Origin of the sequence: Mycoplasma paraquilae (assembly GCF_048284415.1) — a bacterium.
Lineage (GTDB): Bacteria > Bacillota_I > Bacilli_A > Mycoplasmatales > Metamycoplasmataceae > Mycoplasmopsis.
Genome location: NZ_JBLVZU010000004.1, coordinates 1 through 57,671, shown reverse-complemented (window position 1 = coordinate 57,671; position 57,671 = coordinate 1). Strand labels below are relative to the sequence as shown.

Below are 57,671 nucleotides of genomic sequence, written 5' to 3'. Positions count from 1 at the left end.
TTTCAGTATTTCGTGCCTTTGCTTTTTTGCTTATTCAACAGTTTCTTATGAAAAAACACTGGCACCATCGGGTATCATTACATCAAATTTTATTTTGAATATCATTTATATACTTATTATATTCGCCTAAAAATGTCTTAAACTTAGGCTACTGATTATCGTTTATTTTAACTTTTTCCTTAATCCTTTACAGTCAAGGCCAAGCTAAAATAGAAGAAGAAAAACATAAAAACATAACATATCTAAAAGCTTTATATTTATTAAAAATTTACTTTTTTTCGTGATTTCTATCTATTACCATAATCACAGTACAACAGCATGCCTTTAGTATTCTGAGTTTTCTTTACATTCTTCTGTTAACTCCTGTGTTTCAGCTTGCAATCATCTTTTTTGCTATATTTTTTCCATTAACTTTTATATGTAGTCCAATTTCTTATTTATTAAGTAAATTAATTATTTTGCTTCATAGTTTTAATTTACGAGTTGAAATCCCGAATAGTAACTATCTTCAAGCGTTATACATATTAGATTACTTTATTTTATTGAAACAATCATTAATTTACAAAAAAAGTGAAACAAGAAAGTATAATTAAGGTATGACTATTATCACTGGAACAAATCAATATTTTATTAATCAAAAAATCAAAGAAATTAAACAGCAATATAGAACTGACTGTATATTCGAAATAAAAGAAGACTTATCTGACTTAGACATTCTCACTAGCTTATTACTATCAAATTCTTTATTTTCTGGAGATAAACTTTTAATTTTATATAACCCTAAATTTTATAAAGATAAAAGCTTTCTTAAAAATAGCAAAATTACTCTTGAACAGCTAGCTGAATTGTTTAATCAGTCATCGGTAAAGTGTTTAATTTATTTGCAGGAAATTAAGCAATTAGATAATAAATTTCTTTCTCTTTTACGCATAGAAAATAAATTTGAATTTCATGCATATAATGAAAGCGAATTTATTCAATGAGTTAATAAGCGTTTTACTGAATGTGGGTTAAAAATTAACTATAGCGACTTATTATATTTTTTGACAAAAATACCAAATGATATCGCTATTGCTCAAAATGAAATTGATAAGCTTGCACTTTTAAATGAGCCAATAAATAAGGCCTTAATTGATAATTTTATTGCACAATATCCTATAGATGACCCTTTCTTTTTTTCGAATGCTTTAGGTACAAATAATTTGCAAGAAATATATACTAAGTACATATTATTAAGCACACAAGGTGAGGATATTAATAAACTAATATACACAATCAGCAATACAATGTGCTTATTAAATAGATATTTTACTTATTCACGAGCCATCTTACACCGTGATACATTAGCTAATAAACTAAACATTTCAATAAAAAGATTATTTGTCATTGAAAAAATTGCAAATAATTACAAGGCAAATGATGTAAGAAGAATCCTTACTGAATTAGGTCACCTTGATTATAAAATTAAAACTACGGGGGTAGACTCAAATGATTTATTCCAATCTTTCTTGACAAAAAACTTCGGAAAATAAAATACATTCTTTTATTTTCTTAGATGAGGAAATTCTTAAAAATAATGAATTAATTGTTTCAGTAAAGTATTTTGAAAATATATTAAAAAAATTAGGCGAATTAAGCGCTTTTAACTATGAAGTAGGAATAGTAATTCCAGATTTATATAGTTTTTATAATTATCATCTTATGTTATTGGATGATGAAAATGAAAATTTAGCTAAAAAAAGAATTAAGAATTTACATTTATTTTTGTCTAAAGCATCAAAATTAAATACTAAATTTTATTTTACTTTAGACTTTCATAGCATTGCTTCATTTTCCGATGTTATTAACAGGGTGGATCTTAATAACTTTGAAGTTAAAGAAAACATTGATAACCATTCATCTTTAAAATACAATGACTTGCTTTATACACAAGTTATAAAGTTGAAAAAAGATAATGTTGAAAATGAGTTATATGACCACATACATAAAATTTATACTGCATTGTCAAAATATGTAGAAATTAAAGGCTTTTTTATCAGTAACTTATTTGAATTTTGCCAAAACAAGCAAAACCAGGTGGGCACTGATGATTATAAATTTATTGTAAAAACATTTCAAAAAGTTATTAGTTCAATGCATATTGATATAAATATTTATGAATCAATGAATAAAGCAGCATTATATTTGCACAAAAAACTACAACCATTAGAAATTTATACTGACATTGTTTTATCTTCACAGTTCAATGAAATAGTAAAAAATATTGAAACATTATACAAAAAAGATTTAAATGTAATATTTAATTCAAATAAGTTTTTATCAACTCGCACTGGCTCATTTTCTTATAAAGACACTCAGGTACGAATTATTCTTGAAAACCTTTCAGTTTCATCAAGAAATTATTGCTATTACTTTGCATTCGAAAACAAGGAAGATCAGTGAAAAGTAGACTTATTTGATTATCTCTTATTGCAAGATAACATAAATGGATATTTCATTTCTACTCTTTATAAGCGTCATGATATACTACATTATAACAATCCCGGAAATTCGGTCAAAATAGTATCATACTGTTTTAGATCAAATACATATAAACATATTTTTACAGGGGATTCTGAATTTAAATTCAGTTTTAGATACCAAAACATTAGGCAACACATTAAAATTATGTGAAAGAAAATCCATAAGGAAGTTCATTCTTATGGATATAAATGAAATCGAATTAAGTAATGGAAAGCGAGAACATTATGTTCTCGTTATTTTTTTACCTTAAGTAATATATTGATATAAGTTCTTTGTATTCTGCTGCGAGTGTATCTCTTTGAAACACAAGCATCAATAAAATTGTGATAATTGTCATTTAATAACACTTGTTTTTTAAATAAGTTTTCAATCCCCTCATCAACAAGTTTGTATTTTGCTAATTTACTAGGCTCTTGCTTTAATATAATTTTCTTAAATTTTGAATAAGTTACTGAGATATCTCTTTTCAGATCATAAGATAAATGCATTGGAGTAAAAGATGAAATATCTTCATGTGCTTTTAACATTTCCCTTATTTTTGATGCACTTGCAAAAGAGGATTTAATCTCTTTTGCATGAAATTCGATAGTTCTTTGCATGCTAATGGGTTGAATTTGCAAGTCATTATTCACAATTGTTTTAACATATTCAAGGCCTAAAATATCATTTGGCATTTGTATGTTTTGCCCCATAAGTTCTTGAATTGCTAAATTATTGGCTTTAGGATAACTGTTTCCACCAGACTTTAAATATTTTCTTACTAAAGCATTATATTCATTTGGATTAGCCTTAATTGCTTTAGCAATATTAATAAAAGACTCAATATCATTGGTTTCTGAGCCAAAAACTAAATAATTAATATTGTGCTTAGCTAATAGTTTAACTCCTGCTTGAGCAAAAACATGTGCAGCTTGTATAACATCAGTATCTTGCATCTTAACCACTTTATTTACACCAAAAGCTTTTGCAATATTCTTACGTGAATGGAAGCTTGCGCAAGTAATCTCACCTCTTTGAGTAAATTTATTTGACATTGCAACTATTATATAAGCATTAGGAATGTTTTTTCTTATTCAGTTAATTTGATAAATATGTCCATTATGAAATGGGTTATACTCAGCAATTATTCCTACGCGATTTTTCTTATTTTTTTTCACAAATAAATTATAATTATATTGCTTAAAATAAGTATGATATTTTTGCAAAATTAATAACTATTTTTTACTAATTAAATATTTTTAAATTTTAATTTTTATAATATAATAAATTAGCTTATTAATTAATACATACTTCAAAGGGGGTAAAATGGCTATTGTTCCAAAACGTAAAACGTCTAAACAACGTAAACACAAAAGAAACACTCACTCAGCTTTAGATACACCTAACCTTGTATCTTGCAAAAACTGCAGTCAAAAAATTGAACAACATGTTGTATGTCAATTTTGTGGATTTTACAAAGGTAAAAAAGTTGAAGGCTATGTTGCATTAAACGACAGAAATAAATAATAACTTTTTATTAATTAATCATTCTTATAAATAATTAAAGCACTGGAAATAGTGCTTTTTTGTTTTCTTTTAGTTCATTTTGCCTAATAAATAATTTAAATAATGAGAGATTAAGAAAGGTAAATAAAATGAAATTATATATTATTGGAGAAATTGTTTATAAGAACAAGAATAACATCATATTAGAATCACGATCAGAAGGCTATTTAATGACTGTTTCAGACGAATCTAGATATGAAGTTGGACAAAAAGCTAAGATCTATTTATATGAACATAGAACTGAGTACAATGAATGCACTTATGCCTTTAGAGATTTTAAAGAACGTTTATTATTTTTAGACTTAGTATCTGTTGAAAAAATAGGACCTAAAATTGCAATGATTTTACTTGATAAAGGATGAGAATATATAGCTCGTCTAATTGCACACAATAATTATCAAGAATTAGCTTCTATTCAATTTATTAATGAGAAGCTAGCTAATATTATTTGTGTGCAATTATCAGAAAAATGATCAAAAATTATTTCTAATGCAGATAATAAGAAAGCTGAAAAATCACAACTCCGCGAAGAACTAAATAAAACATTACAACAATTGGGCTTTCAAAAAAGTCAAATAGATTCCGTGATGAAAAAAATCAAATTTACTGACAACATAGATAGTATGATTGAAGAAAGCATTAAACTCATAGCTAACGAAAACAATGACATATCTAGACTTGAGGCCTAATAAATTTAGTGAATTTATTGGCCAACATAAATTAGTCAAAACACTTCAAGCTATGATGCGAAGTGCGAAAATTCAAAACAAAATTCTAGATCATATTTTATTATATGGCTCACCTGGAATGGGAAAAACTACATTAGCCACTTTAATTGCAAAAGAAAATCAATCAAGAATTCATTATATTCAAGGGGCTAACATAGAAAAAAAGGCTGATTTAATTAGTGTTCTTTCAGTCATAAATGAAGGCGATATTGTTTTTATCGATGAAATTCATAGTATTAATAAAAATGTTATAGAGTTTTTATATGGAGCAATGGAAGACTTTGTTTTTGACCTTATTGTTGGTGCTGATGGTAATTCTAGAGCAATAAGAATGAAAATCAAACCTTTTACATTGATTGGCGCTACAACTAAATTAAACGAAATCTCTCAACCACTTAAAGATCGTTTTGGATTTATTGGAAGAATTGTCAACTATACATCTGATGACATCTTTAAAATTTTAAGTATATCCAAAACCAAATTAGCCATTGATGTATCTGATGATATTTTAAAAATTGTTGCAAGTTATTCACGTAGTACACCTCGCTTAGCAAATCACTTACTTGAAAGAATAAATGATTTTGCACTAGCCCATAACAAAGGAGTTGTTAATAAAAGAATAGTTAAAAAGACTTTTAAATATCTTGACCTTTATGAATTTGGGTTAACTAAAGATCATATTGAATATTTAGAAGTTTTGAAAGAAGGTTTTGAAGAAAAATATGTTGCCTTAGATACTATAACTGGGCTACTTCTTCATACTAAAGAAAGTATAGTGAATGAAATTGAGCCACCTTTATTATTGCTTAAATTAGTTGAAAAAAGTTCTAAAGGAAGGCGAATAACTTCTGAAGGAATTGACTACTTGATTAGGCAAAACTTATATTAAAAATTTATAAAAAAGTCAAATATTGCTGTATTTATTAGCTAATATTTGACTTTTTATAATTTTGAGAATTATTATAAAAGAATATAATATAAAGAATTATGGGAATATTTAAATTACATGCAAATTATCAACCTACCGGTGATCAACCTAAAGCTATTCAGCAACTAGTAGATGGTATTAAAAATAATGATCGAGAGCAAGTGCTACAAGGTGTTACTGGTTCAGGGAAAACATTTACGATTGCAAATGTCATCAAGGAGTTTGATCGTCCTGTCATAGTTTTATCACATACCAAAACTTTAGCTTCACAACTATATAGTGAACTAAAAAGTTTCTTTCCTGAGAATGCAGTAGAATACTTTATTTCTTATTTTGATTATTATAGACCTGAAGCTTATATTCCTGCAACTGATGTTTATATCGACAAAGACTCCAAAACTAATGAACAGATAGAAATTTTACGTTTAAGTGCTATTAATTCATTGCTTACAAGAAAAGATGTGATCATTGTAGCTAGTGTCAGTGCTATTTATGGAGCACTTAATCCAGAAGTTTATAAGGATTCATTTTTTAGGTTTTATTTACACCAGCCTATTACGATTAAAGAATTTATAAATAAGTTAATTCAAATTAAATATAATCGCAATGATACCGTTCAAGAAGCTGGTGACTTCACCGTTAAAGGTGATGTTATTTTTGTGCATCCTGCTGATAATGAAGAAGCAGCTGTTAGAATCACATTTTTTGGCGACGAAATTGAAGAAATTGCAATTGTTGATCCACTAACAAAGGAAGTGCAACAAAAACCTAAAATTTACGTTTTATCACCTGGTAATGCATATGCGACAGAAAATTCTATTTATGATGTAATTATTCCCAAAATCAAAGAAGAATTAGATAAAAGCATTGCCAAATTTCAAAAAGAAGGAAAAATACTTGAAGCTTCTCGCCTTTCTCAAAGAATTCAAAACGACATAGATGATATGAAAGAATTTGGTATTTGCAAAGGTATCGAAAACTATTCAATGTATTTGGATGGAAGAGATTTTGGGCAAAGACCATATACAATATTGGACTACTTCCCAAAAGATTCCTTAATGTTTATTGACGAATCTCACAAATTAGTTCCACAAGTTGGTGGGATGTATGCAGGAGATAGAAGTAGAAAAGAAAATCTTGTTAATTATGGTTTTAGATTACCTTCAGCATTAGAAAATAGGCCTTTGAATTTTGAAGAATGAGAAAACAACTTTAATTTTTATAAAGTTTATATTTCTGCAACTCCGCGTGATTATGAATTAAATAAATCGGAAGGAAGAGTTGCAAAATTATTTGTACGCCCAACGGGTCTTGTTGACCCTGAAATAATAATAAAACCTACACATAATCAAATAGAAGATATCTATGATACTCTTATTAAGCAAAGGGAAACTAATTCACGTACTTTAATTTTAACATGGTCTAAAAAACAAGCTGAAACCTTATCTGCCTACTTGCTTGAAAAAGGAATTAAGTCTGCTTATTTACATTCGGACTTTAACACTTTTGTTAGAAATGAGATTTTAAGAAAATTGCGTAAAGGAACTTATGAGGTTGTGGTTGCAATCAACCTATTGCGTGAAGGAATGGATATACCGGAGGTTTCTAAAGTATTGGTACTTGATGCGGATAAAGAAGGATTTATGCGTAATGCAGAAAGTTTGATTCAAATCACAGGTCGTGCAGCTAGAAACGTTAATGGTCAGGCTATTTTCTATGCAGATAAAATAACACCAAGTATGCAAAAATGTATTGAAGATAATTTAGAAAAGCGTACAATGCAACTTGAGTATAATAAGGTGCATAATATTACTCCAAAAACTATAATCAAGCCCATACCTGAGCCTATTCAAGGTCATGATATTAATAATGCTATAGAAGCTATAATTAGTAAAACTCAAGCTAAGGGAAGAATAAATAAAAAAGAAAAGCAACAAGCTATTGATGAAATTCGTAAGCAAATGGAGCAAGCTGCCAAAGAATTAGATTATGAACGCGCTATTGAGTTACGTGATATTTTATTAGAATTGCAAACTGATGAAAAACACAAAATTATAGAGGAGGATTTAAATGAATAAAGAAGATAAATTAGTTATCAAAGGTGCTAGAGAAAATAATCTTAAGAATGTAAATTTAACTATTCCCAAAAATCAGCTAATAGTTTTTACGGGATTGAGTGGTAGTGGAAAAAGTTCACTAGCATTTAACACAATTTATGAAGAAGGACGCCGTAGATATGTAGATTCACTTTCTTCTTATGCTCGAATGTTTTTAGGTGGAACAAAAAAACCTGATGTGGATAAAATTGAAGGACTTTCTCCCTCTATATCTATTGAGCAAAAAACAGTTCATAATAATCCTAGATCAACAGTTGGTACAGTTACTGAAATTTATGATTATTTTAGACTGCTTTTTGCTCGCATTGGTAAACCTTATTGTCCTAATCACAATATTGAAATCAGTTCACAAACAACAAAAGATATATTAAATTCAATTTATAAATTACCAGAAAATTCAAAATTAATTATTTATGCTCCATTAGTAGAGGGTGAAAAAGGAACTCATGCTAATTTATTAGAAAAACTTCGTAAAGATGGTTTTATTAGGGTTAAAATCGATGGCCAATTTTACTTATTGGATGATCAAATTGAATTGGCTAAAAATAATAAACATGATATTGACTTAGTTATAACACGAGTTGTACTTAATGAAGAAAATTACGTCAGAATTGCTGAAGCAATTGATATTGCTTCTGAACATTCTAATGGATTGATTAAAATTGAAGATGTTGAGGCTAAAAAAATTTACTCATTTTCAAAAACGCATTCATGTATCTATAAAGATTTTAATATGCCTAAAATTGAAACTAGACTTTTCTCTTTCAATGCTCCATATGGTATGTGTGAAAATTGCAAAGGACTGGGGGTTGAATTTAAAGCTGATTTTGATGCAATTGTTCCAGAGCCTTGAAGAACAATTAATGAAGGAGCTATCAAATATTTTGAAAATACTATTAACACTTCTAACCTTGAATGGCAAGAATTTGATCAACTTTTATTGCACTATCACATAGATAAAAACACTCCTATTGATGGATTAACACAAGAGGAACGTAATATCATTATGTATGGTTCAATTGAGCCAATTGCTTATGCACTTAAATCTTCATCAAATAATATTATTCGACGCGATCGTATCATAGAAGGCATAGTAACTAAAATTGAAAAATTGTATTACGAAACATCCTCAGATCGTAGACGTGATTACTTAAATAAATACATGGGTTCATTTACATGTTCCGTCTGTTCTGGCTCACGTTTAAATCAAGCAGCAAGGGCTGTTCGTATTGATAACAAAAATATTTATGAATATACATTAATGTCAGTTGAACAATGTTTAGAGAGTGTCCAAGGACTAATAAATAAACTAACTGATCAAGAAAATCAAATTTCAAACCTTATTACTAAAGAATTAATTGATCGTCTTTCGTTCTTAAAAAATGTTGGACTAAATTATTTAACACTTAACCGTAGTGCTGAAACTCTTAGTGGTGGAGAAGCACAAAGAATAAGACTAGCTACACAAATAGGTTCAAATCTAACAGGAGTGCTATATGTATTAGATGAACCATCAATTGGCCTTCACCAAAAAGACAATTTAAAACTTATTAGTACACTGAGAAAAATGGTTGATATAGGTAATACCTTAATTGTTGTTGAACACGATGAGGATACTATGTATTCAGCTGATTATATAGTTGATATTGGTCCAGAAGCAGGAATTCATGGCGGACAAGTTGTTGCCCAAGGGCATTTGGAAGATATTATTTCAAATCCAAATTCAATTACTGGTAAGTACCTATCTCGTGAATGAAATATACCAGTACCACTATCAAGACGAAAAGGTAATAAAACCGAAATTACCATTAAAGGTGCTAGAGAAAACAATTTAAAAAACATAGATGTTACTATTCCACTCGGCATGCTAGTTGGAATTACAGGTGTTTCAGGTTCGGGAAAAAGTACCTTAATAAATGAAATTTTTGTACGTGGTATTCAATATTCACTTGGGTTGCTTGATGGAATTAGTCATAAAAAAGCAAAATTTAGCTCTATTCAAGGATTAAATAACATTGATAAGGTGATTGCAGTAAATCAATCACCAATCGGTAGAACGCCAAGATCAAACCCAGCCACTTATACTGGTGTGTTTGATGACATTCGTGATATATTTGGAAATATTGCGGAATCAAGGGCACGTGGCTATACTAAGTCTCGTTTTAGTTTTAATGTCCCTGGAGGAAGATGTGAAAAATGTAGTGGTGATGGATTTATTAAAATTGAAATGCACTTCTTGCCTGATGTTTTCGTGCCTTGTGACCAATGTGATGGTAAAAGATACAATAGAGAAACACTTGAGATTAGATATCATAACAAAAACATTTCACAAATTTTAGATATGTCCGTTGAGGAAGCATTAGAATTCTTTAAACATAAAGCTAAAATAGTGGATAAATTGCAAATTTTAATGGATGTAGGGCTTGGATATATTCAGCTAGGGCAAATGTCAACCACATTAAGTGGTGGTGAAGCTCAAAGAGTTAAACTAGCAACATATTTACAAAAGAAGCCTACAGGTAAGACTGTTTACGTTCTTGATGAGCCGACAACTGGGCTGCATACTCATGATGTCAAAAAATTAATTTCAATTTTGAACCGCATTGTGGATAATGGTGACACAGTTGTTGTGATTGAACATAATCTTGATGTTATTAAGTCATGTGATCACATAATTGACATGGGGCCTGATGGCGGAATACATGGTGGTCAAGTTGTTGCGCAAGGAACACCTGAGCAGGTTGCTCAAAGTCCAAATAGTTATACTGGTGAATTCTTAGCTAAAATTTTAAAAAATTAATTATCTTATTAAAAATAAGATAATAACTATTATAATTTAATAGATTTTATTTAAGGAATTTTATGAGTAAAGATAAAAAGAAAATGAATGTCAAAAAAATTATTGAATTTTTTGATTTAAATATTATTAATGGAAAAGATGTCGAACTCGAATATAATGATATTTATTTACCGGCAATTAAGCGTGTTGGTTTGGAATTAGCAGAACATTTCGAAAATGATCGTATCTCAAAAAACGTTATTGCTTGAGGAACAGCAGAATCAACTTGATTTAGTTTAATTGGGAAAGCTAAGTCATATGAATCATTAGAATGAGTATTTTCACGTAAGCCACCTATCGTTATTCTCTCAAAAGGTTTTAATAAACCTGCAATTAATTGAGTTATAGATGTTGCAAATAAATATAAAATACCAGTGGCATTGGTACGTATGTCCACATCATATATTTCAACAAATATTGGTTCTTATCTAAATAATTATTTTGGTGAAGTTACACAAGTGCATGGTACTTTAGTACTAATTGGTGGGACAGGAGTACTTATTACAGGTGAATCAGGAATTGGAAAGTCAGAAGCTGCTCTTCAATTAGTGCAACAAGGAAGTGTTTTAATCTCTGATGACGCTGTCTTAATTAAAGATAATGGTAACATTTTTATCGGTTCATCGCCAGAAATGACACGAAACTTTTTAGAAATTAGAGGAATTGGTTTAGTAGATATAACACAATTATATGGTGTTTCTTGCGTTGCTAAATCATCAATTATTGACTTAGTTATTGAATTAGTACGCCAGGAAGGTAAAAATGACTTTGATCGATTAGGGACTGATTATTTAGAATACCCTGTTTTTGGTAGATCTATTAAGAAAATGCAAATTCCAATTAAAGAAGGGGGATCAGCTGCTTCCCTAATTAAAGCTGCTGTCAATACTTATTTGGCTAGAAATGCCGGTATGAATGTGGTTGATATGTTATATGAAAGAGCAGAAAAGGAGACTAATGAATAATAATTTACCTTCATTTTTACCAACAACAGATGCAATAAGAGAAGGTACACCTACAATCTTATTTAGTATCGGTTCTTATCAGATGCACCTGTACTCATTAATGATAATGTTTGGGTTCTTGTTTGCTATTCTTACAGTTTTATTCTATTGATATAAAGAAAAATGAGACTTGAATATTTTGTTTGTGGTAATCATTATCACAGTTCCTGCAGGGATTTTTGGTGGACGTCTTGGGTTCATTATTGAGCGTTTGATTTATAATCCAAGCAATCCTTTTCCGAACTCGCATTGATATGCAATTTGGGAAGGTGGTCTAAGTATTCAAGGAGGGGTTATTTTAGCTGCTCTTCTTGACATTGCTTATTTATATACTAAACGTCAATATGTCGATTTAAGAAAAGCATTTAGTTACATTTTACCTGCTGTTTTAGTTGGGCAATTTGTTGGGCGTTTTGGTAACTATGCAAACCACGAAGTTTATGGAAGAATTGACTGAAGTGGTTATAGTGTAACTTCTTTAGGTTCTACCTTTGCATCAAATATGTATATTTCAGATGCTACAACCGATGCATTAGGGCTTGAAGGAGCTTACAGATATCCGCTCTTTTTATACGAAGGAATAGCTAACTTGGTTGGTTATATTCTTCTTTGCTGAGTATTCAACTATTTTGGTGTCTTTAAACCGGGAGCAACTGGTGCACTATACTTATTATGATATGGTGTGACTCGTGCTGCCATGGAACCTTTAAGAGAAGAATCATATAATCTTTACTCATATGTAGCATTAGTATTTATTATTTTAGGGGTACTACTATTTATTTACTTCCAATTTTTTGGACTAGTAAAATACAGCAAAACTTTAGGCAAATATAGATGAACATATGAAATCAAAAATAAAGAAGAATACAATAATTATGTATATAGAACAAGCTTTAAATACTTAGTATGTAAAGCAAAAACAAAATTATTACATAAATAAAACGCATTTATTTAAATGCTTTTTTTATAAGAAAACAAAGGAGTATATATGAATGAATCATATGATTTAGTAATTATTGGAGGCGGGCCTGCTGGTTTAAATGCAGCACTATATGCCTCTAGAGCAAACCTTTCTGTTGCTTTTGTTGAAAAAAGCACTCCAGGTGGAAAACTTTCTGCTACAAGCAAAGTTGAAAATTGAATAGGAACGGAAATGATTGAGGGGTGACAACTTGCACAAGAATTTTTTGATCACTCCCAAAAATATGGAGCCAAATACATCTATGGAGATGTTGTAGAAGTTAAAAACATAGATACAACTCACAAAGAAATTTATCTAGCTAGTGGACAAATGATTCAAGCCAAAACAATATTAGTTGCTACGGGTATGAAAAATAAAGTGCCAACTTTTATTAAAAACATAGATAAATTTATGAATAGAGGTGTTAGCTTTTGTGCAATCTGTGATGGTCCATTATTTGGGAAGAACCCAACTATGGTACTAGGGGCTGGTAACTCAGCTGTTGAAGAATCAGCTTATCTTTCAAGTATTGCTTCAGAAGTACACTTAGTAATAAAGGGTGGTGACTTTACAGCTGAAAGACGCCTTGTACAAGATTTATATAAACTACCTAATGTTAAAATTCATCGATTCTCACAAGTACTCGAGCTTAAAGGTGATGACTCATTAAAAAGTGCAATTATAAAAGATGAAAACGGAAATGAACAAGAAATCACAATTTCTTCTTTCTTCCCTTATATAGGAATGGAATCAACGGCTTGATTCTTACAAGATTTGGACATTCTTGATTCTAAGGGATTCATTATAACTGATGAAAATATGCAAACTAAAGTTCCTGGTATTTTTGCTGCTGGGGATATTAGAGTAAAAGAGATTCGCCAAATTATTACTGCAGCAAGCGATGGTGCAATTGCTGCTAAGAAAATTGTTGATCTTGTAAACACTGAAAAATAAGGGGAACTTTTTAATAATTAAATGTGGGTATTTCCACATTTTTGTTATTTTTTAAATGAATTAAAGTATAGTGCTAAAGGAATAATATGATTTTTAGAATATTCAGTATTTAAACAATGTTAATGTTATATGTGCAATTATATTTATTTTAATTTAAAAAAATATATTAAACTTATGAAGTTGTATTTCATATAAAAACAAATACACAATAAATAAACAACAATAAAAATAAATTCCAATCCTTTCTAAAAAACTTCTTTTTGTATAATTTAATTAAAGGATAAAGATGAATAAAAAGGATTTAATAGTCAGATTATTAGAAATGATGGGAAAAGTACTTTCTGACAAAATTGAAAGCGAAAAAGCTCAGCTTCGTAATGAAATAAGCCAAAAGTATTTAAACGACTTAGAACAAGATATAAATGACTTAAATAAGCAATATTCCGCAAATATTATCAAACCTGATAAGCCGATATTTTATGTCGCACTAGGGGATTCGATTTCTGCTGGTTTTGATGGCTTTATTGATAAGGATTATCCAGGACAATTTATTAATGGTAAAGTCGTAAATGGGTGCTCTCTTCCCTCTTATTTTGCTGAGATCTTAGAAAAAACTAATAAATTAGTTCATTTTTCTAATTATGCAGTTTCAGGAACTAGTATTACAGATTGAATTAATTTTTTAGAAAAAGATGAAAGCAGGATTGAGCAAAATAATATAGTCCAAAGTGTTTTATCCAAAGAAGGATATACCCACAGTGAAGTTATTTCAGATATTAAGCAAGCGAATTTAATCACCATTACAATTGGTGCTATGGATTTTTTTTATTTAGTTTTTTGATATATTTTCAACAATAAAACTCAAGAACTTTTAGACAGTATCGAAACTCAAGATGGATATCAAATCTTTAGCAATTACTTAAAAGAAGGTTACGATAGCATCATGGATATAGCAACAAATTCGCTCAAAGAGTTTGTAAATAGCATTAAAAAATTTGCAGCTCCTGATGCAAATATTAATCTCATTGCATATCCTGTTCCATTTTTAATGCTACAAAATGCATTACAAGAACACATATTTAAACTAGATAATATTTCTTCATCAGAAACTAATGTTCTAGAAAGCCTTATTGGACTTCTTAATAATAACTTAAAGACAATTAGCTATCAGTCAGGATGAAATTATGTGTCACTTTATAATAATGACTATTGGCACAAACATGCCAACGAAATGAGCGCTATATATTATGATATTCATCCTAGCTATATAGCATATAAAAAGATGGCTATGGACTTATATATTAAATTATCTACCAAGCAGGTAAATATTCATAATTTGAATGAATACGACTTTAATAAAATTTATTGATTGTCTGATTATCGTTTTTATCAATACCAAATAGAGCAATACCCAAACTTGGTAGAAATATTTGGACCAAATACTCAGGATTATTTAAATAATTTAAATGAATTCGATAGAAACATGATTCCACGCAGAAACTATAAAAATTATCCGTTACGTTTATCACAATTCACAGGATGGATTCTGGCAAGCTCAACTAAAATTTCTCGCAACATATTTAATACTGACTTATATGCAAAATTGGATCCAGACAGATTGCTGATTAAATATATTGAACAACATACTAATATTGATACATTAATTAATCAGATTATGCAATCAGGAATTAAATCTGACCTACTTTCAGATGTACTAAATAATTTGCAAGAAGAACTGTACAATTTAGTTCATGTGCAAGAAATAACTAGCGATGATATTTTTAAAGTTATTTTTAGTATTTTTAGAGATAAAAATTTAATTCTAAAATCAATTTATGCACTATTAAATTCCAGTCTAATCCAATATGATAAAGAACAATTTATCAAGATAATGAAGGTAATTATTTATAACCTTTCTGTTTACATTTCTCCTAAAGCCATTAACCTAATTTCAAATTTAGCTATATCAACCTCAAAAGAATTTAATTGAAATTATGAAGTTGAAATATCACAATTGAAAAAGGAACTAAAAGAAGAGCCACAAATTAATGTATTTACTAATGATATTCCAACATTAATTTTAATTGCGCTTGAACAACTAATCAGACATAGTGATCAATTGACATCATATGATGAATTATTAAATGTTTTAACTAATAGCCCCAACAATAAGCATTATACGCGTTTATATACAGACTTATCATGATATATTTTAAAATGAGTTAGATTATGATTTGCACAAAAACCTTTAAAAGAAATTACTTTTACTCTTGCATATAAATGAGTAATTAATGAAACAGTAAGCAAGGTTGCAAGCAAGGAATTGAATCAACTATTTGAAAATATTTTACACCTTATGCTCGCTGATGAAAACTTGTTAAAAGCTTTAATGTTTATTAATTCAGCAATTAAAGTAATGAGTAAGGAATTATTAAAAACTAAAGACTATAAGCAATTTACTATTAATTTAAAACATAAACTTTTATCTAATTATAAGGTATTAAAATACTTAATTTTTATCTTTGCTAAACTCAATTGAAAAGATAAAAAAGCTTTACTAAAAATTTTATGATTTATTAGGTAATCTCATCCAAGCATTTCGCTTGGATTTTTAATTTATTTAAAAAATAGGTTGAAAAAAACTGTAAAATTCAAATGAATTAAATTAAAGAGGTTTTAAATGAATAAAAAAGAAACTGTTATTTTTGGAATGAAAAATGCCCAAAAATTAGCACAAACAATTTCAGACCTAATTGGAATTCCACTATCTGAAATTAACCGTACAGTTTATGCTGATGGGGAAGTTATGATTGGAGCTGCAGACACTGTTAGAGATAAAGATGTTTTTATTATTGCCAGCACATCACGACCTGTAAATGATAATATTATGGAACTGTTGCTATTTATTGACTCATTGAAACGTGCTAGCGCCAGAAGCATTAATGTTTGTCTGAGCTATTATGGTTATGCGCGTCAAGATAGAAAAGTGAGTGGGAGACAACCTATTGGAGCTAAACTCGTTGCTAATTTATTGCAAACTGCCGGAGTGACAAAATTAACTTGTGTTGATTTGCATAATCCTTCTATCCAAGGATTTTTCGATATTCCGGTTGATGATTTAAGAGGACAATATCCTCTAGCAATGGCTCTTAAAAAATTAAACACATCATTTACAGTTGTTTCTCCTGATCATGGAGGAACAGTTAGAGCAAGAAAACTTGCTGAATTAATTGCTAACACTGTTAAAATTTGTATTATTGACAAAAGACGTACAGGTGTCAATCAAACTGAAGTTATGGGAATTATAGGAAATATTGAAGGTCAAAATGCTGTAATCGTTGATGATATTATTGACACGGGTGGAACCATAATTAAAGCAGCTGATACTTTAAAAGAGCATGGAGCAAAGCGTATTATTGTCATGGCTACACATGGTATTTTTACTAAAGGATTTGAAGTATTTGAAAATAACCCCAACATAGAAAAAGTTATAGTTACTGATAGTATAGATAATGCTGAATTTCTTGAAAAATATACTAAATTAGAAATTGTTTCTCTTGGTGATTTTTTAGGGAGAGTAATAAATGCTACATTAGAAGGAAGCTCAATTACTAGCGTGTACCAACAAATGAAAGAGGAAATAAACAAATATGGACAAAATAACTAAAAAAGAAAAAGTCCAACAATTATGTAATAAAAATGGTTGAGAATTTGCATTATTTGTAAAATATGTAGATTTAATCGAAGAAAAAAATAAAGTTATGAACCTCACTGGCTTTACCGGTGATCGTCTGTGAGAAGAAGGTATTTTAGAATCGCTTTATTTCATGGAAGAAATTACTAAAGGATTACATAAAGGAGAAATTTTAGATATAGGAGCAGGGGCAGGGTTTCCATCTATACCATATGTTTTAACAAAACCTGATAATCATGTTACTATCTATGAACCAATTGGAAAAAGGGTTAATTTCTTAAACGAAGTAATTGATAGTTTAAAATTGCAAGACTATGTTACTGTTTACAAAATGCGTTCAGAAGAACAAAAAGAAAAGAATTTATTTGGCATAGTTACAGCCCGCGCTGTAGCTGATGTTCGAGCTCTACTGATGTCTTCATTTCATTTAGTTAAAGTTAATGGTAATATGGCACTTTTAAAGGGAATAAAAGTTCATGATGAATTAAAGGAAGCTGGTGAAATATTAAGCAAACTAGACTGTACAATAGATTTAAAAGAATTTATTAATTCAGATGTTAAGCGTGATAATTTTATCCTTACATTTACTAAAAAACGTTCAACGCCAAAAGAATTTCCTTACTTATGGAAAGACATAAAGAAAAAATAGAGATTACTCTCTATTTTTTTATGCTGTTTTAGGCCATATTTACTTTGTTTACAAATTTTTCATTTGAATTATCATTTACAGTTCCAATAGTTTCAATAATAGCTTTTCGATCTTTTCGATCAAGGTCAGGAATTATAACTCTTAAATTAAGTCTTAAATCACCTTGTGAACCTTTGTATCTAACCCCTTTTTGTGGAATTTTAATAGTTTTTTCATCGGTATAGCTCTTTTTTAATTTAATTGAAACATCTCCTCACGGAGTTGGAACTTTGGCGCTATTTTCTAACATTATATCAATGAATGATACCGGAAAGTCTAGTTCAAGATCTAACCCTTCTCTGCGGTAATATGGATGGTTTTGAACTTGAACATGAATTAGCATATCACCTGGCTCACCACCATTGTTTCCTGGTGCTCCATAACCAGCAAGCTTAAGTGTTAACCCTGTATTTGCCCCTTCTGGAACCTTGATTGTAACAGTTTTTTGCACTTTTAAATATTTTTCACCACGGCAATGTACACATTTATTCTTAACTATTTTTCCGGTACCTGAACATAAACGACATGGTTCTTGAACCATTTGTTGTCCGAAAAATCCATTAACAACTTTTGTTGTAAAACCTTGTCCTTTACAATCACTACATGTTGAAATATCACTTGAGCTTTCTGCTCCAGTTCCACCACAATGTAAGCATAATTCTCATTTGTCAAGTTTTTGCTTTATTGTTGTTCCATGAATAGCATCCATGAACGAAACATTTAATACTGAATTATAATCATCTCCATTTTGCTTCATTGAGCGGGAAGTTCTTCTTCTTCCTCCTCCGAATCCACCAAAAATGTTTTCAAAAATATCTTGAAAATCACCAGCATTAAAACCACTAGACTGATATTGCCCGTTAAATCCACCGGCACCTGCATATCCTTTTCCATTAGCTGCATCAGCCCCATGCATATCATATATTTTTCTTTTTTCGGGATCAGAAAGGATTTGATATGCTTCATTTAACTCCTTCATTTTTTCGTCTCCAGATCCGTCTTTAAGCTTATCAGGGTGATATTGCATTGCAAGCTTTCTATATGCTGTTTTAATTTCTTTTTCAGTAGCTGTTTTTTCTACTCCAAGTATTTTGTAATAATCTTTTTCCATAATGTTTTATATTTTAGCATATTTTTACTCTATTTGCTAATTTTTTATAAAAATAAGTTATAATTTTTTTTATTTTAATATTAAAATTTATAAAAAAGGAGAATAAAGCATATTATGGAAATAAATAAATATACTTTAGAGATAGATAATTTAAATAAATCTTTTAAAAAAAATAAAGCTGTTGATAATTTAAGTTTTAAAGTCAAAAAAGGAGAACTATTTGGTTTTTTAGGGTTAAATGGCGCAGGGAAAACTACTACCTTAAGTATTATTTTAGGCATTACTAAGAAAGATTCAGGGAAAATTATTGTAGATGGATTTGATATTGATAATTCTAAAGCAAGTGAAATTAATCGTAAGATTGGAATAGTATTCCAAGAATCAATATTAGATGAAAAATTAACTGTTTATGATAACTTAATGTCTAGAGCTGCAATGTATAAACAATATTTTAATGACATTTCTGTAAAAGACCTGGTTCAAAAAGTAATAGATGACTTTCAACTCCAAGATTTATTAAAGAAAAGTTATGTATCTTTATCTGGTGGTCAAAGAAGAAGAGTTGATATTGCACGTTCATTAGTGCATCAACCTGAAATTTTATTTTTAGATGAGCCAACAACAGGGCTTGATCCTACTTCTCGTGAATTGGTGTGATCTATTTTGAAAAAAATACAAGACGAAAGACACCTAACCATTCTTTTAACAACTCATTATATGGAAGAAGCAAATTTCTGTAATTATGCAATAATTTTACAAAAAGGTCAAAAACTCGCAGAAGGAACACCTGCTGAATTAAAAAATAAATACAGTAAAACTAAAGTCGTCATTTATCAAAAGCAAAATTCTATTTTAGAAAATCTCATTCAAGACAATGGCGGGAATTTTGCATACTTAAATCAAAGATATATTGTTGAGTTTGATTCTAATCTCAATGCACAATCATTTGTTTTAAAATATGGACCAATTTTAAATGACTTTGAATTAATTAAAGGGACAATGGATGATGTGTTTTTAGCTGTAACAAAAACTAAAAAGGAGGAAAAATAAATGTTTCAACTTTATTGACTAGTTAAAAGAAATTTTTTGCTATTTTTTAAAGATCCAAGAAAAATTTTTACAACATTTATTTCACCAATTATTACTGTTTTTTGTTTTATATTATTTGGTAAATATATGTTTACTCAACAAGTTGCTAATGCACCTATTTCTGATTTGGAAAAAAGTCAATTTGTAGATGCCTCTATGTTAACTGGATTATTAAGTTTATCAACAATTACAACAGCATTATCTTTATCAGTTTTTATTGTTCAGGATGCGGAAAAGAAAATTTTTAATGACTTAGCCATTACCCCCATTAAACCATCTTTAATTCGTTTTAGTTATTTAATAGTAAACATTCTTTTAAATGTTTTAATTTGCATAGTCCTTTATTTATTATTTATTCTTTATATGGTAATAAACAAGACAATTGGCTTATTTACAGTGATTTCAGCATTTAATGTATTTGGGATAGTTGTTTTAGGTGCTGTATTAAATTCAGCAATCTTTACATTTGTATTTAGTTTTGTCAAAAGTGTTGCAATTTATTCTGCTTTAATTGGGATGATTTCATCTATGTCTGGATTCTTTATTGGAGCTTTTGTGCCTCTTAACGTATTCCCAACGGGATTAAGAAATGTTTTATCTGTTTTACCAGGTACACAAATTACAAATTTAATTAGATATTATGCATTGTCAGGAATACCATCAATGCAAAACATTCAATCATATTATGCAATTGCACTGGTAGGTAAAGTTATTGAGCCTTGAATTTCATTTATATATGTTTCTTCATTCGCGATTGCATCAATTGCATTTTCATATATTTTTAAATTTAATGCTAAGAAATCAAGATAAGAAAAAACAACAAGTCGATACTTGTTGTTTTTTAAAAACTCATTATTTACGAATGTTAAGAGCTTCAATAACTTTGCTGTATTCATCAAAGTCATTTTCTTTTAAGTGTTTTAATAACACTTTACGTTGAGCGATTTTAGCTAAGAACCCTCTTCTTGAGTGGTTGTCTTTAGGGTTATTTAAGAAGTGAGGTTTTAATAACTCAATGTCTTCTGTTAAAATAGCAATTTGAACTGCTGTGTTCCCTGTGTCTTTAGCATTTTTTCCGAATTGCTTAACTAATTCTGCTTTTCTTTCTTTTGAAACCATAATATTCTCCTTTATTATGTTTTAAACCTAGCCAGTATTTTCATATCAACCAAGTTTAAAATTTATGTTTAATTAATAGTTTTAAGTATTATATAAGATATTTGATTATATATAAAATATTTTTAAGCTTATAGAATAAGATAATAAAGAAATTTTATTTTTTATTACGTGCAAAATAATCCTTTGCTAGCGCAATATCATCTGTCGTTATTTCATCATCGAAATTAGAAACAGCAACTCTAATTTTGTGTTTTAATTCAGAAACTACAATAGTATCTTGAACTGAATCATTGAGTTGATACCCTATTAAAAATACTTTTCTAACCCCATTTTTTGTTACATGTAAAATTCCATAATAAACTAGTTCTTTAATATGAAATAAAGCGCAATATAGTCCAGCATGAATTTTCGCTAACTGAGGGATAGTTTCTAGAGCATCTTCTTTCAATACACCTGAAAAACTATAATCATAAACCAGTAGTGAATTAATAAAATCAATATCACCAAATTCCAAACTTTCCTTTAAAGTTGAAGTTGAAATTTTTGTTCCAATGTCCTGCATTAATTCAATTTCTTGCACTCTAAATAAATCTTCATAATCCGGAACACTAAAATCGCTCAATGTATAAGCTGCCTTATTGCCAAATCTAAAATCTTGACCAGCTATAAATGTAACATAATTCCCTTGCGCAAGTTTAGCTAAAAATTCAATTCCTTCATAGTTTTTAACCTCATTAAAATCCAATTGTACTATAGCGTCTAATGGTAAGCGTGCAAGCTGCTCATATTTAGCATAATTATCAGTGAATATTAAATCATTAAACTTAGGCATTCCTTTTTGGGCATTGAAACAAACCAAAATTACTCTGCCACCGTTGGCCATCGCTTGCTTAAATAATTGATAATGCCCGAGATGGAATGATTCAAATGAACCTAAAATAAAATTATCGCCAGCTAAAGAAGAAAACTCTGAAAGTTCGTAAACAATTAATTGATCCATTAAATTAATTTAAGTTCCTTTAATTTCAAATATGCACCATCATATTCACAATCTAGTGCAATATCATTAGCAACTGATTTAATTCATTCATTTGCTCTTTCCATGGCTACACCATAATAAGCATCACGGAGCATTTCATAATCATTAGAACTATCTCCGAAAGCAATTAAGTTTTTATCAATTTTATATCCCAACATGTCACAAAGAATGCTTAAGGTATGACTTTTAGATACATTTTTAGGACCAATAAAAATTCCTTTTGACCATTTTGCAGATACTTCCATATTTAAATTATGTTCTGAAATATATTGTTCAACTTCACGCGCTATTTCATCAGAACCATCTACATTTAATGTAATAACATATAAATCATCTTTGCTTAATTCAGACTCATCAAAGTTATAGTAATTTGATACAAATGGACGTATAAACCATGAGTTCAAATTCATCCCAGGTGTTTTAAAAACCTTATTGAAATCAGCAACTGCAAAAGCAGCAGCTTTATCTTTAAATGCATGGTACATTTGAATCACTTCTTCACGGTTTAAAGTATTTTTATAAACAAATTCTTTTTTATTATTATCAAAAATAAATGCCCCATTTGCACCAATAAAATAATCTACAGGGTCTAATTGCTCTAAAAAGTCCCCAATAGTTGCAAATTCACGAGCCGATGAAATTACTGTTGTAATTCCATGCATTTTAAGTAGCGGAAAAATCTTTCTTGTATTGAGTGAAAAAGTAGTTGTTCCATTAGGTAAAATTGTACCATCAACATCGAATGCAGCAATTTTAATTAAATCTTTAAGCTGTTTCATTTTATATCCTTTCAAGCGCTACCTTTTTTGGCTGAAAAACATTATTTTTTACTTCGCCAACAGCGCATATTAAATTATTTGCAGGGTTTCGCAATAAGTACATCCCGTCAGCAGCTATTATTTTAAATGAATTTCCATGTTCTATCGCTTTAATATTTTCATTTTTTAAATTTAATATTGGTAGTGAAATAATATCGCTAATATCAATTGAATCATATTCATTAGCTTTTAGATTTCCAAGCTTAACATCTCCGACTTGGGTTCGTTTTAGTGCAGTCATTATAGCATGTTTATTTCAATAAGCTGCAGTATCGACTAAAATCGTTCTAATGTAAGTACCCTCTGAAACCTCTAAATAAACTTCTGCTTCTTGATTTTGATAATTAAAATCTAGAATTGAATATGAGAATATTTTAATTGCTTGGGGTTTTAATTCAATATTTTCGTCTTTTCTGGCATACTCATAAGCTTTTCTTCCATTCACCTTTTTAGCACTAAAAATAGGTGGAATTTGGCTAGTTGTTTGACTAATGTATTTAACAGCCTCCTCTAGTTGTTCTTTTGTAATAGGTTCTTCAATGCACTTTTGTATATTACCATCACTGTCATAAGAATCTGAAAAATAGCCAAATTTAACTTTAGCAATATAAGTTTTATTTTTATTTTTGACATATTGCAGTAATTTTGTTTCGAAATCTGTAGCCACTATCATGAGTCCTTGAGCTAATGGATCTAATATGCCGATGTGACCTATCTTATTTGCGTTCAGCTCTCGCTGCAAGGAGCGTACAGTTTTGTTGGCGAACACTCCTGTTGGTTTATAAAACTTGTAAAACATATAACCTCTTTTAATATAAATATTAAAATAATTATAGCAATATAAAAATAAAATAATGTTATAATAACTTTAATTATGGATACAAAGAAGAGCCCTATTATTATTTTTACTGGACCAAGTGGCGTTGGTAAAGGAACTGTAGAAAGATTGCTTTTTGAATACGATGAGTTAAACCTATCGTTATCTTGTTCTGCGACTACTCGTCTGCCTCGCGAGGGTGAATTAGATGGTATCCATTATCACTTTATTGATGTTGATAGATTTAGAGACAAAATTAAAAGTCGTAAATTTATTGAGTTCTCATATCATTTATCAAATTATTATGGGACACTTTATTCTGAATTAGATAAAATTCATGCAAAAAATAAAGTCCCAATGCTTGAAATTGAAACTAATGGAGCCAAACAAATTATTAAGAAATTTTCTACAGATTCTAAAGAAGCTGAAAAATATAATTTGATCACAATTTTCTTAGCACCTCCATCAGTTTCCGATTTACGTGAACGCATTTTAAAACGTGGCTCAGAAAACAGTGAAACATTAAAGCAAAGATTGAAGAAGGCTGAAGAAGAAATAGCTGATTCATATCTATTCAAGTACAAAATTATTAATGATGTGCCTGAGAGAGCAGCTGAAGAAATTCGCGCCATCCTTCATAAGGAGTTAGGTATTGAAGATTAATTATTACTTAGAGTCCATCAAGGGAATTAGAATAAAGAATGACGACCGTGCAAGTGTTTTTCAAAACGAAAAGGCAACACTTGCTATTTTGTGTGATGGAATTGGTGGTCACTCTTTCGGTGATGAAGCTGCACAAACTGTAATAGACACTTTTAAACATGAGTTTATACACAATTTCTATGTAAAAAATAACTTAACTGCAAAACAATGAGTTTTTTCAGTATTTGATAAAGCAAAAAGCACACTAAAACAATTATCTAGTACTCAAGCCGGAAAAGAATCTATGGGGACAACAGCTGTTGGTTGTCTTATTTTGCATGAAACTCAAAACGTTATCATCTTTAATTCTGGGGACAGTAGATGTTACATAGCCAAAGAACACGAATTAGTGCAAGTAACAATTGATCATAATGTTGAAAATCAGCTTATTTCAGAAGGGGAAGATATTGAAAAATATAATCCTGAAATGAGAAAATATTTAACAAGTGCAATTTTACCTAATTACAATACTTTAATTGAAATTTTTGAGGTATCACCAAAGGGATTTCATAACATTAAAAAGATTCTTTTGACTTCTGATGGAATTCATGGATTTATGTCTAAAAATGAACTTGAATATTATATCCTACAAGACAAGCCTTTGAAAGAAATTGCGAAAGAAGTTATTGATTTAGCTATTGTGTCAGAATCCACAGATAATATGACGTTAATAATATTAGGTATTGAACAAGGGGGCATAAATAATGGCAACAACTAATTATTCTGTACCTTCTAGTTCACGTATTCATAACAAATATCTGATAAAAAGTATATTGGGTAGCGGAGGAATGGGAACTGTCTTTTTAGTGACTCTGAAATCTAATCCAAGTCAAAAATATGCACTAAAGTTTATGTCAAATGTTTATGACAAAGTTGCATATCAAAGATTTCATGATGAGGCTAGTTTACTTGGCAAGGTACATTCTAAGCATATTCCACAGCTTATTGAATATTATGGCGATAATGTTGAACAATATTATGTCATGGAATATATTTCGGGTAATACTTTATATAATATAATTCGTGCGAATGGTTCATTAAACATTAAGAAAGCCAAAACATATATTAATAAAATTGCTGAAGGTATTGGAGAACTTCATAATAATGGCGTTATCCACCGTGATATTAAGAGTCAAAATATAATAATAGATGACTCTCATAATGTAAAAATTATCGATCTTGGAATTAGTTTAACACCTGAATCACAGCGACTTACCAAAGTTAATGCTGTTATTTGTAGCCCGTATTATGCAGCACCTGAATACACAATTAAAGGAGCCGCAATAACAAAAGAGGTTGATATTTATGCCTTGGGAGTTGTTCTTTTTGAGATGCTCACAGGTCAATACCCATATGAAGGAGCACGAGATCAAGACACGATTATGATGCACTATAAAAATACTTTTCCTTCTCCAAAAGAATTTGTTGACATTCCACAGGCTATGTGTAATGTAGTCATAAAAGCAACTGCCAAAAGGCCAGAAGACCGTTACCAAAGTATTCATGAATTTCAGCAAGACCTTAAAACATGTTTAAGTCAAGAGCGTGCCTTTGAAGCACCATTGAGTCCTAGAACTTTAAAGAAAAAACGAAAGATAGCAGATATCATTAATTCAAATGCATTTTTAATAACTGCATTATGTTTTATTGCTATATTAATTATTGCTGTAACCGTTGCCTTAGTAGTATTGGAGTACATTTAATGCAATATAAAGTTATTAAAATAGTTTCAGGTATTTATACAGTGTCAAATGGTTTTGAAAGGTTAGAAATACCAGCAGCAGGGAAACTTAGATATCTTGAACAATCTCCTGTTGTTGGTGATGATGTAATTGTTACAAATGGGATTATTACCGAAATATTACCTCAAAAAAATAGTTTTATTCGCCCTAAAGTAGCTAACATTGATCAAATGATTGTATTTATGTCTATTGAACACCCTAAATTTCAGCCTTTCTTAGTAGATAAATATTTTGCTATTATTGAGAGTAAAAATATTGTCCCTATACTTTTTATTACGAAAATTGACTTAAATCTAGAATATGCAACTGAAATAGCTAATCTTTATCGAGGCATGCAATATAGGGTTGAGCTGATTAATAACAACAATCCTGATAATTATTTGCCTAATTTAGAAAACTTATTTAATGGTAAGTATTCAGTATTTATGGGGCAAAGTGGGGTTGGAAAAACAACTACTCTAAATGCTATTGGTGAACACAATTTTTTAACACAAGAAATTTCTAAAGCTTTGGGTAGGGGAAAACATACAACAAGAGTAGTTTCTATCATAGACTTTAAAGATGGTTATTTAATTGATACTCCTGGCTTTTCTTCTTTAGCGTTAGATATGAATAAAGAAGAATTGGCTAAAAGTTTTAAAGTTTTTCGTGAGCTGGGAGCGTATTGCAAGTTTCGCAATTGTTTGCACTTTAATGAAAGCTTGCAAGACTGTGCAATAAAACAACAAGTAGGCAGTGAACTAATACCTCAAATAAGATATAATAACTATATTAAATTATTAGAAGAACTTACAAATGGAAGGAAATAATATATGCAAAAATATGTTACACCAAGCTTATTAAACGTTGAAGCTGATAAAAGACTTCAAATGGCTAATACGCTTGTTGAAAATGGAATCAAATGAATTCACTATGATGTTATGGATGGAAAATTTGTTCCAAACACAGCTATTCAAATTGATGAAATAGCAAATATTGCTCATAATGGTAAGCCTCATATAAAAGATGCTCACTTAATGGTAGTTAATCCATATGATTATGTGGAACAAGTAAAAGACATAGTTGATATCATAACATTTCACTATGAAGCTGTTGAAGATGATTTAGAACATTTTGAAGAGTTTTTATCTAACAATCACCACGATTTAAAAATCGGAATGGCTATTAAACCAGCCACACCTGTAGCAGCTTTAAAACCATTTTTAGATCGCTTAGCATTAGTTTTAGTGATGTCAGTTGAGCCTGGTGCTGGTGGACAAAAATTTATGCCAGCTGCATTAGATAAAATTGCTGAATTAAAGCATTTAAGAGACGATAATAGCTTCGATTACTTAATCCAAGTAGATGGTGGAATTAATGCTGTTACAGGCCCAGAAAGCTTTACGGCTGGAGCTGATGCTTGTGTTGCTGGAACTTATATCGTTGTTGAACCAACACGCGAACGTATTGCAACTGTTTTGGGTAAATTTGCGAAATAGTTAAAGGCTTAGGCCTTTTTTCTTTTAACATTTAATTTATAGAAACAAAAAATACCTAGAATTATCTAGGTATTTAACTATGGGAATGGCGATTTCACTCCTGAGTTATAACATAAGTTATCCAATTAAAATATTATTTAACAATTTCTTGGAAATCTTTTTCTAGTTTTTCAGCTAATTCCGGATTAATATCACTTAAGATTAATGACATTCTTAATGATGAAATCACAAATTCATGTGCTGCTTCTTGTGAGAATCCAAATGTAACAAATTTCTTAGTAAATTCGTCAATTTGTTCTGCTGTTGCATTAACATGATATTTTTCAACTAATGATCTATAAGCTTCTGCTTTTGAAACTTGATCAAGAGCTTGTTTTTTGAATTCTTCTTCTAAGTCTTTTTCTGTTGACTTAATTAAATTTAAGTATTCTTGTTTTTTGATACCATATTGTTTTAATGAATTTTCAAATTCTTTTTTACTATTTTCAACATGAGCAACAACTAATGATTCATGAATAACTGGTTTAGCTTTTTCAATAATTTGTTTTACAACTTCTTCATAGAAGTTTACATTTGCTTCAACAAATTTTCTGACTCTTAAGTTTCCTTTTAAGACATTTTCTAATGATTTTAAGTCAGTTACATTAGGATCTTGGAACATTTTAACATTTTCATCTGTTAATTTAAATAATTTTAATCTCTTAACAGAGTTAATCGTTACTTGGAATACTGCTTCTTTGTTTTGGTATTCTTTTACAAAGTAATCATTAGGGAATTTAACAGTTACGTCACCTTTATATCCAATTTTCTTATCAACAAGTTGATCTTCAAATCCAGGAATGAATGTTTTTGAGCCCAATTTTAAATCATACCCTTTAGCTTCACCACCTTCAAATGGTTCATTATCAATGAACCCTTTGAAATCGATATTAACTGTATCACCTAATTTTGTTGTAGCATCTGTATCTTCAACAGTTTCTTCAATTGACATATTTTCTTCAAGTTCTTTGATAGTTTCTTCAATATCTTTTTTAGCAATCTTGATTGCTGAATATTTAACTTTTAGCTCTTTCATATCTACATCAAAGTTTGGTTGAAGTACAAATTTATATTCTAATACTAAACCATCTTTATTTAAATCATATGATAGTAAAGGTTGTGAGTAACTTTTGATGTTGTTTTTAATTGTGTATTCAATAACTTCACCAAAGTGTTGGCCATTAAAGTGTTTAACTGTTTCGCCAAGTACAACTTGAGGGTCTAAATGAGCTCTTAGTTTTTCTTCAGGAGCCTTACCTGGTCTATATCCTTTAACTTTTACACTTTTCATTAATTTGTTTGAAACTTCTTCAAGTTTCTTTTGGAATTCTGAAGCATCGACAGTAAGTGTAACAACTACTTGTGCTTTTTCTTTTTCTTCTATGTGTTTAATCATTATTTCTCCTATTAATGTACTTTTATTAATATCTATATTTTACATTGTTTTTAGTTTTTTTAGAATTGTTTAGACTTAAAAAAATCTAATATATTATGCTCTGATTTTCCCTCGAATAAAATCTTGATAATATTTTGTAAAAATGGAATATTTGTTATTTGATATTCAGTAATAAGTTTTTGTAGTGTCTTAGCTGTATCATATCCTTCAATAGTTAACTGTTGTTCTGCTAAAGCTTTATTAACACCCATTTCAGCTATTTTAGCACCAAATGAGAAGTTACGGCTTGAGGGTGAAGAACATGTTAAAAATATATCTCCAAATGAGGAAAAATTATATCCTATAGTATTTTCACCATGTGGATACATTGCTTTATAAACATTAAAAATTTCTCCTGTTCCTAAAGTCAGTAATCCAGCATGAGAATTTTGCCCTGGGTATAATATGGATGTTATACCAAGCCCAATTGCTAAAACATTTTTCAAAGCAGAAAATAATTCTGCTCCTTTAATTTCGCTAAATGGCTTTACATAAAAATGTGAATTGTTAAAATATTGAGCTATCTTTGCATTAAATTCTAAATTTACTCCGACAATGTTTACCATGGTTAACTTGCCAGCAAAAACTTCTGCTGCAAATGAAGGTCCCATTATTGAAGAAAAATTAGATATATTATCCCCATAATTTTCTTTAATATATTGTGAAAAAAATTGTTTTGTATTTGGTTCCAGTCCTTTTGATAAATTAATTAGATTTATCTTTCTTTTATTCAGAATTGTGGATACTTTTGTCAATAGAGATCCAACCGCAACAGATGGAACAGCTAAAATTGCTGTATCTACTTGATCTAAGAAAAACTCTAAATTATCTGTTGCTGATATCAGCTCAGGATTTTTAAATTTTAAATTACCAAAATATTTTGAGTTAAGTCCATTATTAATATCTGCGATTTCAGATTCTGAAATACCATACATTACAACTTTATTCCCATTTTCTACCAGTATATTTGCAAGTGCGGAACCAAAAGCTCCAGTTCCTAAAACACCGAATTTTAATTTGTTTTCTTTCATATGTGTAATAATTTTACTTTATTATAAAAAAAAGAGTATAAAAAAATGGCAGGAGTAGCAGGATTCGAACCCACAACACACGGGGTTGAAGCCCGTTGTTCTACCGTTGAACTATACTCCTAGCGCATTAGAATTATACTATAAAAATTAATTAGAAAAAATAGAAATTACATCCTTTACAGTTTCAACATTTCTTAATTGCTCATCAGAAATCTCGACACCAAATTTAGCTTCTGCTTCGAATAAAAGTTCAGCCAAATCTAAAGAATCAATTCCTATTTCTTTAATGTTATCATCTTCTGAAATGTTCTTCTTCTTAGATAATTTCTTTAATTCTAATAAAATTATTTCTTTTTTATTTTCCATAAATATATTATAACTAATCAATAAGAATCTCAAAAGATTTTTCATCCATTGATGTGTTGGTTTTTGACACATATAAGAAACTTATAATTGCATGTCTTTGTGATAGTAGCTTATAATCAAAATAAAATTTACCATCATTTTTTCTCAGTCGTCTTACAACATCTTTTACAATTTCTTGAATCACAACTTCATCAATGAATTTGTTATTTTTTTGATCAACTTTTACAAACTTTTCAAAAAATCTTGGTTCTAAGTCTGGTATAAAATTTTCTTTTTTGTATGAAGAAAAGTATCTATTGTTTTTATATATAGCACCATCTAATGATTCAGCATCATTTTTATGGCTTTTATTTAGTCTTCATGAGTAAATATAATAACTAGTGGTACCAATTAAACTAGCGACTCCAATTAAAACTGCAACTAAAAGAAATGGCTTAATTCAAGCGCTTACGTTTTTTGCTTTCTTCAATTATTAAATAATCCTGTATTTTGAACTCATCGCTTAGAACATTTATGTAATCTACTTCTAAGCTTATTAAATATCTATATTGAGTTTCTTTTTGGGGTGCTATTTCTATTATTTTTAATTTTTTGTCAAATTGAGTTTCGTGTTCATTGGTTCCCACTACATTAAATTTCTTTAATGCTTGCACATTAAAATATCCGCAGTCAATATCATATATTACATCAAATGCACCATCATACTTATATGGTATTTTCAGTGCGAATGAAGCTTGCGAGAGATTATCTTTGGTTATTGTTTGATTTACTTCATTCGTATATAATAATTCTCCTAGACGAGCCTTAAATGTCCGACCGGAGTTGTGATACACATTATTATTTAACATAATATTGTTCTGATATTCATTTTCTGTCATAAGTTTTATTTTTTCGCTATTAAATTGTGTTAATAGTATAGAGTTAAATCTAACAGGTATATACTCATTAAAATTTAGCTCTCCAGGAAACCTTAGAAGTTTCTTATCATTATATTCGCAACCAGAAATAATATTGCTGTGATGGCCTTTATTATCTAGCTGCTCAAAATTTAAAATAATATTGTGATAGTATAGTTCTTTTCAATATTTTTTATTTTGTTCAAAATTTATATTATATGAATATGGAACTTTTAATTTTGCTGTGTTCGAATATGGATTGATTACAATTTTTTCACTTTTGTCTTTATCAAAAATTATTTGATACTCTTTTATCAATGTTCTTTCACTACTAAAAGCCGGTAATGCAGAGAACTGAACAACTATATTATCAATATCACTAAATTTTTGATTCAGTGAAGAATATGGTACACGTTTAATTTGTTTTTTAAATGTTCCATTATACGTATCAAATTCTAAAAATAGTTTTTTGTTAATGTAAACAGAAGCATGCACATCAAGACTATGCTTTATAATTTTGTCCCTTATTAATTTAACTATATTATAGGGAATAAAACTTTCTGCTATTAAGGTGTTTACATCAGTACTGTTTACTAAGTCATTACGTCATTCATATAAACTATCTTCAAACCCGAAAGTAATATCTGCCATACCATTTGATGCAATTCGGTCTATTGTAACTGCAAATCTTGCGTTAAACCCACTGATAGTACGGTCTGATGCTAATGTGTTGACTTTGATTCGTCTTTCATTTACTACGTAGGTATCATTATGATTAATGTAATCTATATTAATCATAATCTAGTTGCAAAAGAAATTTACCGAATTCTAAAATAGCACTATGTTTTTTCTTATAAAACGTTGTCTTAGAAAAGTGTTCTAAGTATCAGTGCTTATTATCCTTTGTCGCAGGATCAATATAAGTTTTGTGTATAATTCATGAATTTTCTGCACTCATCATTGCTAGAATATAGTTAAAAATACTGTTTGTTCTTTTTAAGCCTTGTTCCATTTCATCAATAATTTCTTTTATTTGTTCATCTTTGGTAGTCATATATTGTATTCATAGCAATGCTAATTTTTGTTTATTTTTAGATTCAGCTTCTTTATGAGCTGTAATAATATATTTAATTATATTTTCGATTGCATCATAAAGATTTTTTAGATTTAGCCCGTTTGAATCATAGATATTTTTTAATGCTTCAATGTTTCCGGATTGTGCATATTTTTTAATATCTTTTGTCTCATTATCTAAAGCATCGTGAATATTCTTAATAACATCACTATACCCTCGAGCTAAAGTTCCTTTATTTGTTTTGTCTTTTTTGTCCATAGATTCTCCTTTCTCACTTAATACATTAATTTTTTTATTTTTTGCAACTTTTTTTCTTATTTTTTTTAAATTAGCTTATTTTTTATTGTTTTTAATTATTTTTATTCAAAAACTGAGAGATTTTAAAGATAAACTAAAAATTTGAATAAAAAAAGTAGCAAAAAAGCTACTTACATTAATATGCTTTAGCAAAAACTACATAACGATTTGTATCATTATTACATTCAGGATTAATACATTTCACGTTTTTATTAGGTTTATTAAGAGACATTGGTATACATCTTGCTGTCGCACCTGTTTCTTCTTTAATTCTTTGTTCAACTTCTCCACCACAGCAAAATGGAGCTACAACAAATTTATGATTTGCTATTTCTAATTTAAAGTCTTCATAATTGTATACATATACTCTGTTATGGATTAATCTTTGTTCTGCTTGTTCATATAAGTTGTCATGAATATTAGTTAATAGTTTATTGATGTATTTTTTAACATCTTCTACCTTTACTTGAGCTTTTTCAAGTGTATCTCTACGCACTATAGTTACAGAACCATTTTCAACATCTTTAGGTCCAATTTCAATTCTGACAGGAACCCCTTGTATTTCAGAATTAGAAGCCTTAAATCCTGGATTCTTATCTGAACTATCTAATCTAACACGATATTTTCTTGAAAGGTTTTTATATAAGTCTCCTGCAACTTCTGATACCTTTGGCTCTTTATTAGCAAATAGTTCTAATATGTCAATTTGAATAGGAGCAACAAAAGGTGGAATAACAATACCGCGGTTATCACCATGTGTCATTATAAGGGCACCAATTAGTCTTGTAGTAACACCTCATGATGTTTGATATGCATAATCAAATTCATTGTCTTCGTTTTTGAATGTAATTTCAAATGGTTTTGAAAAGTTTTGAGCTAGATAATGGCTAGTACCAGCTTGTAAGGCTTGGCCATCTTTCATCATAGCTTCTATTGTTCATGTAGTGCATGCTCCTGCAAACTTTTCATTTGGGGTTTTCTTACCTATAATTGTTGGTATAGCTAAATATTTCTTTAAAAATTTAGCATAGAGTTTAATCATATCCTTTGTTAATGCACGTGCTTCTTTAGGATCGGCATGAACTGTATGTCCTTCTTGTCATAGGAATTCACGAGATCTCAAAAAAGGTCTAGTTGTTTTTTCTCATCTAACAACATTTACTCATTGGTTATATATAATTGGAAGGTCCTTGTATGAATTAATAGAATTCTTATATAAGTGAGCAAATAGTACTTCAGAAGTAGGACGTACGAAAAGTTTTTCATCTAGCTTTTTATCCCCTACCATAGTAACAGTAACTAACTCAGGATTAAATCCTTCTATGTGTTCTTTTTCTTTATTAAATAATGATTCCGGTATTAAAAGAGGTAGATTTACATTTTGCACCCCTTTTTCCTTAAATGCTTCATTTAAACCAGCTTGAATTAATTCTCAAATACCATAAGCATTTGGTAATAAAATCATTGTACCTTTAGCAGGACCATACATCATTAATTTTCCGTTTTGGACAACATCTGTATATCATTGTGAGAAATCTTGTTCTAATGGTGTAATTTTTTCTAATTTTCTATCTATTTTCATAATCAGGTATATTATAAAACAAAAACCTTTATTTTTGTTTTAAAATTGCATAAAAAAACACCTTTTTACAAGGTGATATGGCTGCCCCAGTTAGATTCGAACTAACGCATCGCGGAACCAAAACCCGCTGCCTTACCGCTTGGCTATGGGGCAATTAATGGTGGGGGGAGAGGGATTCGAACCCCCGAATCCTAAGAAAGTGGGTTACAGCCACCCGCATTTGGCCGCTTTGCTATCCCCCCATTTGAATTGCTATATAATTATATAGCAACTTTTTAAAAAATATAAATTTTTTTTTATTTTTTTATTTTGTACCGAAAATTCTATCCCCAGCATCTCCTAGTCCGGGTCTAATGTAATTATTTTCATCTAAATATTCATCTTTTGCAGCTAAGAAAATATCAACATTTGGATGCAATGTTTGAATTTTATTAATTCCTTTTTCAACTCCGACTAAGCACACTAATGTAATGTCGTTGTATCCTTGCGATTCAAGCTTCTTTATAGCATCTGATGCCGATGTTCCAGTAGCTAGCATAGGGTCAACAACTATCATTTTGCTTTCCTTGCTAACATTAGGTATTTTGTAGAAATATTCCGTTACTTGGTCTGTACCTTCGTTACGATACATTCCAATGTGCCCAACTCTAGCCTGCGGAATCAAGTTTACTATTCCATCAACCATTCCTAATCCAGCCCTTAATATAGGGATAATAACTATTTCCTTATTATAAGCATAGCCCATGCATTCACTTTTTAAAGCAGTAGTAATTTGAATATTCTTAGGTTTGTAATTGCGCATAATTTCATACACCATGAGTGAAGCTATTTCGTTTAAATTACTTCTAAATTCACTATGTGTTGTGCTTTCTTGGCGCATTTTTGTAAGCTTAATGTTAATTAAGGGGTGATTAATTACTGTGATCATGTTACCTCGTTTATTTCTTTTTTATTATACACAATCTTAGATAATATCTAGAAAATAAAAAACCAAGCTTTCGCTTGGCTTGAAATGATTATTATAATTCGTTGATTGTTCCACCAACTTTAGCAAATGCTTCTTTAGCTGAAGCAGATGCTTTGTGAACATAGATTGTTAATTTCTTTGTTAATTCACCATTACCTAAAAGTTTAACAGGCATTTGTCTTTTGATTAAGTTTGTATCAAATAATGTTTCTAAAGTAATTACATCACCATCGTTGAATTTTGCTTCTAAATCAGATAAGTTAATAATTTGATATTCAATGTGGTTAACGTTTGTAAATCCACGTTTACCAATTCTACGGAATCAAGGAGTTTGACCCCCTTCAAATCCTAGTCTGTGACCCTTACGTTTATTTTGCCCTGATTGTCCTTTACCAGCTTGTTTACCTTTACCAGCTGCATGACCTCTACCTTTACGGTGTTTATCAGGTCTTGAACCTTCAGCAAATTTTAAATTATTTAATTTTATAGCCATATCCTATTGAAAATCCTTTACTTGTTTATCTCTGATTTCTGCAATTTCTTCAACTGTTCTTAAGTTTTGTAATGCTTTTACTGTTGCTTTAACTACGTTAGATTTTGAACGTGAACCGTATGTTTTTGTAACGATATCTGTGTAACCAGCAAGTTCTACAACTGCACGAACTGTACCTGAAGCAATAAGTCCTTTTCCTTTAGGAGCTGGTTTTAATAATACACGTGAAGCTAAGAATTTAGCATTGATTTCGTGTGGTAATGTTCCATTTACAACTGGAACTGATACAAGGTTGTTTTGAGCGTCTTTGATAGCTTTTCTAATAGCATCTGGAACTTCGTTAGCCTTACCGTGTCCAAATCCTACAAGACCTTTTTTGTTTCCTACAACAACAAATGCTGAGAAACTAAATCTTCTTCCACCTTTAACAACTTTTGTAACACGAGCAATGTCAACAACTTTTTCACTAAATTCTGATTCAAATCTTTGAGCACGTGGTTTTCTATTTGCACCAGCATTACGACGTGGACGTTGTTGTTCTGCTTCGTTAGCTTTTCTTGGAGCTCTAGGAGCTCTTTTAGCTACAACTTCTTGTGTACCTGCAACTTCTGTTGCTTTAACTTCTTTATTGTTTTCCATAATTAGAATTTAACTCCTTGTTCTCTAACTGCGTCTGCAAAAGCTTTTACTCTACCGTGATATAAGTATCCACCACGATCAAATACAACTTCTTTGATACCTAATTTAACCATTTCTTGTCCCATTTTTTTACCTAATTCAGCTGCTGAGGCAATGTTACCTGCATAAACACCTTTTTGAAGTGTTGTAGCTGATAATAATGTAACACCTTTGGTGTCATCAATAACTTGAGCGTAAAAGTTTTGGTGAGACTTGAACACATTTAAACGTGGTCTTAAAGCTGTACCACTGATGTGTTGACGTAAACGAACATGTTTAACTTTTCTAGCTGCGTTTCTTGATTTTGCTTTCATAATTGTAACCTAACAACCTCTAAACTATTTAGAAGCTGTTTTCCCTTCTTTACGTCTAATTTTTTCGCCTTTGTATGAAATACCTTTACCTGAGTAAACATTAGGTTTTCTGATAGCTCTAACTACAGCAGCAAATTGCCCAACGATTTCTTTATCATTCCCAAATACAGAAATTTCTGTTGGTTTAGCAACTGTAACTTTTAATTCAGCTGGTATTTTTTTAGATACTGGGTGTGAATATCCAGCATTAACAACGATTTCATTTCCTCTAAGTTCAGCTTTGTACCCAACCCCTTTAATTTCAAGGTCAATTTGGAATCCTTCTGTAACTCCCTTGATCATATTTGAAATTAATGAGTTTGTTGTACCATGTAATTGTTTGGTGTGTTTTTCTTCGTTTGCACGAACTGTTGTAACTTGGTTGTTTTCTACATTAATTGTAATTAAAGGACTGAATTCTCTAACAAGAGTTCCGTGTTTTCCAGAAACAGTAACTTTGCTTCCTTCAACAGTAATAGATGTTCCAGCAGGAACGTTAATAACACGATTTCCAACACGAGACATACTAATTACCTATTATCAAATGTAAGCGATAACTTCACCACCTACATTTTCCTTTCTAGCTTCTTTTCCTGTCATAAGTCCTTTTGATGTAGAAATAATAACTGTACCAAATCCTGAAATAACGCTTGGAATTTCTTCAGCTTTAACATAAACTCTAAGACCTGGTTTTGAAACTCTCTTAAAGTCGACGATAGCTGATTTATTTTTCTTGTATTTTAATGTAACAACAATATTTTTATCTACGCCTTCGCCTTCAACTGCGTATGATGCAATGTACCCTTCATCTAAAATAAGCTTAACGATAGCTTCTTTTTGTTTTGAATAAGGAATTGTAACTGTTTTATGTTTTCTAATGTTAGCGTTCTTAATACGAACAACTAAATCTGCAATTGGATCTGTAATAAACATAATTATCAACTCGCTTTCTTCATACCTGGAATCTTACCTTCGTGAGCAAGATTTCTAAAACAGATACGACATACTTTATATTTTCTTAATACTGAGTGTGGACGTCCACATAATTCACAACGTGTGTAAGCACGTGTTGAGAATTTTGGATGACGTTTTGCTTTCTCAATTAATGCTTTTCTAGCCATTATTTAGCTCCTTTTTTGTCAAATGGTACACCGATTGATTCAAGTAATGTTCTTGCTTCTGCATCAGTTTTTGCGTTTGTTACAATAATAACGTCAAGTCCCTTGATTCTACGAATTTTGTCAAATTCGATTTCTGGGAAAATAATTTCTTCCTTAATTCCAAGGTTGTAATTTCCTCTTCCATCAAATGCTTTAGGATTTGCACCACGGAAGTCACGAATACGAGGCATTGCCACATTAATTAATTTATCTAAAAAATCTCACATTCTATCTCTACGAAGTGTAACTTTTCCACCCATAGGCATTCCTTCACGTAATTTTCATGAAGCGTTTGATTTTTTAGCTGTTGTTTGATATGGTTTTTGTGATGAAATTAATGTTAATTCATTTAAAACTTCTTCGATTGCTTTTGAGTTGTTAATTTCTTTTCCAGCAGTCATGTTTAATACAACTTTTTCAATTCTAGGAACTTCCATTGATGATTTGTAATTGTATTTTTCTTTTAAAGCAGGAACTGCTTTTTCTAAATAAACATTTTTAAGCATATTAGATTTCCTTTCCTGTCTTTCTTGCTACTCTTACTTTGTTTCCTTTAGCATCAATTTTGTATCCTAATTTTGAAGATTGGTGTGGTTTGTCTTTTGTTGCTTTTTTAACTAATAATTGCACGTTTGAAACATGAATTGGAGCTTCTTTTTCTGTAATTGAACCATCTTGGTTTTGTTGAGAAGGTTTGTTGTGTTTTTTAATAAAGTTTAGTCCCTTAACAATAACTCTGTTTTCGTTGTGTAATACTTTTTCAATTGTTCCTGTTTGTCCTTTTTCTTTACCAGCAATAACGATCACTTCGTCATTTTTTCTAAGTTTAATTTTGTTCATAATTTACTTTCCTTAAATCCTTATAATACTTCTGGTGCAAGTGAAACAATTTTAGGGAATTTTTCACGTAATTCACGAGCAACTGGTCCGAATACACGTGTTCCACGTGGTGTTAAATCTTCCTTAAGTAATACTACAGCGTTATCATCAAAACGAATGTATGAACCATTATCACGGTGTACTCCGTATGATGTTCTAACAACGACTGCTTTAACAACTTGACCTTCTTTTACCATTCCATTTGGAATAGCTTTTTTAACTGAACATACAATAATATCACCAATGTTTGCTACTTTCTTTCTTGACCCACCTAAGATACGGATAACTCCGATTTCTTTAGCACCTGAGTTATCAGCAACGTTTGCTTTTGATAATTCTTGTAACATTAGTTTTGTCCTTCTGTAGCAGCTTGTTTAACTTCAACTAGTCTGAAGTGTTTTGTTCTTGAAAGTGGTCTAGTTTCCATGATTAAAACAATATCTCCTAATTGAGCAACTTGGTTTTCATCGTGTACTGCAAATCTCTTTGTAGATTTAAAACGTTTTGAATATAATGGGTGTGTTTTGTATGTGTCAACTGCAACAATAATTGTTTTAGCTGATTTACCAGCAGAAACAACTGTACCAACAAGTGTTTTTCTTGTGTTTCTTTCCATAATTATTTAGCTCCTTTTTTTTCGTTTAAAGCTGTAAGAGCTTTAGCAATGTCTTTTCTAATAAGTGCAATTTTGTGTGTTTCTTTTAAATCACCTGTAACATTTCTGTATCTTAAAGTAAATAATTCTGCTTTAAGTTGAGCTACAAGAGTTTGTAATTCTTCAACTGATTTTTCTTTTAATTCCTTGTAAAGCATTATTTATCTCCTTCTTCTTTTTTAACGATTCTTCATTTAACAGGTAATTTGTGTCCAGCTAGACGTAGAGCATCACGTGCAACATCTTCTGGAACTCCACCAACTTCAAACATCATTGTATCTACTTTAACTGCTGTATATCATAATTCTGGTGTACCTTTACCTGAACCCATACGAACTCCGATAGGTTTAGATGTTTTGGCAAAGTGTGGGAATATACGGATAATAACTTGTCCTTCACGACCCATTCTACGTGTAGCAGCAATACGAGCTGACTCAATTTGACGAGCTGTTACTCATGCTGATGTTGTAGCTTGTAATCCGAATTCACCGAATGCTACTGTGTTTCCTTTTGTAGCTCTACGTTTGTCGTGTTTAACAACAAATGGTTTTCTGTATTTTGTTCTTTTTGGTTGAAGCATTATTTATTTTCCCCTTCCAAAATTTCACCTAATGATACTCAAACTTTAACACCAATAGCACCGTATGTTGTTCTAGCTGTTGCTGTAGCATAATCAACATTTTGTCTTAATGTATGTAATTTCATTTCACCTTCAGAATATCCTTCTGTACGAGCCATATCAACACCGTTAAGACGACCACTAACTGATGTCTTGATTCCTTTTGCTCCAGCACGCATTGCGTTTCTAATAGCAATTTTTTGTGCTGAACGGAAACTTTCACGGTTTTCTAATTTTGTAGCAATCATTTCTGCAAGTAATCTTGCATTTAAATCAGGGTTTTTAAGTTCAACAACTTGAATGTTTACATTTAAGTTTTTGTTCTTTAAGTTCTTTTGTAATTGAACTGTTAATTCTTGAACATTTTTTCCTTCTGTTCCAAGAATTGCTGCTGGTTTAGCTGTGTGAAGTATAACTGTAACTTTATTATCTCTGTTACGTTTAACTTCAACTTGACCAATTTGGTATTGACGCACTAATTTATCGAAAAATTTGTAGATTTTAGCATCTTCAACTAAATATGTTCCAAAGTTATCTTTGTCTGCGAATCATGTTGTGTTGTGTGCTTTTGTAACTCCATAACGGAATCCATTTGGATTAACTTTTTGTCCCATATTAATTTCTCTCCTCTAATACTACTGATAAATTAGATGTACGTTTTAAGATTGAGTAAGCACGTCCTTGACTTCTTGGTTGGAATCTCTTAAGAGTAGGGCCTTCATTTACATAAACTTCTTTTACATATAATTTAGTTGCATCCATGCCGTGATTGTGTGTAGCATTTGCAACTGCTGATTCTAATAACTTGATAAAAATAGGAGCTGATTTTTTGTTAACGTTGTGTAGAAGTCCTAATGCAACAGTAACATCTTTTCCTCTGAAAAGATTTGCTACTAATTTAGCTTTAGAAACACTAACTCTTTGTAATTTAACGTGTGCTTTTGCTTGTTGTGCCATTATTTCTTCTTACCTTTATCTGCACCATGACCTGAGAATGTTCTTGTTGGTGCGAATTCTCCTAATTTGTGTCCTACCATGTCATCTGTTACATAAACTTCTAAGAATTGTTTTCCGTTGTGTACTGCAAATGTTAATCCTACGAAGCTTGGGAAAATTGTAGAACGTCTTGATCAAGTTTTAATTGGTTTTTTTGGTGCATTTCCTTCAACGATTGCATCCACTTTTTTAAGTAAATGTTCGTCAGCAAATGGACCTTTTTTAAGACTACGTGCCATTATTTAGAATCCTTTCTTCTTCTTAAAATAAGTTTATTTGAAGATTTCTTAGTTTTTCTTGTCTTAACTCCAAGAGCTTTTTTACCTCAAGGTGTAAGTGGAGCTTTACGTCCAACTGGTTGCTTACCTTCCCCTCCACCATGTGGGTGGTCTACAGGGTTCATAACTGATCCACGTACTGTTGGTCTAATACCTTTATGTCTGTTGATTCCAGCTTTACCAACATTAACAAGTAAGTGTTCTTCATTTCCTACAACACCAATTGTTGCACGGCAACGAGATAAAATACGACGTGTTTCACCTGATTTTAATCTTAACACTACATATTTTCCATCTTCGTCTTTACCTAAGATTTGTGCAGAAGTTCCAGCTGAACGAGCTATAACCCCTCCACCTCCTGGTTGCATTTCAATGTTGTGTACGAATGTACCTTCAGGAATGTTTGCTAATGGTAATGAGTTACCCACCATAATATCAGCTTCTGTTCCTGAAACTACGATTTGTCCTAATTTAATACCTTTAGGAGCAAGGATGTATCTTTTTTCTCCATCTGCATATGCTAATAAACAAATGTTTGCTGATCTATTTGGATCATATTCAATTGTTTTAACGATTGCAGGGATGTTATCTTTGTTACGTTTAAAGTCTACAATTCTGTAGAATCTTTTAACACGCCCTCCGTGATGTCTAACAGTAATCTTACCTTGGTTGTTACGTCCAGCGTTGTTTTTTAAATTCACTAAAAGTGATTTTTCTGGAGCGTGTCCTGATAAGTTTGCTCTGTAATCAAGAGAAGACATGTTTCTACGACCATTTGTCGTTGGCTTATAATGTTTAATCGCCATTGTGTCTTTTCTCCTTTTGCTTAAAAATAGTTGGGGGTCTGTCTTTTAAGCAAGCTTTTTTACCCCATTAAATTAAATTGTTTTCCGAAAGTTCATCGGAGTATTATTATTCTCCACCAACTTTACGTTTTGTAGTAGCTTTTTTAGCAACTGTTTTTGTTGCTTTTGTAGCTGTTGATTTTTTAGCAGCTAATTTTGCAGCAGCTTTCTTTTCAACATCAGCGCTTTTAGCAGCTTTGTCAGCTTTTGCAGCTTCTTTTGCTTTTGTTTCTTCTGCAACTAATGTTGCTTCTTCTTCATCAGCTGGTAAGTAATTCATTTCTGAGCCAGCTTTTAAAGTAACCATAGCTTTTTTGTAACGGTTTGTAAATCCATGGAAACGTCCAACATTTTTAGGTTGTTTTTCAACTTTGATTGTTCTAACTGATTCAACTTTTACATTGAAAATTGTTTCGATAGCTTCAGCAATTTGATGTTTGTTAGCTTTGTAATCTACTTTGAAAGTGTAAACACCGTTAGCTCTTTGAATATCTGATTTTTCTGTAAGAACTGGTGCAATGATAACTCTTGTTAATTCCATTATTTAACTTTCCCTTCTAATAGTTTTAAGCTTTCGCTTGAAATAACCATAACATCTGCTCCGATTAATTTTTCAACTGTTAATGAGTTAGCTTTTGATAAAACAACATTTGGGATGTTTCTTGCTGATTTGTAAACAGTTTCACTTTCTGTAACGATTAATACGTTTCTTAAGTTGTTTAAGTTTAATTCAGCTAATTTAGCAGCCATAGCTTTTGTTGATACTGTTTCTAAAGCAAGATCATCTACTAATACTGCGTTGTCTTGAGCTAATAATGTTAATGCTGATACAAATGCAGCAAGTTTAACTTTTTTATTAACTTTTAATGAGTAGTTTCTGTTGGCTGTAGGACCAAATGCTCTACCTCCACCAACTCAAATAGGTGTACGTGTTGAGCTTGTTCTTGCACGTCCTGTACCTTTTTGTCTTCATGGTTTTTTACCTGAACCAGAAACTTCTGCACGTGATTTAACTTTGTGTGTTCCTTGTCTTCTTGAAGCTCTTTCTGAAAGAATTGAATCGAAAATTGCTTGTTCGTAAATTTTTTCACTTGCGAATAATTTAGCTGGTAATTCAGCTTTGTAAGCAGCTTTTGTAACATTTTTATCTTTAGCAACTGTTACTTTAGCTGATTTAGGAGCAGTAGCTTTTTTAGCTGTTGTTGCTTTTGTTGATTTTTTAACTGTTTCAGCCATAACTATTTATCTCCTTTTTCTTCGGCTTCTTGAATTAATGCTGATAATTCAGCTGAGTTCATACCAACTGTAACTTCAATGTTGAATTTTTTAGCTTTTTCGATTAATTCATTCATTAACATAACTTCTTCGATGTCAACAAGTTTAATTCCTTCACGGTTTGGAAGACCTTTAACTGCTTCCTTAACTACTACGAAAGATTTTTTAGGTCCTGGAATTGAACCTTTAATTAAAATTAAATTGTTTTTCACATCAACTTTAACGATTTCAAGGTTTTGAACTGTTGTTTTAACATTTCCAAGTTGCCCTGGCATTGTCATACCTTTAAACACTCTGTTACCTGCAATGTCTCCAAGTGATCCAGTTTGTCTAACAGGTTGAGACCCTCCACCTCCACCGTGAGATTTAGGTCCAATGTGTTGATTGTGTCTTTTAATTGTTCCGGCGAATCCTTTTCCTTTTGATGTTCCTGTAACATCTACTAATTCACCTGATGTAAATATGTCAGCTTTAATTTCACTTCCAAGTTCATAACCTGACATATCACGAACTTCTTTAACGAAGCGCTTAGGTGTTGTATCAGCTTTTTTAAAGTGACCTAATTCAGGTTTGTTAACACGATTTGCTTTTTTATCAAATACAGCAAGTTGAGTTGCAACGTAACCATTTTTGTCAGCTGTTAAAACTTTTGACACAACATTTGGTTGTACTTCTATTACAGTAACTGGAACACTTTTACCAGATTCTGTAAAAATTTGAGTCATACCAACTTTACGTCCTAAGATTCCTTTCATTTGTTCTCCTTAAATTGGGTATTAAATTTATTTTACTCTAACTTGAATATCCACACCAGCTGGTAATTCAAGTCTGTTTAATTTATCTTGTGTTTCAGCAGAAGGATTGGTAATTACAACTAATCTTTGGTGTGTTCTGCTTTCGAATTGTTCACGTGATTTCTTGTTAATGTGAACAGATCTTAAGATAGTAACTTCATCTCTTTTTGTAGGTAAAGGAATTGGTCCACTAACTTTTTCAGCACCAGCTGATTTTGCTACTGTAAAAATTTTCTTAGCAGCTTGATCAACTAATGAGTGGTCAAACCCTTTAACTTTGATATTTAGTTTACTCATGTGTGTTGTCTCCTTTTGTTCTTTTGAACAATAGCTCCTTTTAAAAAACCTAACTTGTCCTCAACAACTGAATCTTGGCAAGCTAGCAACCTTTAAAAATCATAGCTATAGTTGCTTTTCTATTATATTCAAAAAATAAAAAAACAGAAGGGTTTTTTCTGCTTATTTTTTTAACAACTGCTCTTGGTGTATCATTCACTTTATTATGAGATTTTTTTGCTAATTCAATTGCTTAAAATTTGAGTTGGCATGTACTCATAACCACGCTCTAAAATCTCACTGCCTTGAAGTAATAACATAGTTGGAACTTTAAGAATTTTTCATTTATTATCATGCTCTCTAAATAGTTTAGCTTCCTCAGCATCAATGTTAATAAAAGTAATTTTGCTATTATGCTCATATTCATTAGCAACTGATTCAACAATTGGTTTCATCATTTTACAATCGCCACATCAGCTTGTAGTAAAATTCAAAAATAATAAGTGGTCAGCTGGATTTTTTTCAATTACAGCTTGAGCATCTTTTCATGACATTTGTTTAAACATGATTTAACCTCCTTTCTAGATAAAAAACACATTTATCTGTATTATTTTACAGTATAAATGTGTTTTTTGAATTATTAAATTGTAGTTAATGTTAAAGCTACCATTGGATCTTTATCTTTTAACTTAAAGATCTTTTTACGGATAGTCTTTCTTAATTTTTCATTAACTTCTCTCATTGAAGTAAATGATTTTGTTTTAAAAACTTCAACAATTAAATCAGTAATTAGTGCATTAGTTTCTTCAATTTCACTTTGGTCAATTACTCCAATATAACTGATATGTAATTGGCCAACAATTTTCTTAGTTTTAGGTGAATAAAGGCCATTGATAACAATCACTCCTTCTCTACCCAGTGCTTCTCTTTCTGCAATAACTTCTGAAGAAATATCCCCCACACCAAAACCATCAATTATTGTGTTTCCGACTTCTTTAATTTTTCCATTATGGCTAAATAACTTATCACCTTGAAAGTGTGCTATTTTACCATTTAATAGTATTATTGGGTCAATACTTTGCTTTTTACCTAGCTCCTCACTAATATACTCACTAGCCCCAACTAAATAACGATATAATCCTTGTGTAGGAACAAAGTAACTTGGTTTAAGATGTTTTACTAGGTTTAATAAATCTTCTTTTGTTGGACGTAAGTAAAAGTAATCATTATCCAAAATCTCATAAATATTAGGTGTAATTTTAGCAACTAAATCCATCATTTCTGCATATTTAGATTCTAGCCCATTAACTGGTGGTGCCATAAGTACCATAGTGTCATCATTATTAAGTTTTAAATAAACATCTTTATCTGATGCAATTCTTTCAAAACGATTGTATAAGCGTTCTGTTGCTGCTGTTACTAAAACAACTGCATTATCATATTTAGCAATTGATTTATAATCAACCACCTCAGGAAGCTTAACATTATCACTAAATTTAGAAATTAAATATAATAAATCAGCATATGTTTTACCATAAGGAATAATTGGACGATTGTATTTAATAGCTAAATCTATTACTTGTTGAATTGAGACCATTTCCTCACCATAAGCTCCTACAATAATTCTTTTATTCTTATCAGTATTTTCAAAAGCTAAACTAAGTTTTGGATTTGATTTATATTTATCAATAGCACGACCAGCTACATTGCTACGCCCTGCATCTGTTACTAAAGCGATAATTGGTTTATGACTAAAATAATTAGCCAATGATTTAAAACTAGTTCTACCATAAATCCCTAAATCACCTTCTACATAGTTAAACATAAATAAATAGTCACCTGCAGTAGTAGAAAAATTAAATCCTGTATTCCCGGGCATTGAACCGGTTAAATTGAATGGTATAACATCGACTGAACCAATTCTAGTTTTACCTCTTAATGTGCTAATTTTAAAACTTTTTTGATCAATTCCATATTTAGAGATTCTTTCAAGTACCATAACTTTATTAAAAGCTGATGTATAAATTTGCAAGTTAGGAATTTTCATTAATAGTCAAGGTAAAGCTGAAAATGTCTCATTCTTGATGTCAGTGATAAAAATACCCTTAATTTTATCTTTGTTTTTAATTAAATAACTAAAATCAGGAATTAAGGTATCTACTCCATTATTTGCATCAATAGGTACTTTTACCCCTGCATTAATTACATAAATATCATCATTATGTTCAAAAACATAACAGTTTTTGCCATTTTCGTCTTGCCCACCTAAGGCAAAAATATTAACATTATCCATTGTTTTCTCCTGCGTATTATTTTGTGATTGTATGAAAATTAATAATTGTTTATTAACTAGCTTAATTATAACATTAAAGTAAAAAAATATCCGCTACAATTAGCGAATATTTAAATAGTTAATTATTTAACAACGTGTTCTGTAATAACGTCATTTTCAACAACTAAGAATTGGTCACCTTTTTGAATTCCATATGGTTCAAGAGCTGTAACAGCATTTTTGTGATCTTTCTTAATTAATGGGAATAAAGCTTCAGAATCAACAGATGTTCAAACACTTGAATATGATCCGAAAGCATTTACTAATAATGGGTTGTTAACTACACCAATGATTGTTGAATTTGGTCTAAATTTAGCAACTTCTTTTAATAATGTTCCAGTTCTAGATAATGTAACAACAAATTTGTATTTTCCATCTTTTGTTTTTTCAGCAATTTTGTAAGCGATTTGTGAACGTTTGTTTGATTGGTCTGAGTTTGCTCATACTTTTTCAAGTTGCACATCGTAGTAATTTCTTGCGTAGAATTCTTTTTCAGCTCTTCTTGAGATAGCAGACATTGTTTTAACAGCTTCAAGTGGAAATAGTCCATTTGCACTTTCTCCTGAAAGCATTGTAGAATCAGCACCTAATTCAACTGCATAGTAAACATCTGTTACTTCTGCACGTGTTGGGTGAGGTGAGTTTTCCATTGAGTCAAGCATTTGAGTTGCAACTATAACTGGTTTACCTGCTTCACGACATTTTCTAATCATCATTTTTTCATAGTAAGGAACATCATAGTAAGGGATTTCAAGTCCTAAGTCACCACGAGCAACCATAATACCATCAGATGCTTCAATGATTTCATCAATGTTTACACATCCTAAATAAGATTCAATTTTTGAGAAAATTTGAATGTGACTTCCACCATTTTCATCAAGTAATTTTCTTAATTCTTTAACATTACGTGCTGAGTTAACGAATGAAGCAGCAACATAGTTAATTCCGTTTTCAATACCGAATTTAACATCGTTAATGTCTTTTTCAGCTAAGAATGGTAGTGAGAAGTCAACACCTGGTAAGTTAACACGTTTATTTGTTTTTAATTTATGTGTGTTTTCTGCTTTGACTTTAACATATCCTTTACCTACTTCAGTAACAACTGTTGAAAGTTTACCATCATCAATTAAAACTTGATTTCCTACAGCTAAATCTTGTGCCATATCATAAGCAACTGTAATTTCTGTAGCTGTTCCTTCTAAAGTTTGATACTTATCACTTGTTGTGTGAATTAAAACTTCAGAACCTGATTGTACTACTTGAGCACCATCTTTCATTTTTCCGATACGAATTTCTGGTCCTTTTGTATCTAACATTAATGAAACAGGGATTTTAAGTTCTTGAGAAACTCTTTTTCCTAATTTAAATTTGTTTAATTGTTCTTCGTGTGAACCATGGCTAAAGTTAGCTCTAATTGTTGTAACACCATTTTCCACAAGTGAAAGTAACATATCATAGTTATCACTTGATGGACCGATAGTAGCTACTAATTTAGTTCTTTTATCAGTAATTTTCATAATACTCCTATAAGTAATTTTTATATATGTATTTTATCACTAATAACAATAATTTAAAAAATTTATTTCTTACCTATTTTTTTAAAAATTAAGGATTCCAAAAGTGTATTTTCACCTTTATTTTCGAGGGTAAAGTATAAAAAAACCTTGTTAATTCAAAAATTAACAAGGAAAAAAGTATTAAGCTTCGACTTTTTCAGATGCTTTAAAAATATTATTAAATGTTTCGCTACCTTCAGCACCATTATCAGGATAAGAACTTATTACATTAGTTAAATTGCTAGTAGTTGCTGCAAGCACTTGATAGCCATAAGTATATTGGATAGTTACATCCTCATCTTTAAAACTTAAGGTAACTTTATTTCAATCAATTGCAGTAACAGGTGCTACATTAAAATCAAAATATTTCTTAAATCAAGTCTCACGATCTAAAGCAGTTTGACTTGATTTTGATGCATTTTCTAACATTTCATAATAATTGGCTTTTAACTTAGCAATTGAATCAAAATCATGCTTAATATCAGAGTCTTTAGGTGTAACTTTAATTGTATTATTTGTTTTATAAGGGTTATATTCAGAAAACTTTTTGAACCCTGATAATGTGTACACTTTAATTACATTATCTTTTAATGATGGGTCTTGCTCTTTCATAGCATTTGTAACTGGATATGTTACCTCTAGGTAGAGCACACCCTCAAGATCATTAGCATATGATTTAAATTTAATTAATGAATAATTGTTTTTGTCAAAAATTGCTTCTAATGGTTTTGACTTATCATATAAGTAAAATTGTTTTTTCTCATTAGGGCTGATAACTTCATTTTGAGTTAACAATTTTTCAATTTTTAACTCTTTACTTCAAGCATCACTATCTCATTTTTCTCTTATAGCTTGAAGTGGATTTGTTGCGTATTGTGAAGCAAGTACATTTTGGTTCAAACTAGAAGTTTTTTGCAATTGATATTTTCCTAATTCTTGTACTATAGTTAATTTCTTTTGTTGCTGAGTGATAGAAATAGAAGTACCAATTATCCCACCAATAGCAAATGCTCCAATTATTCCATAAGCTAAAAATATTTTATTACTTTTCTTCATAATTTTCTCCTGATAGTGTATCGTTAATATCATTAATTAAATCATTAATTCCAACTTTTGTTTCACTTGAAACAATAAAATATTGAAATGGCCCATAATGCTGTCTTGCAACTTGAATATCTTTTAATAATTGATGTTTTTCTTTTTGTTTTAATTTATCAGCCTTGGTGTAAACAATTTTGAAATTAATTCCAACACGAGTTAAAAATTCAATTGGTTCAACATCAGTTTTAGTAATACCGTGTCTAGCATCAATTAATAAATATAAACATTTAAGATTGTTACGATTGATAATATATTCATCAATCATTTTATTCATTTCAACTAAAATGCTATTTGAAACTTTAGCATATCCATACCCAGGCAAGTCTACAAAGACTGCTCCATGCTCATTTTGGAAGAAATTTAATAATTGTGTTCTTCCTGGTGTTTTAGAAACCTTGGCAAGCTTCTTATTTGCAACTATAGTATTAATTAATGAGCTTTTGCCAACATTTGAACGTCCTCAAAACGCAATTTCATTATATGGATGCTCATATCAATTTTCTTTTTTTGAAGCTGATTTTATGAATTTAAACATTGAATTTTTCCTTATGTCTTATTAATGTAGATTGGTATTTAATATCATTACAATCTGGGACTATTAAAATAGTTTCAAGCTCTGGATTTAGTTCTTTATTTCCACAAGCTAGCTCTAATTCATAATGATAGTCACTATTGCTTCTAGCACTACGGATTAGCCATTTAACACCTAGCTCTTTAGCTAGCTGTGCTGTTAGTTTTGTTTTATTTTGTAGCACAATTACCCTGGAATCATCACGATACAAATCTTTTATAATTTGATAATTTGTTTCGACTTGATCATAGTTATTTTTATCAGGATTTCATGTGACAACAAGATAAATAGAATCAAACAATTGCAAAGATTTTTTTACAATTGCTTGATGGCCTTGATGGAAAGGATCAAATGATCCTGCATACAAAGCAAATTTATTATTTTGCATAAATTTCTAATGCATTACGTGCAATAACTAATTCTTCATTAGTACGGATAACGTAAACTTTTACTTCACTATCTGGTGATGAAATTAGTGCATATTCATCGAATGGAGCATTATTAGCTTCATTGTCGAGTTTAATGTTTTTAAAGAATAATTTGTCAATAACCATTTGTCTAATTAATGCTACATTTTCACCAATTCCAGCTGTGAACACTATAGCATCTGGGTTTCCACCGATTTTATTTGCATATAATGCAGTATAATCAGCAATTTTTTGTGCATATAATTCTAGCGCAAATGCTGCATCTTCGTTTCCATTGCGAGCAGCTGCAGTAATATCACGCATATCACTTGACACTGTTGAAACTCCATATAAACCACTTTGTTTATTTAAAACATTGGTAAATTCTTCAATACTCATTCCTGTTTGTTTGCATACAAATTCATGAATAGAAGGATCAATATCACCACTTCTTGTACCCATCATAATTCCTGCAAGTGGTGTTAATCCCATTGATGTGTCAAATGATTTTGAATCTTTAATAGCACATAAACTACCACCATTCCCTAGGTGTAAATTAACAAATGTAACAGTTTCTTTACCTAAAATTTCAGCCAATTTTTCTGAAATGTATTGGTGTGAAATCCCATGTGCACCATAACGTTTAATTTTGTATTGTTCTGTCAATTTCTTAGGAATTGCATAAGTTCCATTAATTTTATTAATTGTTGTGTGGAATGCAGTGTCAAAGTCAGCAGATAATTTAGCATGTGGGAAAACTTTTCTAAATCCTAATATTGCTTGTACTGCGCCTGGGTTATGTAAAGGTGCATACATTGAACATTCATCAATTAAAGCAATCTCTTTATCTGTTACTTTAGTTGTGCGATCGAAATGTGTTCCCCCTTGAACAATTCTAAAACCAATGTTAGAAATTTCATCAGGGTTAGAAATTAAGTTAATTTCTTGCATTAATTTATATAGCTCATTGACTGCTTCTTCATGCGTAGGCATAGCTACAACTTTTTCGTATTTTTCACCATTGTATTTTAAAACGATATTACCTTCTGGTAAAGTAATTCTTTCAGCAATACCACTTGCGATTAGTTCTAAAGTTTCTTTATTAAATAAACTTAATTTAATTGAACTACTTCCAGCATTAATAACTAAAACTTTTTGATTCATTTCTTTCTCCTTTATTGCTTTTATTAAGCTATTTTTCATTTTAAATTTACAACAAGCTTATTTTTTAAAATAGCTGTTAATTAATAGCTTAATTATACCAATTATTCATTTTTTTATCATAGGATAAAGCTATAAAAAAGCACTTATCTGATTATTCGATAAGTGCCTAATTGCGTGTAATTAAAATTGTAAAATTAAACTAATTCAATAATTGCCATACGTGTTGAATCACCTTGACGACGAGGTAATTTGATAATTCTTGTGTATCCACCATTTCTTTCAGAATATTTTGGTGCAATATCTTCGAATAAGTATTTTAATACTTCTTTTCCATCTTTTGTTTGAATTGGACGTAAATAAGCAGCAACAGCACGTCTGTTAGCTAATGTTGGGTTTTTAGCTTTTTGAATCATTCTTTCAGCGTGTCTTCTTACTTCTTTTGCTCTTGTTAAAGTTGTTACGATTCTACCGTTAACATATAATTCGCTCACTAATGAACGCATTACACCATTTCTTCATTTTGTATCACGTGAATAAATTTGAGTTGGATTTGCCATATTACTCATCTCCTTCTTTTAATTCGTAACCATATTCTTTTAATTTGTCTATGATTTCTTGAATTGATTTTTTACCTAAGTTCTTTGTTTGTTCAAGTTGATTCAATGTAAGTTCTCTAATTTGAGATAATTTAGTTCTTTTAATTCTCTTAAGAGCATTAGCTGAACGGACTGAAAGTCCCATTTGAGCAATATCTAAATCATCTTCTTCTTTTTCTTCAACTTTTGGTGCTTCTTCTTCAAAAATATCAAGTTTCATGTCTTCTACTGATCCTATTACTTGGAATAATCCCATTAGAATTTCAGCAGCTGATTTAATAGCATCTTTAGCTTTTACAGTTCCATCAGTATGAATTGTAAAGTCTAATTTTTCTTCTAATTTTGGTGATGATGAGTTTAATTCAGAAACTGAATATGCAACTTTTGTAATTGGCGAGAAGTTTGAATCAATAGCAATAAAGTTAGCCTTTTTAATATCTGTTAAAGCTGCTAATTCTGCTTCTCTTTTTGATACATAAGCTTTATTTTCATCAAATGACATGTATCCACGTCCTGGACGTAAATATAATTCTAGATTTAATGCATTTTCACTTGAAACTGTTGCTAGATACACATTGTGATCTAGAACTTGCACACTTGGATTGTTAACAACTTTTAAAGATCTAGCTGTAACAGGCCCAACTGCATCTGAAGATAAAGTTACTTTAATAATTTCATTATCTGATACTTCATTGGCATCATATGTGAATCTAACTTTTCTTAGGTTCATAAATAAACTTGGTACATCTTCAACTACATCTTTAATAGTTTGGAATTCATGTGTAACACCTTCAACTCTCACGCAGAATGGTGCTAAGGCTGTAACACTTGAAAGTAGTGTACGTCTAAGCGCAACTCCTAAAGTGTTAGCATATCCTCTTTCTAAACCTTGTAAAGAAAATGTAGTTTCATATTCACTAGTTTCTCTAATTTGTGGTTTTTCTAAATAATTTGGTTTTTTAAATTTTTCCATTGTTTGTACCTTCCTATATGTTTACGAATTATTTCTTCATACGTTCACGTTTTAAAATACGTTTTGGAGGTCTTGTTCCATTGTGTGGAACTGGTGTAACATCTTTGATTTCTGTAACTGTAATTCCGCTAACTTCGATTTGTTTTCTTGCAGCATCTTTACCAGCTCCAAGTCCCTTTAATTCAACTTTAACTGTTTTGATTCCGTGTTCTTTAGCAGCTTCAGCAGCAGCTTGTGCAGCTAAACCAGCAGCATATGGAGTCTTTTTCTTTGTACCTTTGTATCCAATTGCACCAGCTGATGATCAAGCAATAACATTACCATTTTCATCTGCAAATGTAACAATTGTATTTTGGTTTGTTGAGTGGATGTGAGCAACACCACTTGTAATGTTCTTTTTCTTTGTTTTACGTGCCATGATTATTTACCTTTCTTTCCAGCAACTGTTTTTCTAGGTCCTTTACGTGTACGAGCATTTTTCTTAGTACTTTGTCCACGTACTGGTAATCCTTTACGGTGTCTCATTCCACGGTAACATTTAATTTCCATTAAACGTTTGATGTTTAAACTTACTTCTCTACGTAAGTCACCTTCAGTTGTATATTCTTTAGCAATTTCACGGATTCTTGATAATTCTTCTTCTGATAAGTCTTTTACACGAGCATCTTCGCTGATGTTTGCTTTAGCACAGATTTCTTTTGCTAATGAGTTTCCAATTCCATAAATGTATGTTAATGAAATAACAACACGTTTATTGTTAGGAATTTCAACGTTTAAAATTCTAGCCATTTAATTTCCCTTCTTATCCTTGTCTTTGTTTGTGTTTTGGTTGTTCACAAATAACACGGATAATTCCTTTACGTTTGATAATTTTACAGTCTTTACACATTTTCTTAACACTTGCTCTAACTTTCATTAGTTCTCCTTTATTTGTGTCGGTATGTAATACGTCCTTGAGTTAAATCATAAGGACTTACTTCTACATCTACTGCATCTCCAGGTAAGATTCTAATGTGGTTTACTCTCATTTTACCTGAGATATGCGCTTTAATTACTACGCCATTTTCTAATTCTACAGAATAATCATCTGTTGAATATGCTTCTTTAACAATGCCTGTTAGTTTAATTGCGTCTTTAGCCAATTAAATTCCTTTCGTAAGAATGACACCTTTGCCATTCTTAATTAATACTGTATGTTCATAATGTGCGTTATTACTTCCATCAGCACTAATTACAGTTCATCCATCCTTAAGAGTTTTAATCTTAGGATATTGCGTAATCATTGGTTCGATACAAATTACCATGCCATCCCTTAGCAGTGGTCCTGTACCTTTTACACCATCATTTGGAACATAAGGGTCTTCATGTAACTTACGCCCTATTCCGTGGCCACAGAATTCTGCTGGTGTATAATATCCATTTTCTTTAATGTATTTACCAATAGCATAAGAGACATCCCCTACTCTTGCACCTTTTTTGATTGCATGAAATCCAGCATAAAATGATTCTTTTGCTACATCAATTAATTTTTGATCAGCTGCTGAAATTTTGCCAACCCCTTTGGTAAATGCACTATCGCTATTATATCCTTCTCAAATGCATCCTAAATCAACACTGATTAGGTCACCTTCTTTAAGAATGTAATTGCTTGGTATACCATGTATCAATTGTTCGTTTACAGATATACATGCTGTAGCAGGAAAACCATATAACCCTTTAAATGCAGGCTTAGCTCCCCGTTTTATTATTTCTTTAAAAGCCAATTGATCAATATCTTTTAAAGAAACACCTGGTCTTACAAAGTCCCAAATAATTTGTTTGACTTCTGCCAAGATTTTACAAGATTTAGAAATTTTTTCGATTTCTGATGGATTTTTAATAGTTATCATAGTAAAAATCCTTTCTACTTTATTCTAAAGTTTTTATATTTTATCATTTTTTTCAAGTAATTTAAGAACTTTATCTGCCACTAAATCAGGGGTTTGCGAAGCATCTATTACATTTAATTCATTTAAATCAGCATAATAGTCTAATAATGGTTTAGTTTGTTCTTCATATAAATCTAATCTATGTGCAATTCTTTCTTCTGTATCATCTTGTCTTTGAATTAATTCACCGCCGCATAGGTCACATGTACGATTATCCTTTGAAGGTTTATATTTTACATGGTAACTCTCTGAACATTTTGAGCAAGTTCTTCTTCCGCTTAAACGATCTAAAATAATTGATTTATCTACCTTGAGTTCAACAACCACAAATTTAAAGTCATTTAATGTTTTTAAAAATTCTGCTTGAGCTATTGTTCGAGGGAATCCATCAAGGATAAAATATTTATTTTCTTTCTTTAATTTTTCTAGTGCATTCTTAACAATTGCATTAGTAATTTCATCAGGTACATATCCGCCTGTTGTAACAATATTTTTTACTTTTAATCCTAATTCTGTTTGTTCTTCTATTTCTTTTCTAAATATATTTCCTGTAGAAACGTGGATTAAATTGCTTTTGCTTGCAATTAATGAGGCTACAGTCCCTTTTCCAGCTCCAGGCTGCCCCATAAAAATAATGTTAGTTTTTAAATTGTTTATCATAATAGTCCTTCGACGCTATTAGCTTCATAGTTTTCGATATTTTTCATTGATTCTCTCTTAGCTTTAGCTAATCTATATGTTTTTCTACGAGCTTGTAATTGGCTCACTGTTTCTAGTGATACACTAACTAAAATCATTAATCCTGTACCACCGAATGAAATTACGCTTGGTAGAATTCCAGCCATAATTTCAACAAATTGCATTCCACCTAATATTAGTAAGTAAATAGATGAGAAAACACTTAATCTAAACACAATAGCAATTAAATAGTCTTGTGTTTCTTCGCCTGGTCTAACTCCAGGAATAAATGTTGAATTCTTTGCAAAGTCTTCAGCAATTTTATCAACTTTTGATTGTTGAATTCCCATTACTAATGAAAATGCAAAAATAATAACTAATAATAGTGTAAATCCAATAGGTTGAGTAAATTGTAAGTTTTGGTTAATTCATTGTTTAGAAGCATTTGTATCTGGAAGTATATTAGCAATCATAGTAGGGAATGATAATACCATCATAGCAAAAATAATAGGCATAATTCCACCCGGGTTTAATTTGATAGGTAAATTACCCATATCTTTTTTATTCTTAGATCTACCGGCTCCTATTTGTTGAATAGGTATGTGTCTTTCTGCTGTGTAGACAATAGCAATAATCATAATAATTACTAAATACACTAATATGTATGTCGTAAAGTTTACAATTCCAACTAATGAACTAGAAAGTTTAGAAGGTTCTAATCCGATATAGTGGATGAATGCTTCTTTAAACTGAAATGGAAGTCTAGCTGCAATACCTGTAAAGATAATTAAACTTGTTCCATTTCCAACACCTTTATTTGTTATTTGCTCTGAAATAAATAAAGCAAATAATGATGTAGCAGTAAGCATAACTGGAAGTATAAAATAAGCCATTGTAGCTTCAGATATCCCTGTACCTGCTAAATCAAAACCAATAAATGAATTTCTTCCTCCTGCCGTTAATGTTTTGAGCAAGAATACAGCTTGAGGATATGAAATAATAAGTGTGAGAAACCTAGTTATTACATTTATCTTTCTTCTTCCTTGAGGCCCACTTTGACTCAATTTATGAACTGGTGGGAATATTTTTGACTGAAGAATCATCATTATCAATGAGGCATTGATGAATGGGCTGATTCCTAATGCAAATAATGAGAATTGTCTTAATCCACCACCACCAATTAAATTAAGAGTGTTCAAAAAAGAGTTATTACCAATTTCATCTGCATTTACAAGTCTTACAAATGGAACAGTAATTGTTGTACCCATAATATAAATTATTAAAAGGAATGAAGTAAAAATAACCTTCTTGGTTAATTCTTTATTGCTTCAGAAATTATTTCATTGGTTCTTTATTTTAAATATTAAAGTGCGCAAAATTTCCCCTTTTTTTGTATTACAGCGTAATTATATCTTATTTTTGAAAATAAAAAAACGCCTTTAGCGTTATTTATATATTCTTTGGAAACTGAATAGTAATT

General features: G+C 30.4%; 70 protein-coding genes, 3 tRNA genes and 1 pseudogene (1 of these 74 running past the window's edge). 21 read left to right on the top strand and 53 right to left on the bottom strand.

What is annotated here, in order from left to right; translation table 4 throughout:
- The 3 genes in view from ACNQ12_RS02575 to ACNQ12_RS02565 are tightly spaced (at most 3 nt apart) and all read left to right on the top strand, a layout consistent with a single transcriptional unit that may run on beyond the window.
- On the top strand, nt 1–593 hold the final stretch of the coding sequence (locus tag ACNQ12_RS02575) for a ComEC/Rec2 family competence protein (RefSeq protein ID WP_418034707.1). The gene continues 805 nt to the left of window position 1, outside the view; only the last 593 of its 1,398 coding nucleotides appear in the window; its start codon lies off the left edge, out of view; the stop codon is at nt 591–593.
- A gap of 3 nt (nt 594–596) precedes the next feature.
- Nucleotides 597–1,532, top strand: coding sequence for a DNA polymerase III subunit delta (gene holA, locus ACNQ12_RS02570; protein WP_416754738.1), 936 nt, complete (start codon nt 597–599; stop codon nt 1,530–1,532).
- Nucleotides 1,489–2,730, top strand: coding sequence for a hypothetical protein (locus ACNQ12_RS02565; protein WP_416754736.1), 1,242 nt, complete (start codon nt 1,489–1,491; stop codon nt 2,728–2,730). The genes holA and ACNQ12_RS02565 overlap by 44 nt, the downstream gene beginning before the upstream one ends.
- Nucleotides 2,731–2,756: 26 nt before the next feature.
- Here ACNQ12_RS02565 and ACNQ12_RS02560 read toward each other — a convergent pair whose 3' ends face one another.
- Complete coding sequence (locus ACNQ12_RS02560; RefSeq protein WP_416754735.1) at nt 2,757–3,680, bottom strand: nucleotidyltransferase; 924 nt, start codon at nt 3,678–3,680, stop codon at nt 2,757–2,759.
- 148 nt (nt 3,681–3,828) lie between these two features.
- Here ACNQ12_RS02560 and rpmF point away from each other — a divergent pair, with 148 nt between their 5' ends.
- From rpmF to rsmG, 11 genes are all read left to right on the top strand, one after another.
- A complete protein-coding gene (gene rpmF / locus ACNQ12_RS02555) occupies nt 3,829–4,029 on the top strand; it encodes a 50S ribosomal protein L32 (RefSeq protein WP_416741824.1) in 201 nt (66 codons plus the stop codon).
- A gap of 128 nt (nt 4,030–4,157) precedes the next feature.
- Nucleotides 4,158–4,757, top strand: coding sequence for a Holliday junction branch migration protein RuvA (ruvA, locus tag ACNQ12_RS02550; RefSeq protein WP_418019316.1), 600 nt, complete (start codon nt 4,158–4,160; stop codon nt 4,755–4,757).
- Nucleotides 4,732–5,685 (top strand): Holliday junction branch migration DNA helicase RuvB, encoded by a 954-nt coding sequence (gene ruvB, locus ACNQ12_RS02545; protein WP_418019315.1) that lies wholly within the window; start codon nt 4,732–4,734, stop codon nt 5,683–5,685. The genes ruvA and ruvB overlap by 26 nt, the downstream gene beginning before the upstream one ends.
- 98 nt (nt 5,686–5,783) lie before the next feature.
- Nucleotides 5,784–7,802, top strand: coding sequence for an excinuclease ABC subunit UvrB (gene uvrB, locus ACNQ12_RS02540; protein WP_418019314.1), 2,019 nt, complete (start codon nt 5,784–5,786; stop codon nt 7,800–7,802).
- Nucleotides 7,795–10,641 (top strand): excinuclease ABC subunit UvrA, encoded by a 2,847-nt coding sequence (gene uvrA, locus ACNQ12_RS02535; protein WP_418027418.1) that lies wholly within the window; start codon nt 7,795–7,797, stop codon nt 10,639–10,641. The genes uvrB and uvrA overlap by 8 nt, the downstream gene beginning before the upstream one ends.
- Nucleotides 10,642–10,703: 62 nt before the next feature.
- Nucleotides 10,704–11,645: an HPr(Ser) kinase/phosphatase gene (gene hprK, locus ACNQ12_RS02530; RefSeq protein ID WP_416754727.1), complete on the top strand. Its 942-nt coding sequence runs from the start codon at nt 10,704–10,706 to the stop codon at nt 11,643–11,645.
- Nucleotides 11,638–12,624 (top strand): prolipoprotein diacylglyceryl transferase, encoded by a 987-nt coding sequence (gene lgt, locus ACNQ12_RS02525; RefSeq protein WP_418019312.1) that lies wholly within the window; start codon nt 11,638–11,640, stop codon nt 12,622–12,624. The genes hprK and lgt overlap by 8 nt, the downstream gene beginning before the upstream one ends.
- A 48-nt stretch (nt 12,625–12,672) precedes the next feature.
- Nucleotides 12,673–13,599 (top strand): NAD(P)/FAD-dependent oxidoreductase, encoded by a 927-nt coding sequence (locus ACNQ12_RS02520; protein ID WP_416754725.1) that lies wholly within the window; start codon nt 12,673–12,675, stop codon nt 13,597–13,599.
- Nucleotides 13,600–13,885: 286 nt separating this feature from the next.
- Nucleotides 13,886–16,183, top strand: coding sequence for an SGNH/GDSL hydrolase family protein (locus tag ACNQ12_RS02515; protein WP_418037223.1), 2,298 nt, complete (start codon nt 13,886–13,888; stop codon nt 16,181–16,183).
- Between the two features lie 96 nt (nt 16,184–16,279).
- Nucleotides 16,280–17,266, top strand: a complete 987-nt coding sequence (locus tag ACNQ12_RS02510; RefSeq protein ID WP_418019513.1) for a ribose-phosphate pyrophosphokinase — start codon at nt 16,280–16,282, stop codon at nt 17,264–17,266.
- Entirely contained in the window at nt 17,250–17,942 is a 693-nt protein-coding gene (rsmG, locus tag ACNQ12_RS02505; protein ID WP_418037225.1) for a 16S rRNA (guanine(527)-N(7))-methyltransferase RsmG, read from the top strand. Before ACNQ12_RS02510 ends, rsmG begins: the two co-directional genes overlap by 17 nt.
- Before the next feature lie 28 nt (nt 17,943–17,970).
- Here the strand turns inward: rsmG and ACNQ12_RS02500 are convergent, their stop codons facing one another.
- Nucleotides 17,971–19,092, bottom strand: coding sequence for a DnaJ C-terminal domain-containing protein (locus ACNQ12_RS02500; protein WP_418037227.1), 1,122 nt, complete (start codon nt 19,090–19,092; stop codon nt 17,971–17,973).
- Nucleotides 19,093–19,206: 114 nt separating this feature from the next.
- Here ACNQ12_RS02500 and ACNQ12_RS02495 point away from each other — a divergent pair, with 114 nt between their 5' ends.
- Entirely contained in the window at nt 19,207–20,142 is a 936-nt protein-coding gene (locus ACNQ12_RS02495) for an ABC transporter ATP-binding protein (protein WP_416754717.1), read from the top strand.
- Nucleotides 20,143–20,991, top strand: a complete 849-nt coding sequence (locus ACNQ12_RS02490) for an ABC transporter permease (protein ID WP_416754716.1) — start codon at nt 20,143–20,145, stop codon at nt 20,989–20,991. It abuts the gene before it with no gap.
- A gap of 42 nt (nt 20,992–21,033) precedes the next feature.
- Here ACNQ12_RS02490 and rpsO read toward each other — a convergent pair whose 3' ends face one another.
- From rpsO to truB, 4 genes are all read right to left on the bottom strand, one after another.
- Nucleotides 21,034–21,300: a 30S ribosomal protein S15 gene (rpsO, locus tag ACNQ12_RS02485; RefSeq protein WP_416754714.1), complete on the bottom strand. Its 267-nt coding sequence runs from the start codon at nt 21,298–21,300 to the stop codon at nt 21,034–21,036.
- A 154-nt stretch (nt 21,301–21,454) separates the two neighbouring features.
- Nucleotides 21,455–22,300, bottom strand: a complete 846-nt coding sequence (locus ACNQ12_RS02480) for an FAD synthase (protein ID WP_418037230.1) — start codon at nt 22,298–22,300, stop codon at nt 21,455–21,457.
- A complete protein-coding gene (locus ACNQ12_RS02475) occupies nt 22,300–23,118 on the bottom strand; it encodes a YcsE-related riboflavin metabolism phosphatase (RefSeq protein WP_416754711.1) in 819 nt (272 codons plus the stop codon). The genes ACNQ12_RS02480 and ACNQ12_RS02475 overlap by 1 nt, the downstream gene beginning before the upstream one ends.
- 1 nt (nt 23,119) lies before the next feature.
- Nucleotides 23,120–23,956, bottom strand: a complete 837-nt coding sequence (gene truB / locus ACNQ12_RS02470; protein WP_418019509.1) for a tRNA pseudouridine(55) synthase TruB — start codon at nt 23,954–23,956, stop codon at nt 23,120–23,122.
- Between the two features lie 75 nt (nt 23,957–24,031).
- Between truB and gmk the strand changes: the two genes are divergently transcribed.
- The 5 genes from gmk to ACNQ12_RS02445 are packed head-to-tail and all read left to right on the top strand — an operon-like array spanning nt 24,032 to nt 27,896.
- A complete protein-coding gene (gmk, locus tag ACNQ12_RS02465) occupies nt 24,032–24,637 on the top strand; it encodes a guanylate kinase (protein WP_416754709.1) in 606 nt (201 codons plus the stop codon).
- Nucleotides 24,627–25,394 (top strand): PP2C family protein-serine/threonine phosphatase, encoded by a 768-nt coding sequence (locus tag ACNQ12_RS02460; RefSeq protein WP_418019307.1) that lies wholly within the window; start codon nt 24,627–24,629, stop codon nt 25,392–25,394. Before gmk ends, ACNQ12_RS02460 begins: the two co-directional genes overlap by 11 nt.
- Nucleotides 25,381–26,379, top strand: coding sequence for a serine/threonine protein kinase (locus ACNQ12_RS02455; protein WP_416754706.1), 999 nt, complete (start codon nt 25,381–25,383; stop codon nt 26,377–26,379). The genes ACNQ12_RS02460 and ACNQ12_RS02455 overlap by 14 nt, the downstream gene beginning before the upstream one ends.
- Nucleotides 26,379–27,227, top strand: a complete 849-nt coding sequence (gene rsgA, locus ACNQ12_RS02450; protein ID WP_418037231.1) for a ribosome small subunit-dependent GTPase A — start codon at nt 26,379–26,381, stop codon at nt 27,225–27,227. Before ACNQ12_RS02455 ends, rsgA begins: the two co-directional genes overlap by 1 nt.
- A 3-nt stretch (nt 27,228–27,230) precedes the next feature.
- Nucleotides 27,231–27,896: a ribulose-phosphate 3-epimerase gene (locus ACNQ12_RS02445; RefSeq protein WP_416754703.1), complete on the top strand. Its 666-nt coding sequence runs from the start codon at nt 27,231–27,233 to the stop codon at nt 27,894–27,896.
- A 133-nt stretch (nt 27,897–28,029) separates the two neighbouring features.
- Here ACNQ12_RS02445 and tig read toward each other — a convergent pair whose 3' ends face one another.
- The 47 genes and pseudogenes from tig to secY all read right to left on the bottom strand — a co-directional run bounded on the left by tig (nt 28,030) and on the right by secY (nt 57,567).
- A complete protein-coding gene (gene tig / locus ACNQ12_RS02440; protein WP_418019304.1) occupies nt 28,030–29,331 on the bottom strand; it encodes a trigger factor in 1,302 nt (433 codons plus the stop codon).
- A gap of 59 nt (nt 29,332–29,390) precedes the next feature.
- On the bottom strand, nt 29,391–30,401 hold the full coding sequence (locus ACNQ12_RS02435; RefSeq protein WP_416754700.1) for an NAD(P)H-dependent glycerol-3-phosphate dehydrogenase: 1,011 nt from the start codon (nt 30,399–30,401) through the stop codon (nt 29,391–29,393).
- 46 nt (nt 30,402–30,447) lie between these two features.
- Nucleotides 30,448–30,522: transfer RNA gene (locus ACNQ12_RS02430), tRNA-Trp, on the bottom strand.
- Nucleotides 30,523–30,548: 26 nt separating this feature from the next.
- Complete coding sequence (locus ACNQ12_RS02425) at nt 30,549–30,767, bottom strand: phosphopantetheine-binding protein (protein WP_416754698.1); 219 nt, start codon at nt 30,765–30,767, stop codon at nt 30,549–30,551.
- 13 nt (nt 30,768–30,780) lie between these two features.
- On the bottom strand, nt 30,781–31,236 hold the full coding sequence (locus ACNQ12_RS02420; protein WP_418019303.1) for an MHO_1590 family protein: 456 nt from the start codon (nt 31,234–31,236) through the stop codon (nt 30,781–30,783).
- Nucleotides 31,202–32,461 carry an MHO_1580 family protein gene (locus tag ACNQ12_RS02415; protein ID WP_418019302.1) on the bottom strand — a complete coding sequence of 420 codons (1,260 nt, stop codon included), beginning with the start codon at nt 32,459–32,461 and terminating at the stop codon, nt 31,202–31,204. Before ACNQ12_RS02415 ends, ACNQ12_RS02420 begins: the two co-directional genes overlap by 35 nt.
- Nucleotides 32,454–32,996 carry an MG284/MPN403 family protein gene (locus ACNQ12_RS02410; protein ID WP_416754693.1) on the bottom strand — a complete coding sequence of 181 codons (543 nt, stop codon included), beginning with the start codon at nt 32,994–32,996 and terminating at the stop codon, nt 32,454–32,456. The genes ACNQ12_RS02415 and ACNQ12_RS02410 overlap by 8 nt, the downstream gene beginning before the upstream one ends.
- A gap of 175 nt (nt 32,997–33,171) precedes the next feature.
- On the bottom strand, nt 33,172–34,617 hold the full coding sequence (gene proS, locus ACNQ12_RS02405) for a proline--tRNA ligase (RefSeq protein ID WP_416754691.1): 1,446 nt from the start codon (nt 34,615–34,617) through the stop codon (nt 33,172–33,174).
- A 78-nt stretch (nt 34,618–34,695) separates the two neighbouring features.
- A tRNA-Gln gene (locus ACNQ12_RS02400) sits at nt 34,696–34,770 on the bottom strand.
- Between the two features lie 5 nt (nt 34,771–34,775).
- Nucleotides 34,776–34,859, bottom strand: a tRNA-Tyr gene (locus tag ACNQ12_RS02395).
- A gap of 62 nt (nt 34,860–34,921) precedes the next feature.
- Nucleotides 34,922–35,545 (bottom strand): uracil phosphoribosyltransferase, encoded by a 624-nt coding sequence (gene upp, locus ACNQ12_RS02390; protein WP_418019301.1) that lies wholly within the window; start codon nt 35,543–35,545, stop codon nt 34,922–34,924.
- A 91-nt stretch (nt 35,546–35,636) separates the two neighbouring features.
- Entirely contained in the window at nt 35,637–36,077 is a 441-nt protein-coding gene (rplO, locus tag ACNQ12_RS02385) for a 50S ribosomal protein L15 (RefSeq protein ID WP_474623437.1), read from the bottom strand.
- Nucleotides 36,078–36,080: 3 nt separating this feature from the next.
- On the bottom strand, nt 36,081–36,716 hold the full coding sequence (gene rpsE, locus ACNQ12_RS02380; protein ID WP_416754687.1) for a 30S ribosomal protein S5: 636 nt from the start codon (nt 36,714–36,716) through the stop codon (nt 36,081–36,083).
- Nucleotides 36,717–36,718: 2 nt separating this feature from the next.
- Nucleotides 36,719–37,069, bottom strand: a complete 351-nt coding sequence (gene rplR / locus ACNQ12_RS02375; RefSeq protein ID WP_416754685.1) for a 50S ribosomal protein L18 — start codon at nt 37,067–37,069, stop codon at nt 36,719–36,721.
- A gap of 24 nt (nt 37,070–37,093) precedes the next feature.
- Entirely contained in the window at nt 37,094–37,633 is a 540-nt protein-coding gene (gene rplF / locus ACNQ12_RS02370) for a 50S ribosomal protein L6 (protein WP_416754684.1), read from the bottom strand.
- Between the two features lie 12 nt (nt 37,634–37,645).
- Nucleotides 37,646–38,041, bottom strand: coding sequence for a 30S ribosomal protein S8 (gene rpsH, locus ACNQ12_RS02365; protein WP_416741788.1), 396 nt, complete (start codon nt 38,039–38,041; stop codon nt 37,646–37,648).
- Between the two features lie 2 nt (nt 38,042–38,043).
- Nucleotides 38,044–38,229 carry a type Z 30S ribosomal protein S14 gene (locus ACNQ12_RS02360; protein ID WP_078746939.1) on the bottom strand — a complete coding sequence of 62 codons (186 nt, stop codon included), beginning with the start codon at nt 38,227–38,229 and terminating at the stop codon, nt 38,044–38,046.
- A complete protein-coding gene (gene rplE, locus ACNQ12_RS02355; protein ID WP_416741787.1) occupies nt 38,229–38,774 on the bottom strand; it encodes a 50S ribosomal protein L5 in 546 nt (181 codons plus the stop codon). The genes ACNQ12_RS02360 and rplE overlap by 1 nt, the downstream gene beginning before the upstream one ends.
- A 1-nt stretch (nt 38,775) precedes the next feature.
- Complete coding sequence (gene rplX / locus ACNQ12_RS02350; RefSeq protein ID WP_416741786.1) at nt 38,776–39,108, bottom strand: 50S ribosomal protein L24; 333 nt, start codon at nt 39,106–39,108, stop codon at nt 38,776–38,778.
- Nucleotides 39,109–39,128: 20 nt separating this feature from the next.
- A complete protein-coding gene (rplN, locus tag ACNQ12_RS02345) occupies nt 39,129–39,494 on the bottom strand; it encodes a 50S ribosomal protein L14 (protein WP_416754682.1) in 366 nt (121 codons plus the stop codon).
- Nucleotides 39,494–39,763 carry a 30S ribosomal protein S17 gene (rpsQ, locus tag ACNQ12_RS02340; protein ID WP_416741784.1) on the bottom strand — a complete coding sequence of 90 codons (270 nt, stop codon included), beginning with the start codon at nt 39,761–39,763 and terminating at the stop codon, nt 39,494–39,496. The genes rplN and rpsQ overlap by 1 nt, the downstream gene beginning before the upstream one ends.
- A 2-nt stretch (nt 39,764–39,765) precedes the next feature.
- Complete coding sequence (rpmC, locus tag ACNQ12_RS02335) at nt 39,766–39,960, bottom strand: 50S ribosomal protein L29 (RefSeq protein ID WP_416741783.1); 195 nt, start codon at nt 39,958–39,960, stop codon at nt 39,766–39,768.
- Nucleotides 39,960–40,382 (bottom strand): 50S ribosomal protein L16, encoded by a 423-nt coding sequence (rplP, locus tag ACNQ12_RS02330; RefSeq protein WP_416754680.1) that lies wholly within the window; start codon nt 40,380–40,382, stop codon nt 39,960–39,962. The genes rpmC and rplP overlap by 1 nt, the downstream gene beginning before the upstream one ends.
- The gene (gene rpsC, locus ACNQ12_RS02325) at nt 40,382–41,035 is read right to left on the bottom strand and encodes a 30S ribosomal protein S3 (protein ID WP_418019300.1); all 654 of its coding nucleotides are present in this window, start codon (nt 41,033–41,035) and stop codon (nt 40,382–40,384) included. The genes rplP and rpsC overlap by 1 nt, the downstream gene beginning before the upstream one ends.
- A gap of 1 nt (nt 41,036) precedes the next feature.
- Nucleotides 41,037–41,378: a 50S ribosomal protein L22 gene (gene rplV, locus ACNQ12_RS02320; protein WP_416754676.1), complete on the bottom strand. Its 342-nt coding sequence runs from the start codon at nt 41,376–41,378 to the stop codon at nt 41,037–41,039.
- On the bottom strand, nt 41,378–41,656 hold the full coding sequence (gene rpsS / locus ACNQ12_RS02315) for a 30S ribosomal protein S19 (protein WP_416738616.1): 279 nt from the start codon (nt 41,654–41,656) through the stop codon (nt 41,378–41,380). Before rpsS ends, rplV begins: the two co-directional genes overlap by 1 nt.
- Nucleotides 41,656–42,501: a 50S ribosomal protein L2 gene (rplB, locus tag ACNQ12_RS02310; RefSeq protein ID WP_416754674.1), complete on the bottom strand. Its 846-nt coding sequence runs from the start codon at nt 42,499–42,501 to the stop codon at nt 41,656–41,658. The genes rpsS and rplB overlap by 1 nt, the downstream gene beginning before the upstream one ends.
- Before the next feature lie 106 nt (nt 42,502–42,607).
- Nucleotides 42,608–43,081 (bottom strand): 50S ribosomal protein L23, encoded by a 474-nt coding sequence (gene rplW, locus ACNQ12_RS02305; protein WP_416754672.1) that lies wholly within the window; start codon nt 43,079–43,081, stop codon nt 42,608–42,610.
- Nucleotides 43,081–43,776 carry a 50S ribosomal protein L4 gene (gene rplD / locus ACNQ12_RS02300; protein WP_416754669.1) on the bottom strand — a complete coding sequence of 232 codons (696 nt, stop codon included), beginning with the start codon at nt 43,774–43,776 and terminating at the stop codon, nt 43,081–43,083. The genes rplW and rplD overlap by 1 nt, the downstream gene beginning before the upstream one ends.
- 134 nt (nt 43,777–43,910) lie before the next feature.
- Nucleotides 43,911–44,570: pseudogene (rplC, locus tag ACNQ12_RS02295) on the bottom strand (50S ribosomal protein L3); the annotation flags it as partial.
- 27 nt (nt 44,571–44,597) lie between these two features.
- Nucleotides 44,598–44,906 (bottom strand): 30S ribosomal protein S10, encoded by a 309-nt coding sequence (rpsJ, locus tag ACNQ12_RS02290; RefSeq protein ID WP_416754667.1) that lies wholly within the window; start codon nt 44,904–44,906, stop codon nt 44,598–44,600.
- A 203-nt stretch (nt 44,907–45,109) separates the two neighbouring features.
- Entirely contained in the window at nt 45,110–45,451 is a 342-nt protein-coding gene (locus ACNQ12_RS02285; protein WP_416754665.1) for a thioredoxin family protein, read from the bottom strand.
- A gap of 74 nt (nt 45,452–45,525) precedes the next feature.
- Nucleotides 45,526–47,178: an MBL fold metallo-hydrolase RNA specificity domain-containing protein gene (locus tag ACNQ12_RS02280; RefSeq protein WP_416754663.1), complete on the bottom strand. Its 1,653-nt coding sequence runs from the start codon at nt 47,176–47,178 to the stop codon at nt 45,526–45,528.
- Nucleotides 47,179–47,300: 122 nt separating this feature from the next.
- Nucleotides 47,301–48,734, bottom strand: a complete 1,434-nt coding sequence (gene pyk / locus ACNQ12_RS02275; protein WP_418037233.1) for a pyruvate kinase — start codon at nt 48,732–48,734, stop codon at nt 47,301–47,303.
- 180 nt (nt 48,735–48,914) lie between these two features.
- Nucleotides 48,915–49,829, bottom strand: coding sequence for an MAG1430 family protein (locus tag ACNQ12_RS02270; RefSeq protein ID WP_416754659.1), 915 nt, complete (start codon nt 49,827–49,829; stop codon nt 48,915–48,917).
- Nucleotides 49,816–50,409, bottom strand: coding sequence for a ribosome biogenesis GTP-binding protein YihA/YsxC (gene yihA, locus ACNQ12_RS02265; RefSeq protein WP_418037235.1), 594 nt, complete (start codon nt 50,407–50,409; stop codon nt 49,816–49,818). Before yihA ends, ACNQ12_RS02270 begins: the two co-directional genes overlap by 14 nt.
- Nucleotides 50,402–50,833, bottom strand: coding sequence for a pantetheine-phosphate adenylyltransferase (coaD, locus tag ACNQ12_RS02260; RefSeq protein WP_416754655.1), 432 nt, complete (start codon nt 50,831–50,833; stop codon nt 50,402–50,404). The genes yihA and coaD overlap by 8 nt, the downstream gene beginning before the upstream one ends.
- Nucleotides 50,823–52,016: an acetate/propionate family kinase gene (locus ACNQ12_RS02255; RefSeq protein WP_418037237.1), complete on the bottom strand. Its 1,194-nt coding sequence runs from the start codon at nt 52,014–52,016 to the stop codon at nt 50,823–50,825. The genes coaD and ACNQ12_RS02255 overlap by 11 nt, the downstream gene beginning before the upstream one ends.
- Nucleotides 52,017–52,210: 194 nt before the next feature.
- On the bottom strand, nt 52,211–52,573 hold the full coding sequence (rplQ, locus tag ACNQ12_RS02250; RefSeq protein WP_416754651.1) for a 50S ribosomal protein L17: 363 nt from the start codon (nt 52,571–52,573) through the stop codon (nt 52,211–52,213).
- A 1-nt stretch (nt 52,574) separates the two neighbouring features.
- Nucleotides 52,575–53,585, bottom strand: a complete 1,011-nt coding sequence (locus ACNQ12_RS02245; protein ID WP_416754650.1) for a DNA-directed RNA polymerase subunit alpha — start codon at nt 53,583–53,585, stop codon at nt 52,575–52,577.
- 28 nt (nt 53,586–53,613) lie between these two features.
- Nucleotides 53,614–54,003, bottom strand: a complete 390-nt coding sequence (gene rpsK / locus ACNQ12_RS02240) for a 30S ribosomal protein S11 (RefSeq protein WP_257089267.1) — start codon at nt 54,001–54,003, stop codon at nt 53,614–53,616.
- Between the two features lie 2 nt (nt 54,004–54,005).
- Nucleotides 54,006–54,374 (bottom strand): 30S ribosomal protein S13, encoded by a 369-nt coding sequence (rpsM, locus tag ACNQ12_RS02235; protein ID WP_416738602.1) that lies wholly within the window; start codon nt 54,372–54,374, stop codon nt 54,006–54,008.
- 13 nt (nt 54,375–54,387) lie between these two features.
- Entirely contained in the window at nt 54,388–54,501 is a 114-nt protein-coding gene (gene rpmJ / locus ACNQ12_RS02230; protein WP_078746966.1) for a 50S ribosomal protein L36, read from the bottom strand.
- Between the two features lie 10 nt (nt 54,502–54,511).
- Nucleotides 54,512–54,712, bottom strand: coding sequence for a translation initiation factor IF-1 (gene infA, locus ACNQ12_RS02225; RefSeq protein ID WP_465223544.1), 201 nt, complete (start codon nt 54,710–54,712; stop codon nt 54,512–54,514).
- Nucleotides 54,713–54,727: 15 nt separating this feature from the next.
- Nucleotides 54,728–55,474, bottom strand: a complete 747-nt coding sequence (map, locus tag ACNQ12_RS02220; protein ID WP_418019295.1) for a type I methionyl aminopeptidase — start codon at nt 55,472–55,474, stop codon at nt 54,728–54,730.
- Nucleotides 55,475–55,507: 33 nt separating this feature from the next.
- Nucleotides 55,508–56,173, bottom strand: coding sequence for an adenylate kinase family protein (locus ACNQ12_RS02215; protein WP_416754647.1), 666 nt, complete (start codon nt 56,171–56,173; stop codon nt 55,508–55,510).
- A complete protein-coding gene (gene secY, locus ACNQ12_RS02210) occupies nt 56,167–57,567 on the bottom strand; it encodes a preprotein translocase subunit SecY (protein WP_418019294.1) in 1,401 nt (466 codons plus the stop codon). Before secY ends, ACNQ12_RS02215 begins: the two co-directional genes overlap by 7 nt.
- Nucleotides 57,568–57,671 lie beyond the last annotated feature (104 nt).